This is a genomic window from Streptomyces jumonjinensis (assembly GCF_009600885.1).
Lineage (GTDB): Bacteria > Actinomycetota > Actinomycetes > Streptomycetales > Streptomycetaceae > Streptomyces > Streptomyces jumonjinensis.
In genome coordinates, this window is record NZ_VCLA01000181.1 from 1 (window position 1) to 54912 (window position 54912).

The 54912-nt window shown below is 70.6% G+C and carries 57 protein-coding genes; 15 read left to right on the forward strand and 42 right to left on the reverse strand.

Annotated elements, in window-relative coordinates:
• Together FF041_RS28190 and FF041_RS28195 are read right to left on the reverse strand one after the other, a co-directional pair.
• Positions 1-1202: serine/threonine-protein kinase (locus tag FF041_RS28190; RefSeq protein WP_153525460.1), on the reverse strand; the 1202-nt coding region annotated here is incomplete at its 3' end.
• Positions 1203-1821: 619 nt separating this feature from the next.
• Positions 1822-3528, reverse strand: a complete 1707-nt coding sequence (locus tag FF041_RS28195; RefSeq protein WP_323392940.1) for a glycerol-3-phosphate dehydrogenase/oxidase — start codon at positions 3526-3528, stop codon at positions 1822-1824.
• Positions 3529-3810: 282 nt separating this feature from the next.
• On the opposite strand from FF041_RS28195, the gene FF041_RS28200 reads away from it, so the two are divergent.
• Complete coding sequence (locus tag FF041_RS28200; RefSeq protein ID WP_153525461.1) at positions 3811-5052, forward strand: nucleotide sugar dehydrogenase; 1242 nt, start codon at positions 3811-3813, stop codon at positions 5050-5052.
• A gap of 161 nt (positions 5053-5213) precedes the next feature.
• Here FF041_RS28200 and FF041_RS28205 read toward each other — a convergent pair whose 3' ends face one another.
• The 4 genes from FF041_RS28205 to FF041_RS28220 form a co-directional block, all read right to left on the reverse strand.
• Positions 5214-6338: a GuaB3 family IMP dehydrogenase-related protein gene (locus FF041_RS28205; protein ID WP_323371850.1), complete on the reverse strand. Its 1125-nt coding sequence runs from the start codon at positions 6336-6338 to the stop codon at positions 5214-5216.
• A gap of 103 nt (positions 6339-6441) precedes the next feature.
• Positions 6442-7944: an IMP dehydrogenase gene (gene guaB / locus FF041_RS28210; RefSeq protein ID WP_153484366.1), complete on the reverse strand. Its 1503-nt coding sequence runs from the start codon at positions 7942-7944 to the stop codon at positions 6442-6444.
• Positions 7945-8265: 321 nt separating this feature from the next.
• A complete protein-coding gene (locus FF041_RS28215) occupies positions 8266-8841 on the reverse strand; it encodes a sigma-70 family RNA polymerase sigma factor (protein ID WP_153484367.1) in 576 nt (191 codons plus the stop codon).
• A 265-nt stretch (positions 8842-9106) separates the two neighbouring features.
• The gene (locus FF041_RS28220; RefSeq protein WP_003948568.1) at positions 9107-9718 is read right to left on the reverse strand and encodes a response regulator transcription factor; all 612 of its coding nucleotides are present in this window, start codon (positions 9716-9718) and stop codon (positions 9107-9109) included.
• 429 nt (positions 9719-10147) lie between these two features.
• On the opposite strand from FF041_RS28220, the gene FF041_RS28225 reads away from it, so the two are divergent.
• A complete protein-coding gene (locus tag FF041_RS28225; protein ID WP_153484368.1) occupies positions 10148-10471 on the forward strand; it encodes a WhiB family transcriptional regulator in 324 nt (107 codons plus the stop codon).
• Between the two features lie 190 nt (positions 10472-10661).
• On the opposite strand, the gene FF041_RS28230 is transcribed toward FF041_RS28225, so the two are convergent.
• Positions 10662-11561, reverse strand: coding sequence for a LysR family transcriptional regulator (locus FF041_RS28230; protein ID WP_323371855.1), 900 nt, complete (start codon positions 11559-11561; stop codon positions 10662-10664).
• Between the two features lie 80 nt (positions 11562-11641).
• Between FF041_RS28230 and FF041_RS28235 the strand changes: the two genes are divergently transcribed.
• From FF041_RS28235 to FF041_RS28245, 3 genes are all read left to right on the forward strand, one after another.
• Complete coding sequence (locus FF041_RS28235) at positions 11642-12304, forward strand: MOSC domain-containing protein (protein ID WP_153484369.1); 663 nt, start codon at positions 11642-11644, stop codon at positions 12302-12304.
• A gap of 34 nt (positions 12305-12338) precedes the next feature.
• A complete protein-coding gene (locus tag FF041_RS28240; protein ID WP_153525462.1) occupies positions 12339-13112 on the forward strand; it encodes an SDR family NAD(P)-dependent oxidoreductase in 774 nt (257 codons plus the stop codon).
• Positions 13113-13342: 230 nt separating this feature from the next.
• A complete protein-coding gene (locus FF041_RS28245) occupies positions 13343-14329 on the forward strand; it encodes a hydroxyacid dehydrogenase (protein WP_228388684.1) in 987 nt (328 codons plus the stop codon).
• 243 nt (positions 14330-14572) lie between these two features.
• Here the strand turns inward: FF041_RS28245 and groL are convergent, their stop codons facing one another.
• The 3 genes from groL to FF041_RS28260 all read right to left on the reverse strand — a co-directional run bounded on the left by groL (position 14573) and on the right by FF041_RS28260 (position 17854).
• Positions 14573-16195, reverse strand: a complete 1623-nt coding sequence (gene groL, locus FF041_RS28250) for a chaperonin GroEL (RefSeq protein ID WP_153525463.1) — start codon at positions 16193-16195, stop codon at positions 14573-14575.
• Positions 16196-16293: 98 nt separating this feature from the next.
• Positions 16294-16602: a co-chaperone GroES gene (groES, locus tag FF041_RS28255; RefSeq protein ID WP_323371856.1), complete on the reverse strand. Its 309-nt coding sequence runs from the start codon at positions 16600-16602 to the stop codon at positions 16294-16296.
• Between the two features lie 316 nt (positions 16603-16918).
• A complete protein-coding gene (locus FF041_RS28260) occupies positions 16919-17854 on the reverse strand; it encodes a polysaccharide deacetylase family protein (protein WP_153525464.1) in 936 nt (311 codons plus the stop codon).
• A 192-nt stretch (positions 17855-18046) separates the two neighbouring features.
• Between FF041_RS28260 and FF041_RS28265 the strand changes: the two genes are divergently transcribed.
• A complete protein-coding gene (locus FF041_RS28265) occupies positions 18047-19264 on the forward strand; it encodes a THUMP-like domain-containing protein (protein WP_323392944.1) in 1218 nt (405 codons plus the stop codon).
• 45 nt (positions 19265-19309) lie between these two features.
• Here the strand turns inward: FF041_RS28265 and FF041_RS28270 are convergent, their stop codons facing one another.
• From FF041_RS28270 to FF041_RS28280, 3 genes are all read right to left on the reverse strand, one after another.
• Positions 19310-20557 carry an RNA polymerase sigma factor gene (locus FF041_RS28270; RefSeq protein ID WP_323392946.1) on the reverse strand — a complete coding sequence of 416 codons (1248 nt, stop codon included), beginning with the start codon at positions 20555-20557 and terminating at the stop codon, positions 19310-19312.
• A gap of 119 nt (positions 20558-20676) precedes the next feature.
• Entirely contained in the window at positions 20677-21033 is a 357-nt protein-coding gene (locus FF041_RS28275) for a YciI family protein (protein WP_153525466.1), read from the reverse strand.
• A 42-nt stretch (positions 21034-21075) separates the two neighbouring features.
• Positions 21076-22581 (reverse strand): MFS transporter, encoded by a 1506-nt coding sequence (locus FF041_RS28280; RefSeq protein WP_153525467.1) that lies wholly within the window; start codon positions 22579-22581, stop codon positions 21076-21078.
• Between the two features lie 89 nt (positions 22582-22670).
• Here FF041_RS28280 and FF041_RS28285 point away from each other — a divergent pair, with 89 nt between their 5' ends.
• From FF041_RS28285 to FF041_RS28295, 3 genes are all read left to right on the forward strand, one after another.
• The gene (locus FF041_RS28285) at positions 22671-23462 is read left to right on the forward strand and encodes a TetR/AcrR family transcriptional regulator (protein ID WP_323392948.1); all 792 of its coding nucleotides are present in this window, start codon (positions 22671-22673) and stop codon (positions 23460-23462) included.
• A gap of 233 nt (positions 23463-23695) precedes the next feature.
• Entirely contained in the window at positions 23696-24256 is a 561-nt protein-coding gene (locus FF041_RS28290) for an RNA polymerase sigma factor (RefSeq protein ID WP_323392950.1), read from the forward strand.
• Positions 24249-24554, forward strand: coding sequence for a hypothetical protein (locus tag FF041_RS28295; RefSeq protein WP_153525468.1), 306 nt, complete (start codon positions 24249-24251; stop codon positions 24552-24554). Before FF041_RS28290 ends, FF041_RS28295 begins: the two co-directional genes overlap by 8 nt.
• 91 nt (positions 24555-24645) lie before the next feature.
• Here FF041_RS28295 and FF041_RS28300 read toward each other — a convergent pair whose 3' ends face one another.
• From FF041_RS28300 to tsaB, 4 genes are read right to left on the reverse strand one after another with little or no spacing between them, the layout of a single operon-like run.
• Positions 24646-24930, reverse strand: a complete 285-nt coding sequence (locus tag FF041_RS28300; RefSeq protein WP_153525469.1) for a hypothetical protein — start codon at positions 24928-24930, stop codon at positions 24646-24648.
• Positions 24927-26045 (reverse strand): tRNA (adenosine(37)-N6)-threonylcarbamoyltransferase complex transferase subunit TsaD, encoded by a 1119-nt coding sequence (tsaD, locus tag FF041_RS28305; RefSeq protein WP_153525470.1) that lies wholly within the window; start codon positions 26043-26045, stop codon positions 24927-24929. The genes FF041_RS28300 and tsaD overlap by 4 nt, the downstream gene beginning before the upstream one ends.
• A complete protein-coding gene (gene rimI / locus FF041_RS28310) occupies positions 26045-26497 on the reverse strand; it encodes a ribosomal protein S18-alanine N-acetyltransferase (RefSeq protein WP_153484400.1) in 453 nt (150 codons plus the stop codon). The genes tsaD and rimI overlap by 1 nt, the downstream gene beginning before the upstream one ends.
• Positions 26498-26526: 29 nt before the next feature.
• Positions 26527-27189: a tRNA (adenosine(37)-N6)-threonylcarbamoyltransferase complex dimerization subunit type 1 TsaB gene (tsaB, locus tag FF041_RS28315; RefSeq protein ID WP_323392953.1), complete on the reverse strand. Its 663-nt coding sequence runs from the start codon at positions 27187-27189 to the stop codon at positions 26527-26529.
• Positions 27190-27304: 115 nt separating this feature from the next.
• Here tsaB and FF041_RS28320 point away from each other — a divergent pair, with 115 nt between their 5' ends.
• Positions 27305-27859 carry a hypothetical protein gene (locus FF041_RS28320; RefSeq protein ID WP_323392955.1) on the forward strand — a complete coding sequence of 185 codons (555 nt, stop codon included), beginning with the start codon at positions 27305-27307 and terminating at the stop codon, positions 27857-27859.
• Between the two features lie 214 nt (positions 27860-28073).
• On the opposite strand, the gene FF041_RS28325 is transcribed toward FF041_RS28320, so the two are convergent.
• The 5 genes from FF041_RS28325 to FF041_RS28345 form a co-directional block, all read right to left on the reverse strand.
• Positions 28074-28367 (reverse strand): hypothetical protein, encoded by a 294-nt coding sequence (locus tag FF041_RS28325; RefSeq protein WP_153525471.1) that lies wholly within the window; start codon positions 28365-28367, stop codon positions 28074-28076.
• A 275-nt stretch (positions 28368-28642) separates the two neighbouring features.
• On the reverse strand, positions 28643-29155 hold the full coding sequence (gene tsaE / locus FF041_RS28330) for a tRNA (adenosine(37)-N6)-threonylcarbamoyltransferase complex ATPase subunit type 1 TsaE (RefSeq protein ID WP_153525472.1): 513 nt from the start codon (positions 29153-29155) through the stop codon (positions 28643-28645).
• Positions 29127-30362, reverse strand: coding sequence for an alpha/beta fold hydrolase (locus tag FF041_RS28335; RefSeq protein ID WP_323392957.1), 1236 nt, complete (start codon positions 30360-30362; stop codon positions 29127-29129). The genes tsaE and FF041_RS28335 overlap by 29 nt, the downstream gene beginning before the upstream one ends.
• Before the next feature lie 71 nt (positions 30363-30433).
• A complete protein-coding gene (gene alr, locus FF041_RS28340; RefSeq protein ID WP_153525473.1) occupies positions 30434-31576 on the reverse strand; it encodes an alanine racemase in 1143 nt (380 codons plus the stop codon).
• A 331-nt stretch (positions 31577-31907) separates the two neighbouring features.
• The gene (locus FF041_RS28345) at positions 31908-33374 is read right to left on the reverse strand and encodes an NAD(P)H-hydrate dehydratase (RefSeq protein ID WP_153525474.1); all 1467 of its coding nucleotides are present in this window, start codon (positions 33372-33374) and stop codon (positions 31908-31910) included.
• A gap of 219 nt (positions 33375-33593) precedes the next feature.
• On the opposite strand from FF041_RS28345, the gene FF041_RS28350 reads away from it, so the two are divergent.
• Both FF041_RS28350 and FF041_RS28355 read left to right on the forward strand, forming a co-directional pair.
• A complete protein-coding gene (locus FF041_RS28350; protein WP_153484391.1) occupies positions 33594-34163 on the forward strand; it encodes a hypothetical protein in 570 nt (189 codons plus the stop codon).
• A gap of 44 nt (positions 34164-34207) precedes the next feature.
• Complete coding sequence (locus FF041_RS28355; protein WP_323392960.1) at positions 34208-36301, forward strand: YncE family protein; 2094 nt, start codon at positions 34208-34210, stop codon at positions 36299-36301.
• Positions 36302-36550: 249 nt separating this feature from the next.
• On the opposite strand, the gene FF041_RS28360 is transcribed toward FF041_RS28355, so the two are convergent.
• Positions 36551-36919: a holo-ACP synthase gene (locus tag FF041_RS28360; RefSeq protein WP_153525476.1), complete on the reverse strand. Its 369-nt coding sequence runs from the start codon at positions 36917-36919 to the stop codon at positions 36551-36553.
• A gap of 123 nt (positions 36920-37042) precedes the next feature.
• Between FF041_RS28360 and coaA the strand changes: the two genes are divergently transcribed.
• Together coaA and FF041_RS28370 are read left to right on the forward strand one after the other, a co-directional pair.
• A complete protein-coding gene (coaA, locus tag FF041_RS28365; RefSeq protein ID WP_407698204.1) occupies positions 37043-38095 on the forward strand; it encodes a type I pantothenate kinase in 1053 nt (350 codons plus the stop codon).
• A gap of 7 nt (positions 38096-38102) precedes the next feature.
• On the forward strand, positions 38103-39041 hold the full coding sequence (locus tag FF041_RS28370; RefSeq protein WP_323392962.1) for a DUF389 domain-containing protein: 939 nt from the start codon (positions 38103-38105) through the stop codon (positions 39039-39041).
• A gap of 282 nt (positions 39042-39323) precedes the next feature.
• Here the strand turns inward: FF041_RS28370 and glmM are convergent, their stop codons facing one another.
• The 4 genes from glmM to FF041_RS28390 form a co-directional block, all read right to left on the reverse strand.
• Positions 39324-40682, reverse strand: coding sequence for a phosphoglucosamine mutase (gene glmM, locus FF041_RS28375; RefSeq protein WP_323392964.1), 1359 nt, complete (start codon positions 40680-40682; stop codon positions 39324-39326).
• Positions 40683-40874: 192 nt separating this feature from the next.
• Positions 40875-41393 (reverse strand): 30S ribosomal protein S9, encoded by a 519-nt coding sequence (rpsI, locus tag FF041_RS28380; protein ID WP_323372341.1) that lies wholly within the window; start codon positions 41391-41393, stop codon positions 40875-40877.
• 41 nt (positions 41394-41434) lie between these two features.
• Complete coding sequence (gene rplM / locus FF041_RS28385; RefSeq protein WP_006347209.1) at positions 41435-41878, reverse strand: 50S ribosomal protein L13; 444 nt, start codon at positions 41876-41878, stop codon at positions 41435-41437.
• A gap of 428 nt (positions 41879-42306) precedes the next feature.
• The gene (locus tag FF041_RS28390; RefSeq protein WP_153525478.1) at positions 42307-43929 is read right to left on the reverse strand and encodes an ABC-F family ATP-binding cassette domain-containing protein; all 1623 of its coding nucleotides are present in this window, start codon (positions 43927-43929) and stop codon (positions 42307-42309) included.
• Positions 43930-43985: 56 nt separating this feature from the next.
• Here FF041_RS28390 and FF041_RS28395 point away from each other — a divergent pair, with 56 nt between their 5' ends.
• Positions 43986-44987: a hypothetical protein gene (locus tag FF041_RS28395; RefSeq protein WP_153525479.1), complete on the forward strand. Its 1002-nt coding sequence runs from the start codon at positions 43986-43988 to the stop codon at positions 44985-44987.
• Here the strand turns inward: FF041_RS28395 and truA are convergent.
• The 15 genes from truA to rplF all read right to left on the reverse strand — a co-directional run bounded on the left by truA (position 44958) and on the right by rplF (position 54909).
• Positions 44958-45827, reverse strand: coding sequence for a tRNA pseudouridine(38-40) synthase TruA (gene truA, locus FF041_RS28400; protein WP_323392966.1), 870 nt, complete (start codon positions 45825-45827; stop codon positions 44958-44960). The genes FF041_RS28395 and truA overlap by 30 nt on opposite strands.
• 164 nt (positions 45828-45991) lie before the next feature.
• Complete coding sequence (gene rplQ, locus FF041_RS28405) at positions 45992-46495, reverse strand: 50S ribosomal protein L17 (RefSeq protein ID WP_153486737.1); 504 nt, start codon at positions 46493-46495, stop codon at positions 45992-45994.
• 95 nt (positions 46496-46590) lie between these two features.
• Complete coding sequence (locus FF041_RS28410) at positions 46591-47613, reverse strand: DNA-directed RNA polymerase subunit alpha (protein WP_003956430.1); 1023 nt, start codon at positions 47611-47613, stop codon at positions 46591-46593.
• A gap of 148 nt (positions 47614-47761) precedes the next feature.
• Positions 47762-48166 (reverse strand): 30S ribosomal protein S11, encoded by a 405-nt coding sequence (gene rpsK / locus FF041_RS28415; protein ID WP_042165126.1) that lies wholly within the window; start codon positions 48164-48166, stop codon positions 47762-47764.
• Between the two features lie 102 nt (positions 48167-48268).
• Positions 48269-48649: a 30S ribosomal protein S13 gene (gene rpsM / locus FF041_RS28420; protein ID WP_153486738.1), complete on the reverse strand. Its 381-nt coding sequence runs from the start codon at positions 48647-48649 to the stop codon at positions 48269-48271.
• Positions 48650-48844: 195 nt separating this feature from the next.
• Positions 48845-48958: a 50S ribosomal protein L36 gene (rpmJ, locus tag FF041_RS28425; protein WP_003956441.1), complete on the reverse strand. Its 114-nt coding sequence runs from the start codon at positions 48956-48958 to the stop codon at positions 48845-48847.
• Between the two features lie 59 nt (positions 48959-49017).
• Complete coding sequence (gene infA, locus FF041_RS28430; RefSeq protein ID WP_003956442.1) at positions 49018-49239, reverse strand: translation initiation factor IF-1; 222 nt, start codon at positions 49237-49239, stop codon at positions 49018-49020.
• 222 nt (positions 49240-49461) lie between these two features.
• Positions 49462-50298 carry a type I methionyl aminopeptidase gene (map, locus tag FF041_RS28435; protein ID WP_153486739.1) on the reverse strand — a complete coding sequence of 279 codons (837 nt, stop codon included), beginning with the start codon at positions 50296-50298 and terminating at the stop codon, positions 49462-49464.
• A 167-nt stretch (positions 50299-50465) separates the two neighbouring features.
• The gene (locus tag FF041_RS28440) at positions 50466-51116 is read right to left on the reverse strand and encodes an adenylate kinase (RefSeq protein ID WP_153525480.1); all 651 of its coding nucleotides are present in this window, start codon (positions 51114-51116) and stop codon (positions 50466-50468) included.
• A complete protein-coding gene (secY, locus tag FF041_RS28445) occupies positions 51116-52435 on the reverse strand; it encodes a preprotein translocase subunit SecY (protein ID WP_323392969.1) in 1320 nt (439 codons plus the stop codon). The genes FF041_RS28440 and secY overlap by 1 nt, the downstream gene beginning before the upstream one ends.
• A 255-nt stretch (positions 52436-52690) precedes the next feature.
• Complete coding sequence (rplO, locus tag FF041_RS28450) at positions 52691-53146, reverse strand: 50S ribosomal protein L15 (protein WP_153486741.1); 456 nt, start codon at positions 53144-53146, stop codon at positions 52691-52693.
• 2 nt (positions 53147-53148) lie between these two features.
• Entirely contained in the window at positions 53149-53331 is a 183-nt protein-coding gene (rpmD, locus tag FF041_RS28455; RefSeq protein ID WP_005313525.1) for a 50S ribosomal protein L30, read from the reverse strand.
• A complete protein-coding gene (gene rpsE, locus FF041_RS28460; RefSeq protein WP_005313527.1) occupies positions 53331-53936 on the reverse strand; it encodes a 30S ribosomal protein S5 in 606 nt (201 codons plus the stop codon). Before rpsE ends, rpmD begins: the two co-directional genes overlap by 1 nt.
• 46 nt (positions 53937-53982) lie before the next feature.
• Positions 53983-54366, reverse strand: a complete 384-nt coding sequence (gene rplR, locus FF041_RS28465; RefSeq protein WP_153486742.1) for a 50S ribosomal protein L18 — start codon at positions 54364-54366, stop codon at positions 53983-53985.
• A gap of 3 nt (positions 54367-54369) precedes the next feature.
• Positions 54370-54909 carry a 50S ribosomal protein L6 gene (rplF, locus tag FF041_RS28470; protein WP_153525481.1) on the reverse strand — a complete coding sequence of 180 codons (540 nt, stop codon included), beginning with the start codon at positions 54907-54909 and terminating at the stop codon, positions 54370-54372.
• Positions 54910-54912: the final 3 nt, after the last annotated feature.

The following is a 54912-nucleotide window of genomic DNA, read 5'->3' on the forward strand; positions in this document are numbered from 1 at the left end:
GCGTCGTCGAGCCGCTGGTCCGGGTCCTTGGCGAGCAGGCCGTAGATGACCTCCTCCAGCGGGCCGGCGCTCTTCGGCGGGTCGAGCGGTTCGGTCATGACCGCGGTGAGCGTCGCGATCGCCGAGCCCTTGTCGTAGGGCGGGCAGCCCTCCACGCTGGCGTAGAGCAGCCCGCCGAGCGACCACAGGTCGGCGGCGGGACCGGGGCGGTGGCCACGGGCCCGCTCAGGCGATATGTACGACGGGGCGCCGACCAGCATTCCGGTGGAGGTGATCGACGGGTCGCCTTCGACCTGGGCGATGCCGAAGTCGGTGAGCACCACCCGGCCGTCGTCGGCGATGAGCACATTGGACGGCTTCACATCGCGGTGCAGAATGCCCTCGCGGTGCGCGGAGCGCAGCACGTCGAGGACGGCGAGCCCGACCTCGGCGGCCCGGCGGGGCGTCAGGGTGCCGTCCTCGCGGATGACTTCGGCGAGCGACTTGCCCTCGACCAGCTCCATCACGATCCACGGGCGGTCGTCCTCGTCCACGACGTCGAAGACCGTCACCGCGCTGTTGTTGCGGATCCGGGCGATGGCCTTGGCCTCGCGGAGGGTCCGGGTGATGAGGCGGCGCTTCTCCTCGTCGTCGATGCTGTTGGGGAAGCGCAGTTCCTTCACGGCGACGGTCCGCCCGAGGGTCTCGTCGACCGCCCGCCACACCGTGCCCATACCGCCCCGGCCGAGCACCCCGCCGAGCCGGTAGCGCCCGGAGAGCAGCCGCCCTTCGGGATCTCCCTTGGCTCCGGAGTCCCGGGCGGATCGCGAAGCCCGCCCGGCCGTGTCGCGGCCGGGGCCCGGGCCCGGGCCGCCGGAGGCGGCGGCCTCAGCGGCCTCTTCCCGCTGTCCGGCGCCCACGGACACGGACTCCCCGCCGGTCGTCTGACGGGGCAGGGCGGCGCGCGCGCCGGATCCACCGCGCGCGGTCTTCCGCTCGCCGGCCCGCTCAGGGTTCCCGTCGCCGGGCTCAACCCCGCTCCCGGCTACCGCGTCTGTACCGGCGTCAGCCGCTCCGCCGCCGGCCCCGGGCCGCGTCCGCGCGTCGGCGCCCGCGTCCCCCTCGGGCTCCCCGGACGTCCGGCCGTCCGACTCCGGCAGCGCCGCCCCGGAGTCGGTGGGCTTGTCCTGCTGGGGCTTCCGCGACTGCTCCGCCTCCGACATGCGTCCCCTCTGCGATCCCTGGTCTTCGCCCGCGTCTGCCGCTCCCGCAGCGATGCGGTAACACGCCTTGGCAGAGCCTTCATTGTCCCTCACCGCGGGACCGGTGTTTCTCCCGGGTCCGCCGACCAGCGGTGCGGACCCGGAAGGTCCGAGCATCCACCATGCCGCTCTCCGACGCGAGGCCCCCCGCCCGACCAGCGCGAATCGCACCACGGCACGCCGTGCCGAAGCCGCTGGCCTCCGGGAACGGACCCGTACGGATCAAGGCGGCGTCAGGCACGCCTCGTCGTCGGCCAACCGGAGCGAAGCATCGCGAAACGGGCGGGCAGGCACCACGCGTTCGAACCGCCCCCTCCCCCCTCCCCCTCCCCTCCCCTCCCAGCACGGCACGGCACCCACGTATCCGAACCACCCGTGCCGCAGCGCCGCGCGTCCGGACCATCCAGGGCAGCAGCCCTGCGCGTCCGGACCACCCCATGCAGCGCCGCGCGTCCGGACCACCCCAGCACAGCCCCGCCTACCCGGACCGCCGCCCCCGGGCGCAGCCCCGCGCGTTCCGACCACCCCCGGGCGCAGCCCCGCCCACCCGGTCCGCCCCCCCACCCGGTCCGGGGACGGATCACAGCGGCACGATGTCCGGCGCCCCCAGTCGCGCCGCGTCCGCCGTCAGATCGTCGGGCTGCCGCTGCGACTCCCGTTCGGCTTCCACCCGCTTCTCGTAGTGCTGCACCTCCTTCTCGATCTGCGCCTTCTCCCACCCCAGGACCGGCGCCATCAACTCCGCGCACTCCCGTGCGCTGCGCGTCCCCCGGTCGAAGGTCTCGATCGAGATCCGGGTGCGCCGGGTCAGCACATCGTCGAGATGCCGGGCCCCTTCATGCGACGCCGCGTAGACGACCTCGGCCCGGAGATAGTCGTCCGCGCCGGTGAGCGGCTCCCCCAGGCCGGGGTCCTCGGCGATGAGCCCGAGGAGTTCATCGGTCAACGAGCCGTACCGGTTCAGCAGATGCTCGACGCGCACCACATGGAGTCCGGTGCGCGCGGCGATCCTCGCCCGCGCGTTCCACAGAGCCGTATAGCCTTCGGCGCCGACCAGGGGTACGTCCTCCGTGACACAGGCGGCGACGCGCTGGTCCAGGCCGTGCACCGCCGCGTCCACCGCGTCCTTCGCCATCACCCGGTAGGTCGTGTACTTACCGCCCGCGACGACCACAAGTCCCGGTACCGGGTGCGCCACCGTGTGCTCGCGGGAGAGCTTGCTCGTCGCATCCGACTCACCGGCCAGCAGCGGTCGCAGCCCGGCGTAGACCCCCTGGACGTCGTCCCGGGTCAGGGGCACGGCCAGCACCGAGTTGACATGCTCCAGCAGATAGTCGATGTCGGCGCTGGAGGCCGCCGGATGCGCCTTGTCGAGATCCCAGTCGGTGTCCGTGGTGCCGATGATCCAGTGCCGTCCCCAGGGGATGACGAAGAGCACCGACTTCTCGGTGCGCAGGATCAGCCCGGTGGTGGAGTGGATCCGGTCCTTGGGCACGACCAGATGGATGCCTTTGGAGGCGCGCACATGGAACTGGCCGCGCTCCCCGATCAGCGCCTGGGTGTCGTCCGTCCACACCCCTGTCGCGTTCACGATCTGCTTGGCGCGGATCTCGTACTCCCCGCCGCCCTCGACGTCCTGGACCCGCGCGCCCACCACCCGCTCGCCCTCACGGAGAAAGCCGATGACCCGGGCCCGGCTGGCGACATGGGCCCCATAGCTCGCGGCGGTCCGCACCAGGGTCGCCACATAGCGGGCGTCGTCCATCTGGGCGTCGTAGTACTGCAATGCTCCGACCAGGGAGTCCTTTCGGAGACAGGGCGCGACCCGCAGAGCGCGCCGCCGGGAGAGATGGCGGTGCACGGGCAGTCCACGGCCATGCCCGGACGACACCGACATCGCGTCATAGAGCGCGACGCCCGACCCGGCGTAGAGCCGCTCCCAGCCCTGGTGCTGAAGCGGATAGAGGAACGGCACCGGCTTCACCAGATGCGGCGCCAGCCGCTCCAGCAGCAGCCCTCGCTCCTTCAGGGCCTCGCGCACCAGCGCGAAGTCCAGCATCTCCAGATACCGCAGCCCGCCATGGATGAGCTTGCTCGACCGGCTCGATGTGCCCGAGGCCCAGTCACGCGCCTCGACCAGTCCGGTGGAGAGCCCTCGGGTCACCGCGTCCAGTGCGGTGCCCGCGCCGACCACTCCAGCGCCGACGACCAGCACATCCAGCTCACGCTCGGCCATTCCGGCCAATGCCTGGGCGCGCTCCTCGGGTCCCAGTGTCGCTGTCTTCACCGCGCTTGCCTCCCGTCGCCCCCGTGTACCCCTGCCCGGGTCCTGTGCTCTGCACCCGGCCCACGGATGCGGGCCGGGCCGGGCTCACAACATCGATTCTGTCCGCACTCTCCGACTTCAGCCACCGCCTGTGGATAACACTCGCCCAGCCACAAGCCCGCAATACCGCATAACGGTCATATTTACGCCTAGTCTGACATTGCGCACGCCCGTTCCGCCCACAGGGCTTGCGCCAGCGCTCCCCTCCGGCTATGGGCGGCACAGGGAAGGACGGCCCAACCCATGCCCGCAGACCTCGCCGTCATCGGACTCGGTCACCACGGCCTGCCCCTCGCCCAGGCCGCCGTCGCCGCCGGCATCAAGACCATCGGCTACGACCCCGACCCGCGACAGCTGGCCGAACCCGCGGCGGGACGCACCCCCGCCGACATCCGCCGGATGCTCGCCGGAGGATTCAAGGCCGTCACCGACCCGGCCGAGCTCGGCCGGGTCCGCACCGCCGCCATCTGCTCCCCCACCCCCCTGGGCCCGGACGGCAATCTCGATCTCACCGCCCTCACCGACGCCGCCCGCGCCCTGGCCGCCCGGCTGCGCCCGCACACCACCGTGCTCCTGGAATCCGCAGTGCCGCCCGGCACCACGGAGGCCGTGCTCCGCCCGCTCCTCGAAGACGGCTCCGGACTCCGCGCGGGACGCGACTTCCATCTCGCGTACTCCCCCGGCCGCGTCGATCCCGGCAGCCGCACCCACGACTACACCGGCACCCCCAAGGTCATCGGCGGTCTCACCCCCGCGTGCACGGAGTCCGCAGCCGCGTTCTACGGGCGGCTGACCGACAAGGTCGTCCGCGCCCGGGGACTGCGCGAGGCGGAGACCGTGAAGGTGCTGGAAACCAACTTCCGCCATGTGAACATCGCTCTGGTCAATGAGATGGCGGTGCTCTGCCACGATCTCGGCGTCGACCTCTGGGACGTGATCCGCTGCGCGGAGACCAAGCCGTACGGCTTCCAGTCCTTCCGCCCCGGCCCCGGCGTCGGCGGCCACGATGTGCCGCTGGACCCCGGTCTGCTCCCGTACAGCGGGCGGACCCCCGGCCATCCGCTGCGGATGGTCGGGCTCGCCCAGGAGATCAACGCCCGGATGCCCCGCTATGTCATCCAGCGCTGCGCCACCCTGCTGAACGAGCACGGAAAGTCGGCCCGGGGCGCCCGGGTCCTGCTGCTCGGCATCACCTACAAGCACGATCTCGCCGATCTGGCGGGCTCACCGGCGACCGAGATCGCGCGCAGACTGATGGATCTGGGGGCCGCCGTCAGCTACCACGATCCCTATGTCCCCGACTGGCGGGTGCGCGAGCAGCCGGTGCCGCGCGCGGACTCCCTCTACGAGGCAGCAGCCGCTGCGGATCTGACCGTACTGCTTCAGCATCACCGCACGTACGACCTCCAGGGGCTCGCCGTGAAGGCCCAGCTCCTGCTGGACACCCGTGGAGCCACTCCGGCGGGCGCGGCCCACCGGCTGTGACCTCGCGGATACGGCGCAGGGGATACGACGAAGGGGGTACGGCGAAGGGGATACGGCGAAGAGCCCGCCGGGCGCGGAGAGACCCGGACACGGCAAAGGGGCCCAGCGCCATGACGGCGCCGAGCCCCTCCGCGTATCAGCCTCGTATCAGACGGATACGGTCAGCGGCTGTGCTGCGAGTCCGCGACCGTGACCTCGACCCGCTGGAACTCCTTCAGCTCGCTGTAGCCCGTCGTCGCCATCGCGCGACGCAGCGCCCCGAAGAAGTTCATCGAGCCGTCGGGGGTGTGCGAGGGACCCGTCAGGACCTCCTCCGTGGTGCCCACGATGCCCAGGTCCATCAGCTTGCCGCGCGGCACGTCCTCATGCACCGCCTCCATGCCCCAGTGCCGTCCGCGGCCCGGCGCGTCCGTGGCACGGGCCAGCGGGGAGCCGATCATCACGGCGTCCGCGCCACAGGCGATCGCCTTGGGCAGATCGCCGGACCAGCCCACGCCGCCGTCCGCGATGACATGGACATAGCGGCCACCGGACTCGTCCATGTAGTCCCGGCGGGCCGCGGCCACATCGGCCACCGCCGTCGCCATCGGAACCTGGATGCCCAGCACATTACGGGTGGTGTGCGCGGCCCCGCCGCCGAAGCCGACGAGCACGCCCGCCGCGCCCGTACGCATCAGATGCAGCGCGGCGGTGTAGGTCGCGCAGCCGCCGACGATCACCGGAACGTCCAGCTCGTAGATGAACTGCTTCAGGTTCAGCGGCTCGGCCGCGCCCGAGACGTGCTCGGCGGAGACGGTGGTGCCGCGGATCACGAAGAGATCCACGCCCGCGTCCACCACGGCCTTGGAGAACTGGGCGGTCCGCTGCGGGGAGAGCGCGGCGGCCGTCACCACACCGGAGTCGCGCACCTCCTTGATCCGCTGCCCGATCAGCTCTTCCTTGATCGGAGCCGCGTAGATCTCCTGGAGACGGCGGGTCGCGGTCTCGGCCGGCAGCTCCGCGATCTCGTCCAGCAGCGGCTGCGGGTCCTCGTGCCGCGTCCACAGACCTTCGAGATTGAGCACGCCGAGGCCGCCCATCTCACCGATGCGGATCGCGGTCTGCGGAGAGACCACGGAATCCATCGGGGCGGCCAGGAAGGGCAGGTCAAAGCGGTAGGCGTCGATCTGCCAGGCGATCGAGACCTCCTTCGGGTCCCGTGTGCGCCGGCTCGGTACGACGGCGATGTCATCGAACGCGTACGCCCTGCGACCGCGCTTGCCGCGCCCGATCTCGATCTCAGTCACCTTGTGTGGCCTTTCGCTCTACGTCTGCGCTAACCAGTATCCCCGACGCATACGACGGGGGCGGGTCCGGAATGCCGGAACCGCCCCCGTCAGGAGCGTCGTGCTACTTCCTGCTGTAGTTCGGGGCCTCGACCGTCATCTGGATGTCGTGCGGGTGGCTCTCCTTGAGCCCCGCCGAGGTGATCCGTACGAACCGGCCGTTGGACTGGAGCTCGGGGACCGTGCGCCCGCCGACGTAGAACATCGACTGGCGCAGACCGCCCACCAGCTGGTGGACGACGGCGGAGAGCGGGCCCCGGTAGGGAACCTGGCCCTCGATGCCCTCCGGCACCAGCTTCTCGTCGGAGGCGACGCCCTCCTGGAAGTAGCGGTCCTTGGAGAAGGAGCGCTGCTCGCCACGGGACTGCATCGCGCCGAGCGAGCCCATGCCGCGGTACGACTTGAACTGCTTGCCGTTGATGAAGAGCAGCTCGCCCGGGGACTCCTCACAGCCCGCGAGCAGCGAGCCGAGCATCACCGTGTCGGCGCCCGCGACCAGGGCCTTGGCGATGTCGCCGGAGTACTGGAGACCGCCGTCGCCGATGACCGGGACACCGGCGGCCTTGGCGGCGAGCGATGCCTCGTAGATGGCGGTGACCTGCGGTACGCCGATACCGGCGACCACGCGGGTGGTGCAGATGGAGCCGGGGCCGACCCCGACCTTGATGCCGTCGACACCGGAGTCGATCAGCGCCTGCGCGCCGTCGCGGGTGGCGATGTTGCCGCCGATGACATCGACGGTCGACGCGTTCGACTTGATCTTGGCGACCATGTCGCCGACCAGCCTGGAGTGGCCGTGGGCGGTGTCGACCACGATGAAGTCGACGCCCGCCTCGATCAGCGCCTGGGAGCGCTCGAAGGCGTCACCGGCCACGCCGACGGCCGCGCCGACGAGCAGCCGGCCGTTGGCGTCCTTGGCGGCGTTGGGGTACTTCTCGGCCTTGACGAAGTCCTTGACCGTGATCAGGCCCTTGAGCACGCCCGCGTCGTCGACCAGCGGAAGCTTCTCGATCTTGTGGCGGCGCAGCAGCTCCATGGCGTCCACGCCGGAGATGCCGACCTTGCCGGTGACCAGCGGCATCGGGGTCATGACCTCGCGCACCTGGCGACCGCGGTCCGACTCGAAGGCCATGTCACGGTTGGTGACGATGCCGAGCAGCTTGCCCGCGCGGTCGGTCACCGGGACGCCGCTGATCCGGAATTTCGCGCAGAGCTCATCGGCTTCGGCGAGGGTGGCGTCGGGGTGCACCGTGATCGGGTCGGTGACCATGCCGGACTCGGAGCGCTTGACCAGGTCGACCTGGTTGGCCTGGTCGGCGATGGAGAGATTGCGGTGCAGCACGCCCACGCCGCCCTGGCGGGCCATGGCGATGGCCATCCGGGACTCGGTGACCTTGTCCATGGCTGCGGAGAGCAGCGGGATGTTCACCCGGACGTTCTTCGAGATGTACGAGGAGGTGTCGATCTGGTCGGGCGCCATGTCGGAGGAGCCCGGCAGCAGCAGCACATCGTCGTAGGTCAGCCCGAGTGTCGCGAATTTCTCGGGCACTCCGTCGACGTTGGTCATGACACCTTCCCCAATGGCCTTGATCGGTGCGGATGTCCATGCTAACGGCCTGGGGGGCCCACTCATTCCACGTTCAAGATCACCCGGCGGCTTTGTGGGCTGGTACACACGCCGTAGGGGGGTCTATCGAACGGCAGCGACTTCATATGGTCATACGGAGGAGAGGTCCCTGGACGGGTGGTGCCGGGCCATGCCGGACAGCCCGGGGCCCTCGGCCCCGGCCCGCCCTGCCGCCGGGAGACTCCTGTCACACGAGCGCCCGCAGAGGGTCACGACGAGCGTCCGCGGGAAGGGCCCGGCGAGCACCTGCCAAGCCCCGCGCTACTGCTCGGCGAGCGCCCTCAGACGGCTGAGCGCCCGGTGCTGAGCGACCCGGACCGCGCCCGGGGACATGCCCAGCATCTGCCCGGTCTCCTCGGCGGTGAGCCCCACCGCGACCCGCAGCACCAGCAGCTCCCGCTGGTTCTCCGGAAGGTTGGCCAGGAGTTTCTTCGCCCACTCCGCGTCATCGCTGAGCAGGGCGCGCTCCTCCGGCCCGAGGGAGTCGTCGGGGCGCTCCGGCATCTCGTCGGACGGCACGGCCGTCGATCCGGGGTGGCGCATGGCCGCCCGCTGGAGATCGGCGACCTTGTGCGAGGCGATGGCGAAGACGAAGGCTTCGAAGGGCCTCCCGGTGTCCCGATAACGGGGCAGGGCCATCAGCACCGCGACACAGACCTCCTGTGCGAGGTCCTCCACGAAATGGCGCGCGTCTCCGGGCAGCCTGTTCAGCCGGGTGCGGCAGTACCGCAGCGCCAGCGGATGGACATGCGCGAGGAGATCGTGCGTGGCTTGCTCGTCTCCGTCGACGGCACGGTGAACGAGTGCACCGATCACCGTGGTGTTGTCGTCACGCATCGTTCCATGGTGCCCTGGTGGCCGCTGATCCGTGGCACCCTGTCCCATGTTGTACACCGAAGCGTTATGAGCAGGTGCGCCGGAACTCATCGCCTGCGCCCTCCCCTTCCGCTCGCCGGACTCGTCCCCGAGGAACTCCACACCTCAAGGATGCGGCATCGCGCGGGAAACGGACGCCTACGGCCGCCCGTCTCCCCGCCCACCGTACGGCGGGCGGGGCTCCTCGCACCCCCCGGGCACCTCATGAGCCGTCCTGGGACCAGCCCTAGCGGACCAGGCCCCAGCGGAATCCGAGCGCGACGGCGTGCGCCCGGTCCGAGGCTCCCAGCTTCTTGAACAGCCGACGGGCGTGGGTCTTGACGGTGTCCTCGGAGAGGAAGAGCTCACGGCCGATCTCGGCGTTGGAACGCCCATGACTCATGCCTTCGAGGACCTGGATCTCCCGCGCGGTGAGCGTCGGCGCGGCGCCCATCTCGGCCGAGCGCAGCCTGCGCGGGGCGAGCCGCCAGGTCGGGTCGGCGAGGGCCTGGGTGACCGTCGCCCGCAGCTCGGCGCGCGAGGCGTCCTTGTGCAGATAGCCACGGGCCCCGGCGGCGACCGCGAGGGCCACCCCGTCGAGGTCCTCCGCGACCGTGAGCATGATGATCCGGGCCCCGGGATCGGCCGAGAGCAGCCGGCGGACCGTCTCGACACCGCCCAGGCCGGGCATGCGTACATCCATCAGAATCAGATCCGAGCGGTCGGCGCCCCAGCGGCGGAGCACTTCCTCGCCGTTGGCCGCGGTCGTCACGCGCTCGACGCCGGGCACGGTCGCGACCGCGCGGCGGAGCGCCTCTCGGGCAAGCGGGGAGTCGTCGCAGACGAGGACGGATGTCATGGCCGCCCTCCGCAGCTGATGCGCGTCACCTTGTGCCTCCAGGCTGAGTACGTGTCTTCACCTGTGCGGTTGAACGCGCTCGGACATGTGCCCGAGCACTTGTTGCTTCAACCGCCTCCGCACTATCAACGACGGTCACTCGAAAGAGTTACGGGGTGGTCGGCACTCTTCAGCACTCCCCGCGACCGACCCCGAGAGACGGGGGAGCGACGCGGGGGAACGGTTCTTCATTCGGGAGACATGCCCCGTTTAGCGGCTTTTCTTCATTTTAGGCAGTGTCTGTGGCTAGATTCGCAAAGAGTCATATTTACATCTACTTACACATTAGATGTACGGTCGTGGGGCAGCGTGCGGGCTGGGTGCCGCTCGCGTCCACGCTCGTGCGCGACCTGACCGATCCACTCAGCACGGTTTCAAGGGGCAAGCGCTATGGCAGATTTCTCCCGCCTTCCCGGACCCAACGCCGACCTGTGGGACTGGCAGCTCCTCGCGGCCTGCCGTGGGGTGGACAGCTCGCTCTTCTTCCATCCCGAAGGGGAACGGGGCGCGGCGCGCAGCGCGCGCGAGAACTCGGCGAAAGAGGTGTGCATGAGGTGCCCCGTGCGCGCGGAGTGCGCGGCGCACGCGCTGGCGGTACGAGAGCCCTACGGCGTGTGGGGCGGGCTCACGGAGGACGAACGCGAGGAGCTGATGGGGCGCGCGCGGCACCGGCTGGTCCCGGCGGCGAGCGCGACGGGGGAGCAGCGGAGCTGACACCCCTCCCGTCCATCTTTCGCAGAAACGTTCCTGCACCGTCCGGACGGTGTACGCCACCCGAACGGCCCATCTCTCCCCCACGGACCCCCGGCGCTCCCGCACGGGCCCGCGGCCCGTGGCTCTCCCGTATGGCCTCTGCTGCGGCCCGGGACCCCGGGCCGCAGCAGAGGCCGTGCGGCAGAGCCGGTCAGCGGGAAGCGGCCAGGGTCAGCTGCTCCAGGGTGGCCGCGACCGTGGGGACCTGGGAGAGGTCCGGCAGGGTCAGCGCGACGATCTCACGGGCCACCGGCGGCTCGACCGTGACCGTACGCGTCCCCTTGGGACGTACCGACTCAAGGGCCAGCTCCGGCAGGACCGCGACGCCCAGACCCGCGCCCACCAGGCCGATCACCGCCGGGTAGTCATCCGTGGCGAAGTCGATACGGGGGGTGAAACCGGCCTCCTCACAGACCTCGACCAGCTGTCGGCGACAGCGCGGGCAGCCCGCGATCCAGGGCTCTTCGGCCAGATCGCGGATGGTGACCGAGCCCGCCTCGGCGAGCCGGTGGCCCTCCGGCACCAGCCCGACGAGCCGGTCCGAGAGCAGGGGCCGGACGATCAGGTCGTCCCACTCCCCCTCCCGCTCGGCCGCGCCGCCGTAGCGGAACGCCAGCGCCACATCGCAGTCGCCCTCGCGCAGCATCTCCACCGAGCGCGGCGGCTCCGCCTCCACCAGCGATACCTGGGTGCCCGGGTGTGCGGCGCGGAGCGCGGCGAGCGCGGTGGGCACCAGCGTGGAACTGCCGCTGGGGAAGGAGACCAGCCGGACCCGGCCGGCCCGCAGCCCGGCGATGGCGGCGATCTCCTCCTCGGCCGCGGTGAGCCCGGCGAGGATGCCGGAGGCATGGCGCACCAGCACCTCACCGGCCTGGGTCAGCCGCATCTCACGGCCCGTACGGATCAGCAGCGGGGTGCCCGCGGAGCCCTCCAGGGCCTTCATCTGCTGGCTGACGGCGGGCTGGGTGCACCCCAGGGCGCGGGCGGCGGCGGAGAAGGAGCCGGTGGTGGCCACCGCGCGCAGGACTCGGAGATGACGGGCCTCGATCACCCTTTAAGCATAAGGGAAGCTTGGAGGCATCGTTAATTATTCACTGGAACGCTTGAGATATCGGGGTTTAGCGTGGACCCATGAGGCTTCTGACCGTGAACGCGGGCCGCACCCAGGCCGTGGAGTACAGCGATCGCCCCACCGCCATCGACAAACGTCCGGTCGAGGGGACCGTATGGGTGACGGACCCCGGCCCGAGCGGTGTGGGCGGCAGCGGGCTCGCCGGGGACATGATCGGCGATCTGCGCCATCACGGCGGATCCGAGCAGGCGGTGTACGCCTACGCCCGTGAGGAGCTCGACTTCTGGGAGCGCGAGCTGGACCGCGCCCTGCCCAACGGCTCCTTCGGCGAGAACCTGACCACGATCGGTGTCGAGGTGAGCGACGCGCTGGTCGGGGAGCGCTGGCGGATCGGCGAGCGGCTGGTGCTCGAAGTGACCGACGGCCGCATTCCCTGCCGTACGTTCGCGGGCTGGCTGGGCGAGAAGGGCTGGGTCAAACGGTTCACCCGGCACGCCAGGACCGGGGCGTATCTGCGAGTGATCGAACCCGGCGGGATCCAGGCGGGCGACCCGGTCGAGATCGTGCACCGGCCGGACCACGGAGTGACCGCGAGCATGGCCTTCCGGGCCGTGACCACCGAGCGCTCGCTGCTCCCCGAGGTGCTCGCGGCGGGCGACGCGCTCCACCCCTTGGTGCGCAAGGCGGCCCACGAGTACCTCGCGAAGTACCGGAGCGCGTGACCGGCCGCCGTAACGGGGCACTAACGTGCCGCTTATGACGACTGCATTGATCACGGGAGCGACCGCCGGCATCGGCGCCGCCTTCGCCCGGCGGCTCGCCGCCGACGGACACAACCTGGTGCTGGTGGCCCGCGACACGAAGAGATTGCAGGAACAGGCCACCGAGCTGCACGACCGGCACGGCGTCGAGGCGGAGGTGCTGACGGCGGACCTCTCCCTGGACGAGGGGATCGCTGCCGTCGAGACCCGGCTCGCCGACCGCCGCGACCCGGTGGATCTGCTGGTCAACAACGCCGGTTTCGGCAACAAGGGACGCTTCCTGGAGGTGTCCATGGCCGATGAGCTGACCATGTTGAAGGTGCACTGCGAGGCGGTGCTGCGGCTCACCTCGGCGGCGGCCGGCGCGATGCGCGAACGCGGCCGGGGCGGGGTGGTCAATGTGGCCTCGGTGGCGGCCTTCGTGCCCCGGGGGACCTATGGCGCGTCCAAGGCGTGGGTGGTGCAGTTCACCCAGGGCACGGCGCGGGATCTGGCGGGCACCGGAGTGCGGATGATGGCGCTCTGCCCGGGGTTCGTACGGACCGAGTTCCATGCGCGGGCGGGCATGGGGACGGACAACATCCCGGGGTGGATGTGGCTGGACGCGGACAAGCTGGTGGCTGCGGCGCTGACGGATCTGGCGCGCGGGAAGACGGTGTCGGTCCCCGACCCCCGGTACAAGGCGCTGATGGGGCTGGTGAAGCTGGCGCCCCGGGGGGTGCTGGGAGGGATGACCTCCAAGACGGGCCGCAAGTACGGTCCGCAGTAGCGGTCCGCAGCAACGGCCGGGGACCCGGGCCGCCGGAGTCCTGGCGCCCGGGCGCCAGGAGCCGTCCGACCGTGCATCAGCCATGAGGAGTCGTGATCCCCATGCGAGACGAGATACGAGACGACGTACGGAACGGCCTACAGGACGACGGGCGGCGCGAGGTACGGCACGACGTACGAGACGCCCTACAGCACGACACCGCCGGCCGCCGGCCCACGGTCCTGCTCGCCATGGGCCCGGGCGTCGCCGAGCGGCTGCTCACCGGCCGGCACCGTGACCGGCTCACCGCGCTCGCCCGTACCGACCCCCGGCTGATCGCCCACAGTCTTGAGTCCCCCACCCCCGCCGTCGAATCCGCGCTCGCCACCGCCGAAACACTCCTCACCTGCTGGGGAGCGCCCCCGCTGACCGCCAGGGCGCTGGCCCGCGCGCCCCGGCTGCGCGCTGTCGTGCACGCCGCCGGATCCGTCAAGCACCATATGACCGAAGCCTGCTGGGAACGCGGCATCGCGGTGTCCTCCGCCGCCTCGGCCAACGCGCTGCCCGTCGCGGAGTACACCCTCGCCGCGATCCTCTTCGCGGGAAAGCGGGTGCTGCCGTCGGCCCGGCGGTACGCACGGCTGCGCACCGGCCACGACTGGGCGGGCGAGCTCTCGGACGCGGGCAACTACCGCCGTACCGTGGGCATCGTCGGGGCCTCCCGGATCGGCCGCCGGGTGATCGAACTGCTCCGCCCCTTCGAGCTGCGCGTACTTCTCCACGATCCGTACATCGGCGACCCGGAGGCGGCGGAGCTGGGAGCCGTGCGGACCGGGCTGGACGAGCTCTGCGCCGCCGCTGACATCGTCTCCGTCCACGCCCCCGAGCTGCCGGCGACCCGTCGTCTGATCGACGGCCGCAGGCTCGCGCTCATGCGGGACGGAGCGACGCTGATCAATACCTCGCGCGGCTCGCTGATCGACGAGGCGGCGCTGCTGCCGGAGCTGGTGTCGGGGCGGCTGTACGCCGTGCTCGATGTGACCGAGCCCGAGGTTCCGCCCGCCGGATCGCCGCTGTACACCCTGCCGAATGTGCTGCTGACCCCTCATATAGCGGGCTCGCTCGGCGGTGAGCTGCACCGGCTGGCGGACCGTGCCCTGGACGAGCTGGAGCGTTACGGGAAGGGGCTGCCGTTCGCCCATCCGGTGCGGGCGGAGGATCTGGGCCGCAGCGCGTGACGCCCGCCCGCCGGACGCACCGGCCCAGCCCGGCCCAGTACAGAAGCCCCGGGTGAAAGCATCGGGCCCGGCGCCCCTGAACAGGGGTGCCGGGCCCGATGCGCGGGGCGCCGGAGTGCGGCGCACCCACGGGGTGCTAGACGGGGTACGGGGGGACCGTGCGGTCCGCCCGTCCCTCCGCCGACGCGGCCAGGGCGTCAGCGGGAGTGGCCGTGGCCCGCTCCCGCCGACGCGGCCGATGCGTCAGTGGGAGTGGCCGTGACCGTGGCCCGCGTCGGCCTCTTCCTCGGCCGGCTTCTCGACGACCAGGGTCTCGGTCGTGAGCAGCAGGGAGGCGATGGAAGCGGCGTTCTCCAGGGCGGAGCGGGTGACCTTGACCGGGTCGATGACGCCGGCCTTCACCAGGTCTCCGTACTCGCCGGTGGCGGCGTTGTAGCCCTGGCCCTTCTCCAGCTCGGCGACCTTGGAGGTGATGACGTAACCCTCAAGGCCGGCGTTCTCGGCGATCCAGCGCAGCGGCTCGACGGCGGCGCGGCGGACGACGGCGACACCGGTGGCCTCGTCGCCCTCCTTGCCGAGGTTGCCCTCCAGCACCTTGACGGCGTGGACGAGCGCGGAGCCGCCACCGGAGACGATGCCCTCCTCGACCGCGGCGCGGGTCGCGGAGATGGCGTCCTCCAGACGGTGCTTCTTCTCCTTCAGCTCCACCTCGGTGGCGGCGCCGACACGGATCACGCACACACCGCCGGCCAGCTTCGCGAGGCGCTCCTGGAGCTTCTCGCGGTCCCAGTCGGAGTCGGTGGACTCGATCTCGGCCTTGATCTGCGCCACGCGGCCCGTGATGTCCTCGGACTTGCCGCCACCGTCGACGATGGTGGTGTCGTCCTTGGTGATCGTCACGCGGCGGGCGCTGCCCAGCACGTCCAGACCGGCCTGGTCGAGCTTGAGGCCGACCTCTTCGGCGATGACGGTGGCACCCGTGAGGATGGCCATGTCCTGGAGCATCGCCTTGCGGCGGTCGCCGAAGCCGGGGGCCTTGACGGCCACGGCGTTGAACGTGCCGCGGATCTTGTTGACGACCAGGGTCGACAGGGCCTCGCCCTCGACGTCCTCGGCGATGATCAGCAGCGGCTTGGAGCCACCCGCCTGGATGACCTTCTCCAGCAGCGGCAGCAGGTCCTGGATGGAGGAGATCTTGCCCTGGTTGATCAGGATGTACGGGTCGTCGAGGACGGCCTCCATACGCTCCTGGTCGGTCACCATGTACGGGGACAGGTAGCCCTTGTCGAAGGCCATGCCCTCGGTGAAGTCGAGCTCCAGGCCGAAGGTGTTCGACTCCTCGACGGTGATGACACCGTCCTTGCCGACCTTGTCCATGGCCTCGCCGACCAGCTCGCCGACCTGCTGGTCCTGCGCGGAGAGCGCGGCCACGGCGGCGATGTCGGTCTTGTCCTCGATCGGACGGGCGGTCGCGAGAAGCTCATCGGACACGGCCTTGACGGCGGCGTCGATGCCCTTCTTCAGCGAAGCCGGGGAGGCGCCGGCGGCGACATTGCGCATGCCCTCGCGGACCAGCGCCTGGGCCAGCACGGTGGCGGTGGTGGTGCCGTCACCAGCGACGTCGTTGGTCTTGGTGGCCACCTCCTTCACCAGCTGGGCGCCGAGGTTCTCGTACGGGTCGTCGAGCTCGACCTCGCGGGCGATCGTGACACCGTCGTTGGTGATGGTGGGGGCGCCGAACTTCTTGTCGATGACGACGTTGCGGCCCTTGGGGCCGATCGTCACCTTCACCGTGTCGGCAAGCTTGTTGACGCCGCGCTCAAGAGCGCGACGGGCGTCCTCGTCGAACTTCAGGATCTTCGCCATGGAGCGTTCAGTCCTCTTCGTGATACGAAATGCGCCCCCAGCGCCCGGATTCGAGTGTCAGCGGGGGCCAGGGGCGCAGATCAAAAACGTGGGGTGAATTACTTCTCGATGATCGCGAGCACGTCGCGGGCCGAGAGGACGAGGTACTCCTCGCCGTTGTACTTCACCTCGGTGCCACCGTACTTGCTGTAGAGCACGACATCGCCGGTCTGAACGTCGAGCGGCAGGCGCTCGCCGTTCTCGAAGCGACCCGGGCCCACCGCGAGGACGACGCCCTCCTGGGGCTTCTCCTTCGCGGTGTCCGGGATGACCAGGCCAGAGGCCGTGGTCTGCTCGGCGTCGAGCGGCTGGACCACAATGCGGTCCTCAAGCGGCTTGATGGCAACCTTGGAGCTGGTGGTCGTCACGATCCGACCTCCCCCTTCGGAGATCTCACGGGGTTTGACTGTCTGGGTGGCGACCAGGTGGAGATCCGTCGTCGCGGGTGCCGGACCTGCCTGTCGCTGTGTTGGCACTCTCCGGTGGGGAGTGCCAGAGGTGAGACTATGACCGCGATTAGCACTCGGTCAAGCGGAGTGCCAATGCCGGGTCTTTGTGGCGCGACCGGGCGGGGGGGTTCCCGGGCGGCGGACGAAGGTGAGACGAGGGCGTTCCCGGGCGGCGGACCGGGGCCGGGCGGGGGGTGCCGGACCTGGGCGAGGGACGCCGGACCTGGGCGAGGGCTCAGACGTAGTCCTCCAGGCGGGCCACCGCGTATCCCTTCTCGGTGACCGTTCTCATCACCTCGCGGATCATGTCGGCCATGCTCCCCTCCCACTCGTCCGTGCCCCGGAAGTGGGTCAGGATGATGTCCCCCGGGTGCAGATCCCGGTCCCACTCGCGCCACTCCATATGGTCCGGGAACGCCTCCGCGGCCCAGAGCGGCACCGCCTTCACCCCGCACTCCTTGGCGGCGCGCAGGGTGTCCTGGTTGTAGTTCCCGTACGGCGGGCGGAAGAGCGGCGGCCGGGTCCCGTACCGCTTGGCGAGCCGGTCCTGCTGGCCGCAGATCTCGTGCTTCTGCTCGGCGTACGAGAGCCCGGGCATATAGCGGTGGTTGAGGGTGTGGTTGTGGAGCGAGACGCCCCGGTCGCGCATCTCACGGAAGTAGCCGTAGTCGTCGCTGATCAGATAGTCGCTGAGGAACGAGCTGTACGGGATCTGGAGCTCGGTCATCATCCGCAGCAGCTCGGGGTCCTTCTCCCGGCCGTCGTCGATCGTCAGAAAGACCACCCGCTGATCCACCGGCACCGTGGTGAAGACCGGCGGCAGCTGGTCGGCGCCCTCCACCTCGAAGCCCTTGCGGGTGGTGATGCGCGGCTTGACGGCCGGGGGCTCGGGCGCGGCCAGCGGGGTGCTGTCGAGTCCCCACTTCCGCGCCGCGGCGGCGCGTGCGACCTGGGCGCGCTTGACCCGTTCCGCACGGTCGGCCGGGGAGCCGGGCGGGCCCGCCTGCTGCCGCTTGGCGCTCCGCCGCTCCGCGCCGGAGTCCGCCCCGGAGTCCGCCCCGCCCTGCGCGCCGGGGCCCGGGACCGTACAGGCGGAGCCGGCGAGCGCGAGCAGCAGAACAGCCGCGAGCGTACGGCGGCACCGCCGGGCACGGAGTCCGTTTCCAGGCATCTTTTCTTTTTGTCCGTTTAGCTGCATGGCGCTGGATCCTGTCAGCCCGGCCCCCCGCGGTCCGGCCGACACCGCCGCCGCGGGCGGACCGTCCCCCTCCTGGCCCACACCGCCCCCGGCACATGGCCCACAGAACCGGCCCCGGCCCCTCCCCCCGACCGCACCCGCGCCCCTCTGGCCGACAATGTCCGGGTGAACGACCTCACCCCCCTTCTCACCGCCGAGGGCCAGGCCCTCCTCGCCGAGCTGCGCGACTTCGACCCCGCGCGGGAACTGGCCATCGCCACCCGGCTGCGCCGCGAGCACCCAGCCGATCTGGTCTCGGCGGCCATCGGCCAGGCCCGGCTGCGGCAGCGCGCGGTGGCGAAGTTCGGCGCGGAGGACGCGTACCGGATGTACTTCACGCCCAACGGCGTGGAGCAGTCGACGCGGAAGTCCGTCGCCGAATACCGCGCCGGACGGCTCGCCGCGCTGGGGGTGCGTACGGTCGCGGATCTGTGCAGCGGGATCGGCGGCGACGCGATCGCGTTCGCCCGCGCGGGCATCCGGGTGCTGGCGGTGGACCGCGATCCGCTGACCGCCGCCGCCGTCCGCGCCAACGCGGCGGCACTCGGTCTGACCTCGCTGATCGAGGTCCGCTGCGCCGATGTCATGGCCACCGATGTCTCGGAGTACGACGCGGTCTTCGTGGACCCGGCCCGCCGGGGCGGCCGGGGCCGGGTCTTCGACCCGGAGGCGTACTCCCCTCCGCTGTCCTGGGCGATCGAGGCGGCCCGTACCCGTCCGTACGCCGCCCTCAAGATCGCGCCCGGTGTTCCGCACGAGCTGATTCCGGACGATTTCCATGCGGAGTGGATCTCGGACGAGGGCGATGTGAAGGAGGCCGTGCTCTGGCGGGGCACACCCGCCACGGGCGCGGCCCCGGACACGGCCCCGGGCACGGCCACGGGCGCCGGGATCGGTGCGACCCTGCTGCCGGGCCCGTACACGCTCACCGGCCGCGGGCTGCCGGACCCTCCGGTCCGTCCGGTCGGCCGCTATCTGTACGAGCCGGACGGCGCGGTCATCCGGGCGCATCTGGTGGCGGAGGCCGCCGAGGAGCTGAACGGCGGTCTGATCGACGAGACGATCGCGTACATCACCTCCGACGAGCCGCACCCGGACCATCCGTTCACCACCGCGTACGAGATCACCGATGAGCTGCCGTTCCATCTGAAGCGGCTCAAGGCGCTGCTCCGGGAGCGCGAGGTAGGGACGCTGACGGTGAAGAAGCGGGGGTCCGCGGTGGAGCCGGAGGAGCTTCGCCGCCGGGTGAAGCCGCAGGGGCCGAACGCGGCGACGGTGTTTCTGACCCGGGTCTCGGGCGCCCCGACGATGCTGATCGGGCGGCCCGTCAGGGCGAAAGGCTGAATCCGGAGGCCCCCGAGCCGGCACGCCCTGGGGTGCGGGGCCCGGTCAGGCCGGTTCCTCCGTCCGCTCCTCCGTCCGCCCCAGCAGCAGTTCGCGCTCCCGTTCGTTGCGCGTCAGCGCCGCCGCGCGGGCGAACTCCGCGCTCGCCTCCGCCGTCCGTCCGAGCCGGGCCAGCAGATCCCCCCGTACGCTCGGCAGCAGGTGGTATCCCGCCAGCGCGGGCTCGTCCCTGAGCGCGTCCACCAGGTCGAGGGCCCGCTGGGGCCCCTCCGCCATGGAGACCGCGACCGCGCGGTTCAGCTCCACCACCGGCGAGGGGGCGGCCTCCGCCAGCCGTGCGTAGAGCGTGGCGATCGTCCGCCAGTCCGTGTCCTGGTAACGGGCCGCCCGGGCGTGGCAGGCGGCGATCGCCGCCTGGAGCGTGTACGGCCCCGGAACGTCTCCCTCCGCCGTGGCGCGGGCGAGGGCCGCGTACCCCCGGCGGATGAACAGCCGGTTCCAGCGGGTGCGGTTCTGGTCCGCGAGCAGCACCGGGGCGCCGTCCGGGCCGGTGCGGGCGGCGATGCGCGACGCCTGGATCTCCAGCAGCGCGACCAGGCCGTGCGCCTCCGGCTCCCCGGGCATCAGCCCCGACAGCACCCGCCCGAGGCGCAGCGCGTCCTCGCAGAGCGCCGGGCGCAGCCAGTCGTCGCCCGCGGTCGCCGAGTACCCCTCGTTGAAGATCAGATAGATGACCTCCAGCACGGAGCCGAGCCGGGCCGCGCGCTCGGGGCCGTACGGCACTTCGAAGGGCACGCCCGCCTTGGCGAGGGAGCGTTTCGCGCGGACGATGCGCTGGGCGATCGCCGCTTCCTCGGCCAGGAAGGCGCGGGCGATCTCCTGGGTGGTGAGCCCGCCGACGAGCCGGAGGGTGAGCGCGATCCGGGACGGCGTCGTCAGCACCGGATGGCATGCGGTGAAGATCAGCCGCAGCAGATCGTCGTCGATGCCGTCCGCTTCCGGCGGCTCCGGCGGCGGTACGTCCTCCAGGGTCCGCCCGACCTCCGCCAGTTTGCGCGCATAGGTCTCCCGGCGGCGTACGAGATCGATCGCGCGGTTTCTGGCGGTGGCCATGAGCCAGGCGCCCGGCTTATCCGGAACACCTGACTCCGGCCACTGCTCCAACGCCGCGACCAGCGCGTCCTGCGCGATCTCCTCGGCGATGCCCACATCCCGCACAATGCGGGCGACACCGCCGATGATCCGCGCGGACTCGATCCTGAACACCGCTTCCACTGCGTTCGCCGTTCCCACCGGCCTACTACAACAGCCGGGCGGACAGCGGGCAAACGCTCCCGGGCGGCTCTCGGAACCAGGTCCCGCCGAACCGGGTCCGACCCGCCCCCGAGCCGGCGCTTGACTCAGCGCTTGGATCAGTGTTCCGCGATCTGGCGGACCTCGGCGGTCACCGTCCAGTGAGCCGGGTGGATCTCCAGAAACCGCCTGGCCCACTCCAGCGCCTCGGCCTTGTCCTTGGCCTGGATGAGGGAGTAGCCGCCGATGACCTCCTTGGACTCGGTGAAGGGCCCGTCCACATAACCGAGCCTGCCGCCGGACCAGGTGACCCGGGTGCCCTCGGAGGTCGGGGTGAGCCCGGCCGTGTCCAGCATCACCCCGGCCTTGGTGATCTCCTCCAGCAGCGCGCCCATGCGCTCCCCGAACTCGGGGCCGGGGTCGTCGGTGGGGGCGTTCTGCTCATCGACGTGGATCATCGTCAGAAAGCGCGGCATGGTGACTCCTCAGGCCGTGGCGGCGGGGCCGTTCCCCGCCTCTCACTCCTGCGTCGAACGGGAGACGGCCGGATCGACATCTCCCCCGGAATTCTTCCGGAAATTCTTCCGGGTTTTTTTCGGAGCGGCCTCCGGGCCGCCCGCCGGAGTGGTCCGGGCCGCCCCGGGGAGCAGCGCGAACGCCAGCAGGGACCCCAGGGTGAGCAGTCCCGCGCAGACCCAGTACGCCGCCTGGTACCCCTGCGCGAGCGCGGCCGTGCCCGGCCCGGCGGCGGAGGCGGTGACCGACCCGGCGACCGTCACCAGGACCGCCAGCCCCAGCGAGCCGCCGATCTGGCGGGAGCTGTTGAGCAGCCCGGAGGCCATGCCCGCCTCGCCGGGGACGACATCGGCGGTGGCCGCCGTGCCGAGCGGCACGAAGCTCATGCCGATGCCGACGCTACAGAGCAGGGACGGCCAGAGGATGGAGTACGCGAAGCTCCCGTCCGGGGTCGCGGTGAAGGCGAACCCGGCCAGACCCACGGCCCCGAGCAGCCCGCCCGCCGTCAGCAGGACGCGGATGCCCACGGCGGCGACCGCCCTGGCGGCGATCAGGGAGCCTGCCACCACGCCGGCACAGAAGGGCAGAAACGCCACGCCGGTCGCCGACGCCCCGTAGCCGAGCACCTGCTGCATATAGAGCGAGCAGAAGTAGAAGGCGGCGAACTGGGCGGAGCTGAGCAGCAGTGAGAAGACGTTCGCGCCCAGCACGGGACGGATGCCGAGCAGTCCGGGTCTCAGCAGCGGCTGCCGGGTGCGGGACTCTACGGCGACGAAGGCGGCGAGCAGCGCGGCGGCCCCGCCGAGCGTCAGCACGGTCGCCGGGGACCCCCAGGACTCGCTCTCCGTCCGTACGACCCCGAGGACCAGGAGCGACATCCCGGCGGTGACCAGCAGGGCTCCGGCGGCGTCCAGGCGCGGCGCCGGGCCCCGGTCCCGGGCGGCGGGCAGCGCGGCGCGGGCGGTCGCGACGAGGGCGAAGAGCACGATGGGCACATTGACCAGCATCACCGCCCGCCAGCCGGCGCCGTCGGTGAGCACTCCGCCCGCGAGCACCCCGAGGGCGCCGCCCGCCGCGCCCGCCATGCCCCACATCCCGAGCGCCCTGGATCGCGCGGGGCCCGCCGCGTAGGTGACGGTGATCAGGGTGAAGGCGACGGGCGCCAGGGCCGCCGCGCCGACTCCCTGTGCCGCGCGGGCGGCGATCAGCGCGCCGGGCGACTGGACGAGACCGCCGGCCAGGCTCGCCAGTCCGAAGAGCGCGAGTCCGGCGGCGAGGAGGCGGCGTCCGCCCACGATGTCGCCGAGCCGCCCGCCGAGCATCAGCAGTCCGCCGAAGGTGAGCGCGTACGCCCCCACCACCCATTGGAGCCCGTCGGGGGTGAAGCCGAGGTCGTCGCGCATATCGGGCAGCGCCACATTGACCACGGACACGTCGAGCGCCACCAGGAACTGCACGGTGAGCGCCGCCGCGAGCACCCAACGCGCGTTCCCCCCTTGGTCCTTCATCGTTTACCCCTTCGCCGGCCAATCCCCTCGGTCCCCGTCGCGGCAGATTACTATACGCGTATAGAAATAGAACACGGGACAATGCACGGGTGGCTGAGGGAGTGAAGAAGAAGCGAAGCGCCGGGCGTCCGCGCAGGCTGGACCCCGAGACGATCGTCGCCACCGCGCGCCGCGTCATCGAGGAGGAGGGCGTGGACGCCGTCTCCATGCGGCGGATCGCCAAGGAGGTCGGCAGCACGCCGATGGCGCTCTACCACTACGTCCGGGACAAGGACGAGCTCCTGCTGCTCACCCTCGCGGGCGTCTCGGCGGCCATTCCGCGCCCCGAACTGCCGGTGGATCCGCGCGCCCGGCTGATCGCGGTCAGCGCGCATATGCACGGGGTGCTCGGGCGGATGCCATGGGTGCTGAAGGTGCTGGCGCTCGGCGATCTCACCGACAAGCAGGCGCTGTGGATGGCCGAGGAGATCCTCGACAGCGCGATGGCGTGCGGACTGAGCCCCGCGCAGGCGGTGCACGCGTACCGGACCATCTGGCACTTCGTCTACGGGGATCTGGTCTTCCGGGCCGCGATGGCCCGCCGCAGGGAGGAGCCGGAGCGCAGACGGTACTTTCCCGCGATGCTCACCGAGGACGACAGGGCCGAGCTGCCGCATCTGACGGCGCTGGCCCCGCGGTGGGACGAGCTCCAGGAGTACGACGTGACGGAGCAGCTGTCGGCGATCGTCGACGGACTGCTGAGCAGGGCGCACGGGGCCGCCGCCCCGGACCGGGCCGAAGGGACTGACGGGGCCGAGGGGCCTGACAGGACTGGCGGGACTGGCGGGACTGGCGGGACTGGCGGGACTGGCGAAATCGATGCTCCGGACCGACGGGCCTGAGCGCCGACAGCCGGGGCATCGCCCGGCATAGCCGAACAAACCACCCCATCCCCCTCCCCGCAAAGATCCCGCTGAATCCTTTCGCGCCCGCCGCGCCTCTCATCACCGTGCCGACGACAGTGTCGGCACACCCGAAACGGAGGCTGTCATGACCATAGGTGTCGTCATCGCCGCGGCTGTGCTCGTCTGCGGCTGCGCCGTCGTTCTCGTGCTGCGCCGGAGGGGGCGCTCCCGTGGCTGACCCGACCTGGCCCGGCGAGCTGCTGATCGACGCGGCCCAGCGGGGGGACACCGAGGCGGCGACCGCTCTGGTGTCCGGTTCGCATCCGCATGTACGGCGGTTCGCGCACTCCCTGTGCGCCTCGCCCGAGGACGCGGAGGACGCCGCCCAGGAAGCGCTGATCATCCTGTACCGGAAGATCGGGATGCTGCGGGCCTCCGGCGCGCTCGCGTCCTGGATGTTCCGGATCGTACGGAACGAGTGTCTGCGGCGGGCCCGGCTGACCACCCGCCATCAGGGCCCGGTCCCGGACGCCGTGGTGCCGTCGGTCGAGGGCGAGGTGCTGGAGCGTCTGGAGGCGAGCCGGGTGGCGGCGGCGATCGTCGCGCTCCCCGCCGACCAGCGGCGCGTACTGATCATGCGGGACATCCAGGGTCACAGCGGGCGCATGGTCGCCGACACGCTCGGCATCGGCACCGCCGCGATGAAGTCACGGCTGCACCGCGCCCGGCTGACGGTCCGCCAGGCGCTGCGGGAGCTGCCGGACGCAACCGAGGGAGGCGGTCATGGCTGACGGCCCGGCTTTCGCGAGCAGCTCGCTCCCCCGCCATCTGGTGCGCGGCGCGGCGGGATTCGGCGCGCTGGCCGGTTCGGTGCTGCTTCTTCCGGTGGCCGGGCCGATCAGTCTGCTGCTGGCGCCGGTGGGGCTGCTGGCCCTGCGCGGGTGTCCGATGTGCTGGACGATCGGGCTGGTGCAGACGGTCTCGATGGGGCGGTTGCGGCGCTCCTGCACAGACGACGGCCGCTGTGAGCTGACCACCGCCGGGGCGGTGGCGTCGAAAGCGGACCCGGCTGACGGCGGACCCAGGTGACGACCGAGGACTGACGGCAGACGGCCGACATGGGTGACGGCAGACGGCAGACGGCAGGCGGCCGAAGCGGATGGCGGAGGACGGCAGCCCGTCAGTCGACGCCCAGCGACTCGAAACGCCAGCGGTGCACCGGCCGGGTGATCAGATCCGCCGCGGGCTCGGGCAGCTCCGGCAGCCCGGCGCCCGCGGCCTCCCCCGCGTCCGCCGCCCGCCACCAGGTGATCACCAGCACCCGGTCCTGTCCGGCCCGGAAGGACTCCCGGCGCAGCGGCTCCCGGGCCAGCTGCTGGGAGCGGGCCCACTCCAGCAGCTCCGTGCCCCGGCCGCGTACCGCCCGGGCCTCCCACATCAGAGCGACGACCGTCCCGTCCGTCATGAGTAGAGGTTGTCCTTGCTGATCTCGTGCACATGATCGTGACTGTGGTCGTGGTCGTGGTGGTGGCCGTGCGCCCCGGGCACATGGGGGTCGGTCACCGGCAGCGAGGAGTCCGCCGACAGGTCGAGATCCGACGCGGGCCGGTTGCGCGCCACCATCTCCGCGCCGAGCGCCGCCACCATCGCGCCGTTGTCCGTGCACAGCCCCGGCCGGGGCACCCGCAGCCGGATGCCCGCCCGTGTACAGCGCTCCTCGGCGAGCGCCCTGAGCCGTGAGTTGGCCGCCACTCCGCCGCCGATCATCAGATGGTCGACGCCCTCGTCCACACAGGCCCGTACCGCCTTCCGGGTCAGCACGTCGACCACCGCTTCCTGGAAGGACGCCGCCACATCCCGTACCGGCACCTCCTCGCCCGCCGCCCGCTTCGCCTCGATCCAGCGGGCGACCGAGGTCTTGAGCCCGGAGAAGGAGAAGTCGTACGCGGGATCGCGCGAGCCGGTCAGTCCGCGCGGGAACGCGATGGCCGTCGGATCGCCCTCCCTCGCCAGCCGGTCGATCACCGGACCGCCGGGGAAGCCCAGATCGAGCACCCGGGCGATCTTGTCGAACGCCTCGCCCGCCGCGTCGTCGATGGTCGCGCCCAGCGGACGTACATCGCTGGTGATGTCCGGTGCGAGCAGCAGGGAGGAGTGGCCGCCGGAGACCAGCAGCGCCATCGTGGGCTCGGGCAGCTTGCCGTGCTCCAGCTGGTCGACGCAGATGTGCGAGGCGAGATGGTTCACCCCGTACAGCGGCTTGCCCAGGGCGTACGCGTACGCCTTCGCCGCCGACACGCCCACCAGCAGCGCACCCGCGAGCCCCGGCCCGGCGGTGACGGCGATGCCGTCGAGGTCGCGGGCCGAGACCCCGGCCTCTTTCAGCGCGCGCTCGATGGTGGGGACCATCGCTTCCAGATGCGCCCGCGAGGCGATCTCGGGGACCACCCCGCCGAAGCGCGCGTGGGCGTCCACGCTGGAGGCGACGGCGTCGGCGAGCAGTGTCGTACCGCGTACGACCCCGACTCCGGTCTCGTCGCAGGAGGTCTCGATACCGAGTACCAGCGGTTCGTCAGCCATCAGTAGACATTCCCTTGCACATGGAGCCGCATGACGAGCGCGTCGATGTTGCCGGGCTGGTAGTAGCCGCGGCGGAATCCGATGGGCTCGAAGCCGAAGCGCTCGTAAAGCTTCTGGGCCCTGATGTTGTCCACGCGCACTTCGAGGAGGACCTCGTCGCACTCGAAGGCGGTGGCGTGCCGCAGCAGATCGGTGAGCAGCCGGGCGCCGAGCCCGGTGCCCTGCTGCTCGCGGGCGACGGCGATGGTCTGGACGTCGCCGAGGCCGCCCGCCGCCGCGAGTCCGGCGTATCCGACGATCTTCCCGTCCGTCTCGGCGACGACATAGCGCCGGGTGGCGCGCGGTCCTCGCGCATGGGCGAGCTCGGACCAGAACATCCCGGCCGACCAGGCGTCCTCGGGGAAGAGGGCGTGTTCCAGTTCGAGCACGGGCCCGAGGTCCCACCAGCGCATCTCACGCAGTACGGGGTCCGGCGCGGCGCTCACTGCGGGGTGACCACCTTGTAGTTCTTCGGCACCTGGGCGTCGGGCCTGCGCAGATAGAGCGGCAGCGGCGGCAGGAAGCCGCTCCCCGAGGGGTCGGCGGCCAGCTTCTCGGCGGCCAGCGACGCCAGGGCCGCGGCCGAGACGTACTCGGGGGCGCGGGCGTCGGTGAAGGTCTCGGGGTAGAGCAGCGCGCCCGCGCCGACGGCCGGCAGCCCCGCGACCCGCTCGGCGATATCGGCGGGCCGGTCGACGGCGGGCTCGCCCACACGCTCGCGCGAGGAGGTGTAACGGGCCCAGTAGACCTCTTTGCGGCGGGCGTCGGTCGCCACCGTGAAGGGTTCGTCGAGACCGGAGGCGTAGGCGAGGCCGTCGAGCGTGCACAGCCCGTACACCGGCACGCCCAGCGCCGAGCCGAAGGTCGCCGCCGTCACCAGGCCGACCCGCAGTCCGGTGTACGGGCCGGGGCCGACGCCGGTCACCACGGCGGTGACCGCGTCGAGCTTCACCCCGGCTTCGGCGAGCACCCGGTCGACGGCGGGCAGCAGCAGTTCGCCGTGGCGGCGGGCGTCCACACTGCTGGTCTCGGCGACGACGGAGACGCCGTCGTGGAGGGCGGCGGTGACGGCGGGCGTGGCGGTATCTACGGCGAGCAAGAGCACGCGAACAGCCTACGGCTCTCGCGCGGGCGGCTGCGGCGTCCCTTCGGAGCGTGCCCCTGCTGCTACGGTCAGCCAAGGACATAAACATTCAAAAGACTACGAAAGGTGGTAGACGGTGGCACGGAGCAGTTCGGGACTGGTGGCCGGACTGGCGGCGACCGCGCTGGCCGTCGTCGGTTTTCTCGCCTATCAGGCGTCCGCGAGCGCACCCGCCGGCACGCTCGGCAAGGCCCGGTCGCCGAGCGCGGCCCCCACGGTGCCGAGCGTGGAGCAGAAGCCGAAGGACCCGCTGGCGCTGCCCGCGCGCACGAGTACCGGCACCCGGGTCGTCTATGCGCTCGGGGAGCGGCGCGTATGGCTGGTGACCGGGAAGAAGAGGGTCAGCCGGACCTTCCAGGTGATGCCGTCGACCGTGCATCCCAAGCCCGGCTCCTACGCGGTGACCTCGCGGTCGGGGCAGGTGTCGGGGTCGGACGGGGCCGCGATCGAGCATGTGGTGCGGTTCGCGTCGGTCGACAAGGTGACGATCGGGTTCAGCGCCGCGGTGAACGGGTCGATGTCCGCTCCGGACCCGGAGAAGCGGACCGGCGGAGTGCGGATGCTCCGGTCGGACGGTGACTCGATGTGGCGGTTCGCGACCATCGGGACCAAGGTGGTCGTGGTTCCGTAGCGGTACGGAGGCGGGGGCGCGGGCTACTCGTACGGGGGCGGACGGCGGGGTCGAATGCCACCCGATCGGGGGTATCGCGACACGGGGTACCGCGTCCCGTCCTGACCCGAGGGCGGTCCCGACCCGTCCGAAGGGCGTCCCGTCCCGCCCCGCCCTGAACTCAGACCCAGACTCTCGGACTCGGACTCCCGGACTCGGACTCCCGGACTCGGACTCAGGCGGCGTCGCGCCCCGCCCTGCCCTCCGTGACGGTGGACGAGCGCTGCGGCAGGTCCGGGCGCGGCGGGGTGGAGACCGCGGTGGCCGCCGCGCAGGACGCCAGCAGATCCCTCATCGAGAACACCGAAGGCGCCGGGCTTGTTGACGCCGCCGGGCCCTCGGGGATTCCCGGGACTCCCTGGATTCCAGAGAGCTGTGCGATGTGCGCGGCCCGGGCGACGGCCGGGGCCGATGGCTTCGGCGGCTCGGCCGGCCGCCGTGACTGGGACTCGCGCTCGGACGCCGGCATGGTTGCCTCCTGGCTCGCGGGGGCAGGCTTTGTTAGGTAGACCTAACTTGTTCTCGCGTACCATGTGACCACGCACGGCACGGCCCGCGCAACATTTTCCCGACAATCTGTCGGAATATCCAGAGGCGCGGGCCCGCGTGTCCGACGGGCGGGAGCGTACGCCCGGATCGCCCGCCCGATCGCCCGTTCCGCCCGCTTTTCTCCGGCTGCCGAGAGCTGTCCGGCTACTGAGATTTCTCCTGAGATTCTCCGGCTACTGAGATCTCTCCGGCCGCTCAGACGACGGCGGTGAGATCCACGTCCGCCCAGCGCGCGCCGAAGCCGGTGAGGGTGACCGTGCGCCGCTCGTCGTCGGTGTCGCCGACGACCCGGTGGATCACCACATGCAGCCGGCCGTCCGAGAGGTCCTCGACCTTGCCGTCACCCCACTCCACGACCACCACCGAATCCGGCAGCGAGACGTCGAGATCGAGATCCTCCATCTCGTCCAGACCGCCGCCGAGCCGGTAGGCGTCCACATGGACCAGGGCGGGGCCGCCCGTCAGCGAGGGGTGGACCCGGGCAATGACGAAGGTGGGCGAAGTGACCGCGCCACGCACTCCGAGGCCCTCTCCGAGGCCCCGGGTCAGGGTGGTCTTGCCCGCGCCCAGCTCACCGGTGAGCATCACCAGATCGCCGGGGCGCAGCAGTTTCGCGAGCCTGCGTCCCAGGTCCCGCATCTCTTCGGCGGAGTCGACGGCGAGCTGAGCGGCGGAGGTCTCAGCGGCCGGGCTGTGCGGTGCTTCCATACGGGCCAACGTTAGCGGCTGCGGGCATCGCCCCGACGCGGGCGAGCAGGTCCGCCAGCCGGTCGGTGACCGCCTCCGGGTGCTCCAGCATCACCAGATGCCCGGCGTCCGGCACGATGACCAGTTCGGCGGCGGGCAGCAGATCGGCGATCGCCTCGCTGTGGGCGCTGGGGGTGACCAGGTCCCGGTCCCCCGCGAGGACCAGCACCGGCATCTCACGGAAGACGGCGAGGGCGGCGGCCTTGTCGTGCTCGTCGAAGGCGGGGTAGAACTCCGCGACCACGTCGATGGGGGTGCTCTCGATCATCCGCTCGGCGAACCGGGCGACGGCGGGGTCCACGTCCTTGGAGGAGAACGAGTACCGCTTGATCAGGCCGGCGAACAGATCGGCGGTGGCATGGCGGCCACGCTCCACCAGCTCGGCCCGGGAGCCGAGGGCCCTGAGCACACCGGGCAGCACCCGGCGCACCGCGTTGACCCCGGCGACCGGCAGACCGTAGTGGACCTCGCCGAGCTTTCCGCTGGAGGTGCCGACGAAGGCGACGCCGACGACCCGGTCCCGTACCAGCTCGGGGAAGTGTTCGGCCAGCGCCATGATCGTCATCCCGCCCATGGAGTGCCCGACCAGCACCAGCGGGCCCTCGGGGGCCGCCGCGTCGATGACGGCCTTCAGATCGCGGCCCAGCTGATCGATGGAGACGGGCGTCCGGTCCGGCCCCAACTGGGCGGCTCCGCGGGCGGAACGGCCGTGGCTGCGCTGATCCCAGTGGACGGTGCGCACCAGCCCGCGCAGGGCGGAGCGCTGGAAGTGCCAGGCGTCCTGGCTGAGGCAGTAGCCATGGCTGAAGACGACGGTGACGGGGGCGGGGGCCTTACGGCCGAAGAGCCTGCGACGGCGCGGAGCGCCCGCTTCCGGGTCGAGGTCGTCGGACTCGTAGTAGAGCCGGGTGCCGTCGTCGGCGAGCGCCTGGCCGGGGGTGCCGCGCAGCGAGCCGTAGGGCCCCGAGGCGTCGAGCGCGAGCCGGGCCTTCTTGCGGACACCGCGGCTGACCGTGAGCCGCTCGATGGCGACGCCGGCGGCGGCGCCCGCGGCGATCACGCCTATCGCGGCCCCGGCGATGCCCGCCCTGCGCCATGTGCCCGGCCCGGCGACGGCCGCGGCACTCGCCGCGATCGCCACGGCGTCACCCGTGCTGGTCTCGCTCACCGTGCCGCTCTCCTCGTCTCGCCTCGTCGCCGGGCCCCCGGGGGCTGTCGTTCAGATCCGAACGGAAGACCTCAGCCGTCCAGATAGACGCGGGGGACCCGCTTGCCGATGCGGGTGACGATCTCGTACGCGATGGTGTCGGCGGCCTGCGCCCAGTCCTCGGCGGTCGGCTCGCCCCGGGTGCCCGGTCCGAAGAGCAGGGCCTCGGCACCCTCGTCGATCTTCTGCCCGCCGAGGTCGACGATGAACTGGTCCATGGCGATCCGGCCCGCGGCGCTGTACCGGCGACCGCCCACCAGGACGGGGCCCCGGCCGGAGGCATGGCGGGGGATGCCGTCCCCGTAGCCGACGGGGATGAGGGCGAGGGTGGTCTCGTCCTCGGTGATGTAGTGGTGGCCATAGCTGACGCCATGGCCCGCGGGGACGCGCTTGACCAGGGCTACGGACGCGGCGAGCGTCATGACGGGCCGCAGCCCGAGCTCCTCGCTGGTGCCCAGCTCGGGGCTGGGCGACACGCCGTACATCGCGACACCGGTCCGCACCAGGTCGAAGTGGGCCTCGGGGAGGGTGAGGGCGGCCGGGGAGTTGGCCAGATGGCGGACCTCGGGGTCGACGCCCTCCTTCTCGGCGTAGGCGACCATCTCGCGGAACGCGGTGAGCTGGTGGGCGATGGAGGGGTGGCCGGGCTCGTCGGCGCAGGCGAAGTGCGACCAGAGGCCGGTGACCTTGACGACGCCCTCGGCCTCGGCGGCGAGCGCGGCGGCGACCAGCTCGGGCCAGTCGGCGGGCTGGCAGCCGTTGCGCCCGAGGCCGGTGTCGGCTTTGAGCTGGATACGGGCGGGCCGCCCGGCCGCGCGGGCGGCGGCGGTGACCTCGGTGAGCGCCCACAGGGCGCTCACGGACATGTCGAGATCGGCTTCGACGCCCTCACGCCAGGGGTCGCCCGGGGTCCACAGCCAGCACATGATCCGTCCCTGGATCCCGGCGGCACGGAGGGCGAGGGCTTCCTGCGGGGTGGCGGTCCCGATCCAGGTCGCTCCGGCCTCCAGGGCCGCCCGCGCGCAGGGCAGCGCGCCATGCCCGTACCCGTCCGACTTCACGACGGCCATGAGGGCTGCACGGGGCGCGCGGGCACGGAGCGAGCGCACATTGGCGCGCAGCGCGGCGAGGTCGATCTCGGCACGGACTCGGATGGGCGGCGGTGTCTGTGTCATCGCGCCCAGTCTCTCAGAGGGGTACGACACCTCCCGGGCGGCAGGTCCCGGTTTCCCCCGGCCCGCCCGTGTGCCCTTGATCACGACCCACCCCGACGCCCCCGGCCCTGGACGACCACCCGCCTGGGCCCGTACCTCCGGCGACCACCGGCCAGGGCCCCGGGCGACCACCGACCGAGACCCCTCACCTCCCGTCCGACCGACTCAAACAGCGGTCCGGCCCGGCCGACCGACTCAAACAGCGGTCCGGCCCAGCCGACCTGAACCGAGTGGGCCCGCAGCCCGCTCAGCCGCCCCGTACATCCCGTACATCCCGTACATCCCGTACGCCCTACCCCTCCCGCACATCTCTCACATCTCTCGCATCCTGCACATCCCGCCACGCCCCCGGCAGGGCCTCCCCCACCTCGTACGACGTGATCGGAACACCCTTCGCCGACGCGTGCCGGGCCGCCAGGCCGTGGAGGTAGGCGGCGACCGAGCCCGCGTCATAGGCGCCCAGCCCCGCGGCGAGCAGGGAGCCCGTCAGGCCCGCGAGGACATCGCCGCTGCCGGCCGTGGCCAGCCAGGGGGTGCCCATCGGGTTCGCCCGGACCGGGAGAGCCCCATCCGGCGCGGCGACGAGTGTGGTCGAGCCCTTGAGCAGCACGGTCGCCCCATAGCGCGAGGCCAGCTCCCGCACCGACGCCAGCCGCGCCGCCTCGACCTCCGCACGGTCCACCCCGAGCAGCGCCGCCGCCTCCCCCGCATGCGGGGTCAGCAGGGTCGGCGCGCTCCGCCGCCGGACGGCCGAGGCGTCCAGCGGGCGCAGCCCGTCCGCGTCCACCAGCACCGGTACGTCGGAGGCGAGGATCTCCGCCACCGCGCCCGTCTCGTCCCCGAGCCCGGGCCCGACGACCCACGCCTGCACCCGGCCGGCCTTCGCGGGCGGCCCCGCGTGGACGAGGGCCTCGGGGAAGCGGGCGATCACGGCCTCGCCCGCGTGGCCGACGTACCGCACCGCCCCCGCGCCCCCGCGCAGCGCGCCCGCGACCGCCAGCACCGCCGCGCCCGGGTAGCGCGCCGACCCGGCGGCGATGCCGACGACCCCGCGCCGGTACTTGTCGCTCTCGCCGACCGGTTCGGGCAGCAGCAGCGCCACGTCCTCGTGCTGGAGCGCCGCGATCTCCGGCACGGAGGGAAGGTGCGGTTCGAGGCCGATGTCCACCAGCCGTACGGTCCCCGCGTACTCCCGCGCCGGGTCGATCAGCAGCCCCGGCTTGTACGCGCCGAAGGCGATCGTCGCGTCCGCGCGCAGCGCCTCGCCGCGCACCTCGCCGCTGTCGGCCTCCACCCCGCTCGGCAGATCGACGGCGACGACGACGGCGTTGGAGCCGCGCGCAGCGCGGGCGACGGGGACGGCGTCGGGCCGCAGCCCGCCGCTGCCGCCGATGCCGGTGATGCCGTCGAGGACCAGATCGGCCGAGGCCAGCACCTCGAAGGGGTCGTCGGCGATCCGTCCGCCCGCGCCGGTGAGGGCGGCGAGCCCGCCGGGGTGGGTGCGGTCCGGGGCGAGGAGTACGGCGCTCACGCCCGCGCCGCGGCGGGCGAGCCGCGCGCCCGCGTAGAGCGCGTCACCGCCGTTGGCCCCGCTGCCGATGAGCAGGACGACCCGGGCCCCGTACACCCGGCCCAGCAGCCCGGCGCAGGCGGCGGCGAGCCCGGCGGCGGCCCGCTGCATCAGCGCGCCCTCCGGGAGCTGCGCCATCAGCTCTTCCTCGGCGGTTCTGACGGTCTCCACACGGTAAGCGGTACGCATGCCCCCGAGTCTGCCCCAGCGCTCACCGCCGCGCCCCCGGGGCGTACCGACGTGCCACGGGTGGCTCAATTCCACGGGTCGGGCGAGAAGTTGACCACAGCCCCCGCCGGACGGCCCGGGACTTCCCGGAGGGTTGACGAACCCTCAAGGTGAACTTAGGTTTGCCTTACCTAAGTGACCCGCTCATTCGCGTGTCGCACTCCGAAAGGTGTACTTTCCATGCGCTCTGCCGCCCGTACCGCTTCCCGCGCCACCGTCGCCGTACTCGGAGCAGCCGCCCTCACCCTGGGCCTCGCCTCCTCCGCGTCCGCGGCCACCGTCAACCGCACCATCAGCGACGGCGGTTCCTACACCCTCTCGGTGACGGCGCCGTCCACGGCCCCGGCGTCCGGCGCCAATGTGAACGTCACCGGCAGCGGCTTCAACCAGGCGCAGGGCATCTATGTGGGCCTGTGCGCGGTGCCCGCGGGCGTCGACGTCAATAACCAGTCCACCTGGAACAGCAAGCCCACCCCGTGTCTGGGCGGCCAGGACGAGACCGGCTCCACCGGCGCCTCGCACTGGATCAACAACGAGTGGCACTGGATGTCCCCGAACAACGCCTCTCCCTACACCTCCGGCGCGGGCGGCACCGGCGGCTTCAATGTGAACATCCACGTCAAGGCGAAGATCAACGCCAGCGTCACCTGCGGCCAGTCCGGCGTCACCTGTGCCATCGTCACCCGCGCCGACCACTTCGACAGCAACGACCGCAAGTACGATGTCTACGTTCCGGTGACCTTCTCCTAATCATGTCTCCGCGCTTCACAAGACCCCTACGAGGACGACGGGTCGTGGCCGCCGCGCTGCTGCTCGTGGCGGGACTGACCGTCACGAGCCCGGCGCGGGCGGCCGATCCCGGCGAGGCCACCGGCCCCACCGGCCAGAAGCTGACCGTCTCCGCGACCAAGGACATCGACCCGGCCGGTCAGCGCATCACGGCGACCGGCTCGGGCTACGACCCCAAGCAGGGTGTCTACCTCGCCGTCTGCGTGATCCAGAAGGCCGGCCAGGCGCCGAGCCCCTGTCTGGGCGGCATCGACTTCTCCGGCGCTTCGGGATCCGCGGTCTGGATCTCCAACAACCCGCCGGACTACGCCAAGGACCTGGTCAAACCCTTCACCGTGAAGGACGGCAAGGGCAGCTTCTCCTTCGATCTGACCGTGAAGATCAAGGACAGCAGCGCCGACTGCACCCAGCAGGCGTGCGCCGTCGTCACCCGCGCCGACCACACCGACGCCGGCGACCGCGACCAGGACGTCATCGTCCCGATCACCTTCGGCAGCGGGACTCCGACCAGCCCGGAGGCACCGCCCGGCACCGTGCGCCACACGGAGGTACGCAAGATCTCGCTGCCCGACGCGGGCCTCCAGGACGCCAAGGTCGATCCGGCGGCCCGGCGTCTCTACGTCAGCAGTGTCAAGGGCACCAAGCCCCAGCTGACGACGTACGACACCGTGACCGGAGCGATGGTCGGCGAACCCGTCGAGCTGCCCGGGGTCGCCGGGACGCTGGCGCTGGACGCCGACTCCAGCACCCTGTTCCTCGGTCTCGACGACCGGGTCGCGGCCTACGACACCACCACCGGGAGACTCCTCGACAACCGGACGCCCACGGCGAAGCTCGGCGTCGGCCTGCTGGCCGCCGACCCGGCCGCCGACCGGCTCTACGTCGCCAACAAGGACCGGGACAGACCCACGGTGACCGTCTACGACACCAAGAAGTGGAAGGCGGTGGGCGAGCCGGCCCCGATCGCCTTCCCCGCGTACGGACTCGCCGTGGACACCAAGAGGCACATCGGGTACGCCGTCCACGTCGGCAGCACCCCTAACCCGGCCGGCCCGAACACGATCAGCAACACCCTCGACGCGATCGACGGCGCCACCGGGAAACTCGCGAGCACGCTCAGCATCGGCGCCACCGCACTGGGCAGCCAGGGCGTGGCCGTCGATTCCGAGACCGGCACCGGTTATGTCGCCAACCTCGCCGCCAACTCGGTCTCCATCGTCGATCTGGAGGCCAACAAGATCGTCGGTTCGGTGTCCGTCGGCGGCAACCCGAAGGCGCTGGCGTACGACTCCGGCACCGGCACGCTCTACGCGGCCCAGACCACGGCCGGCACGGTCGCCGTCGTGGACCCGGCGGAACACAAGGTCGTCCAGGTGCTGGAGACCGGCAGACGGTCGAACGTCCTGACGCTGGACGACACGCACCACACGCTGTTCACCGTATCGGCGGGGACGAGCACGGTCGTCCAGACGCAGCGTCAGGTCTCGCCCAGGATGACCGCGCAGCCGAGGACGGTGTCGGTCGAGGCCGGAAAGAAGGCGGAGTTCACGGCCGCGGCCGAGGCCACGCCGGCCGCGAGCGCGACGTGGGAGGTCAGCACCGACGACGGGAAGGTGTGGCAGCCGATCGGAGGGTCCCTCGGGGCCGAGTTCTCCTTCACGGCCCATGTGGAGCACGACGGGAACCAGTACCGCGCGGTGTTCTCCAACCCCGTCGGCAGCACCCGCTCCGACGCGGTGGAACTGACCGTCACCGCACCGCCCACACCGTCTCCGTCACCCTCACCGGGCGACCCGGACCCGGGCGGCTCCGGGGGAAGCACCGCCGGAGGCGGTACATCCGGAAGCGGTACGACCACGGGCGGTACGACCACGGGTGGCGGGACGGACGGAAGCGCGGGCGGCGGCGGTACGGCGGGAGGGAGTACGGGGGGCGTCTCCGACGGCGGCACGGCCGGGGGCGCGCTCGCCTCCACCGGGTCGACGATGCTGCCGTACGCCATCGGCGCGGCAGTCCTGACCGCTTTGGGCGCGGCGGCCCTGATCCTGCGGCGCAGGATCCGGACGCCGGGTCCCGCCCTTCGGACCCCGCCGGGCTGATCCAGCCGGCCAGAACGGAAGGCCGGGACAGAGACCGGCTCGGCCCCCTCCCGCTTCATCGGCCGGGAGGGGGCCGAGTCATGCCCGTGGCTCCGGGGGGCATCCTCCCGAGGAACTCCCAGGGCCCCCAGGCCACTCCCGAAGCCACCCCCAAGGTCACTCCCGAGGGCACCCTCCCAAGGCCACTCCCTAGGCGACCCCCAAGCTCACCCCCGAAATCACTCCCGAAATGTGTCCCTCCCCCCCTCCCTACCCCTCCGCGATCACGACCGCAGAGGCCACCCCCGCGTCATGGCTCAGGGAGATATGCCAGGAGCGCACCCCCAGAGCCTCCGCCCGGGCGGCGACCGTGCCGTGGACCCGCAGCCTCGGCCGGCCGCTCTCCTCGACGTACACCTCGGCGTCCGTCCAGTGCAGCCCGGCCGGTGCGCCGAGCGCCTTGGCCACCGCCTCCTTGGCGGCGAACCGGGCCGCCAGCGAGGCATAGCCCCGTCGCTCCCCGCTCGGCAGCAGCATCTCCCGCTCCAGAAAGAGCCGGTCCGCCATCTGAGGCGTACGCCTCAGCGACGCGGCGAACCGGTCGATCTCGGCGACGTCGATCCCCACCCCAATGATCATTCGCTCACTCCACCGTCACTGACTTGGCTGGCCCATCCCGGCCCATCCCGGCAGCCTATGGCGGCGACCTCGCGTGATCGAGCACACGGCCCGTAACCCGCCGACACCCCCGACAATATGAAGGTGATCTCTTCGCCACCCCAGAGCACACAGAGCGCCTCGCCGGGAACCCCGCAGGCAGCGCCCCCGGGCCCGCCGTCCGCCGCCCAGCGCCGGGGCGAGCATGCGGCGACCCCGTATGTCGACCTGAGCCGCGCCGAGTGGAGCGCGCTGCGCGACAAGACGCCGCTCCCCCTGACCGCCGAGGAGGTCGAGCGGCTGCGCGGGCTCGGCGACGTCATCGATCTGGACGAGGTCCGGGACGTGTATCTGCCGCTCTCCCGGCTGCTCAATCTGTATGTGCAGGCCACGGGCGAGCTGCGCGGCGCGCTGAACACCTTCCTCGGAGACGCGGGCGGCGGCCAGGGAGCGCAGCGCGGCACCCCGTTCGTCATCGGGGTCGCCGGCTCGGTCGCGGTCGGCAAGTCCACCGTGGCCCGGCTGCTCCAGGCCCTCCTGGCCCGCTGGCCGGAGCACCCCCGGGTCGAGCTGGTCACCACGGACGGCTTCCTGCTGCCGATGAAGGAGCTCCAGTCCCGGGGGCTGATGTCGCGGAAGGGCTTCCCCGAGTCCTATGATCGCCGGGCCCTGACCCGGTTCGTCGCCGACATCAAGGCGGGCAAGGACGAGGTCACCGCGCCGGTCTACTCGCATCTGATCTACGACATCGTTCCAGGCGAGCGCCTCGCGGTCCGCCGCCCGGACATTCTGATCGTGGAGGGTCTGAATGTCCTCCAGCCCGCGCAGCCGGGCAAGGACGGCCGCACCCGGATGGGTCTGGCGGACTACTTCGACTTCTCCCTCTATGTGGACGCCCGTCCGGAGGATATCGAGCGCTGGTATCTGAGCCGGTTCCGCGAGCTGCGTGAGACGGCGTTCCAGAATCCGTTCTCGTATTTTCGCAAGTACACCCAGGTCTCGGAGGCGGAGGCGCTGGAGTACGCGCGGACGATGTGGCGCACGATCAACAAGCCGAATCTGCTGGAGAACGTGGCCCCCACCCGCGGCCGTGCCACTCTGGTGCTCCGCAAGGGCCCTGACCACAAGGTCCAGCGCCTGTCACTACGCAAGCTCTGAGGACCGTGTGCTGCATCTGCGACTGATCACCCCGGCCGACCGGACCGACGACGTCGTGCGGCTGGTCGAACAGACCGTCGGCACGACCCATGTCGCGGTCGTGCCGGGAGCGGCCCGCAATCCGCGGGGTGATCTGGTGATGTGCGATGTGGCGCGGGAGGCGGGGGACGAGCTGATCGGCGGCCTGCGGGAGCTGGGCATCGACGAATGCGGCTCGATCGCCGTCGAGAACATCGATCTCTCCCTGTCCAGACGGGCGGACAAGGCGGAGGAGGAGGCCCCGGGAGAGGCCGCGGACGCGGTTCTGTGGGAGCAGTTGGAGGGGTCGACCCATGAGGAGTCGACACTCTCCGTCACCTATATCGCCTTTATGACGCTGGCGACGATGATCGCGGCCTGCGGTGTGGTGCTGGACAACGCGATTCTGATCGTGGGCGCGATGGCGGTGGGCCCGGAGTTCGGCCCGCTGGCCGGATTTAGCACGGCGCTGGTGCAGCGCGCTCCCCGGCTGGCGTGGCGCTCGTTCCTGGCGCTGATCACGGGGTTCGCCGTCGCGATGCTGATCACGGTGGGCTTCAGCCATGTCATGGCCTGGCTCGATCTCTTCAGCGCGGCGAGTCTGGACGCCCCGCGCCCCAATACGGCCTTCATCTACCAGCCGGACGCGTTCTCGTTCGTGGTCGCGATCCTGGCGGGCATCGCGGGCACGCTCTCGCTGACCTCGGCGAAGTCCGGCGCGCTGGTGGGCGTGGCGATCTCGGTCACCACGGTCCCCGCCGCGGCGAACGCGGCCGTCGCCTTCTCCTTCCAGGAGTATCGCCAGGCGTGGGGCTCCACCGAGCAGCTCTTGCTGAACCTTCTGGGGATCGTGCTAGCGGGCACCCTGACTCTGATCGTCCAGAAGACCCTGTGGTCCCGGCACCGCGCGAAGCGCGCCTCCGCCTGAGGACCGACTGCCACGACCGGCCGGGAGGGTGCCGCACGGCCCGGCACACGGTCCGGGCGGGGCAGTTGAGGTCTCATGAGAGGGGGCCGCGCAGGGGTGGTGCCGGGACGTAAAACGTGATTTGTGGCGCGAAGGAGGCCCGCCATCAAACAAGGGCTGGAAACGCGCCCGTAAATCATGAGTCCCGGCACCACCCCGGAGCGGACCCCGGACCTTGACCCACCGCGCCCAGCCCACGCCGGAGCGGCCCGGAGCGGACCCCGGACCCCCGCCCCGGGAGCCTCAGCCCAGCGCCGACTTCACCGCGTCCGCGAGCCGCTCCGCCACCCCGCGGGCCTGCTCGATGTCGGCAGCCTCCACCATGACCCGTACCAGCGGCTCCGTGCCCGAGGGCCGGAGGAGTACGCGGCCGGTCGCGCCGAGCTCGCGTTCGGCCTCCGTCACGGCGCTCGCGAGGTCCTTCGAGGTGTGCACCCGGGTCTTGTCCACGTCCGGGACGTTGATCAGCACCTGGGGCAGCCGCTCCATCACCCCGGCGAGCTCCGCCAGCGAGCGGCCAGTGGCCGCGACCCGGGCCGCCAGCAGCAGACCGGTGAGGGTGCCGTCGCCCGTGGTGGCGTGGTCCAGCACGATGACGTGCCCGGACTGCTCGCCGCCGAGCGCGTACCCGTGCTCCTTCATCGACTCCAGGACATAGCGGTCGCCGACCCCGGTCTGCACCAGCTCGACGCCCTCCCGCTCCATGGCGAGCTTGAAGCCGAGGTTGGACATCACGGTGCCGACCACGGTGTTCCCGCGGAGCGTCCCCGCCTCGCGCAGCGCGAGCGCCAGCACCGCGAGGATCTGGTCGCCGTCGACCTCCTCGCCCGAGCCGTCGACGGCCAGGCAGCGGTCCGCGTCCCCGTCGTGGGCGATGCCGAAGTCCGCGCCGTGTGCCACGACCGCGGCCTTCAGCTGCTCCAGATGGGTGGAGCCGCAGCCGGCGTTGATGTTGAGTCCGTCCGGGGCGGCCCCGATGGTGACGACCTCGGCCCCGGCCCGGGTGAACGCCTCCGGGGAGACCTTCGAGGCCGCTCCGTGCGCCTCGTCCAGAACGATTTTCAGCCCGTCGATCCGGTTCGGCAGTACGCCGACGAGATGCGCGACGTACTTCTCGAAGCCTTCGTCGTAGTCCGTGACCCGGCCGACTCCCGCGCCGGTGGGCCGGTCCCACGGCTCCCCGGTGCGGTGCTGCTCGTAGACGGCCTCGATCCGCTCCTCCAGCTCGTCGGCGAGCTTGTGCCCACCGCGTGCGAGGAACTTGATGCCGTTGTCGGGCATGGCGTTGTGGCTGGCGGAGAGCATGACTCCGAGGTCGGCGCCGAGCGCACCGGTGAGATACGCCACCGCCGGGGTGGGCAGCACACCGACGCGCAGGACGTCCACACCGGCGCTCGCCAGGCCCGCGACCACGGCCGCTTCGAGGAACTCTCCTGACGCACGTGGATCACGTCCGACCACGGCGGTCGGCCGGTGCCCTTCAACGCTTCCCGCGACGGCGAGCACATGCGCCGCCGCGACCGAGAGGCCGAGCGCGAGCTCCGCCGTCAGATCCGCGTTGGCGACACCGCGCACACCGTCCGTGCCGAAGAGTCGTCCCACAGCTGTCCTCCGAGGTTGGTCCGTGATGCTCCGAAAACGCAAGCCTATGAACGCGTCATGCCCGTTCTACGCCCGAGGTGGGGATAAAGCTCGCTCCGGGCTGTGGCAAACGGGCCCGGTCGGCAAAAGACGTACGCCCCGGCAGCACGGAGTGCTGCCGGGGCGTACGTACAGAGCAGACCGAGCAAACGATTAACGCTTGCTGTACTGCGGGGCCTTGCGGGCCTTCTTCAGACCGGCCTTCTTGCGCTCGACGGCGCGGTCGTCGCGGCTCAGGAAGCCGGCCTTCTTCAGCGGGGCGCGGTTGTTGTCCACGTCCGCCTCGTTCAGCGCGCGGGCCACACCGAGGCGCAGGGCGCCGGCCTGGCCGGAGACGCCGCCACCCGAGATGCGGGCGATCACGTCGTAGCGGTCGTCGAGCTCAAGCACCTTGAAGGGCTCGTTGACTTCCTGCTGGTGCACCTTGTTGGGGAAGTAGTCCTCAAGGGTGCGACCGTTGATCTTCCACTTGCCGGAGCCCGGGACGATCCGGACACGGGCGATGGCGTTCTTCCGACGGCCCAGGCCGGCGGCCGGCTGCGGGTCGCCGAAGCGGGACGCGAGGGACTCGGAGGTGTACTCGCCCTCGACGGGCACCTCCGACTCGAAGGTGGTGACCTCAGCGTAGGTCTCTTCGCCCTCGACGGGGATTTCAGCGGTGGTCTCGGCCACGATGTTCCTCAGATTCTTTTCGTCTTAGGGGATGGCCGGAACTACTGCGCGACCTGGGTGATCTCGAACGGGACCGGCTGCTGAGCAGCGTGCGGGTGGTTCTCGCCCGCGTAGACCTTCAGCTTCGAGAGCATCTGACGGCCCAGGGTGTTCTTGGGGATCATGCCCTTGATGGCCTTCTCGACGGCCTTCTCGGGGCTCTTGGCCAGCAGCTCGTCGTAACGGACGGAGCGCAGACCACCCGGGTAGCCGGAGTGGCGGTACGCCATCTTCTGGGTCTTCTTGTTGCCGGACAGGTGAACCTTGTCGGCGTTGATGATGATGACGAAGTCGCCCATGTCCATGTGGGGGGCGTAGATCGGCTTGTGCTTGCCCCGGAGGAGGTTCGCTGCCGTTGTCGCCAGACGGCCCAGGACGATGTCCTGCGCGTCGATGATGTGCCACTGGCGCGTGACATCGCCGGGCTTGGGGCTGTACGTACGCACGGTCGTAGCCTTCGCTTCTTCAGTGAATGGGACTCTCTGTGCCCGGGGGCACGGAGAGCGGGGTCCTGACAAGGCCACCCGGACGATCACGACAGCCATGGCAGCACGTCGGGGACGCAACCCGAGTGCCAGCCGCTGGTCATCGGCCCGGTGGACCGGCGTAAGGGCCCCTCACGTGAGATAGAGCAAGCCAATACGCATAACGAAGCAGCAGCTTACCCGGGCACCGCCGGACGGGTCAAAACGCGACCCCGGCGGGCGGCCTCAGGACAGGTGAGCGAGCCCCCGCCGAGGGGCGTCGTCAGCCCCTCAGCGCACCCGCACCACCCTCAAGTGTGCCCGCTCCACCCCCAGCGCGCCCACACCCCCAGCACGCCCGCTCCACCGCCAGCGCGCCCGCACACCCCCAGCGCGCCCGCTCTCCACCCTCAGCGCGCCCGCTCCACCCTCCGCTCGTCCCAGACCGGCCCACTGGTCTCCCGTACCACCCCGTCGGACCCGAAGACCAGATATCTATCGAACGTACGAGCGAACCACCGGTCGTGCGTCACCGCCAGCACCGTCCCCTCGTACGCCTCCAGACCCTCCTGAAGGGCCTCCGCCGACTCCAGGTCCAGGTTGTCCGTCGGCTCGTCCAGCAGCAGCGCGGTCGTCCCCGACAGCTCCAGCAGCAGGATCTGGAACCGCGCCTGCTGCCCGCCGGACAGCTTGTCGAAGGGCTGGTCCCCCTGCCGCTCCAGCTCATACCGGCGCAGCACCGACATCGCGCCGCCCCGGTCCTTGGCGTGCTCGGTCCAGAGGATGTCCACCAGGGTGCGCCCCAGCAGCTCCGGGTGAGCGTGCGTCTGCGCGAAGTGACCGGGGACCACCCGCGCGCCCAGCTTCCACGCCCCGGTGTGCGCCACCGTCGCCTCCCCCGCCAGCAGCCGCAGGAAGTGCGACTTCCCCGACCCGTTCGACCCGAGGACCGCGACCCGCTCGCCGTAGTCGATCTCCAGATCGAACGGCTTCATCAGCCCGGTCAGCTCAAGCTTCTCGCAGGTCAGCGCCCGCACCCCGGTACGCCCGCCGCGCAGCCGCATCCGGATGTCCTGCTCGCGCGGCGGCTCCGGCGGCGGACCGGCGTCCTCGAACTTCCGCAGCCGCGTCTGCGCCGCCGAGTACCGGGACGCCAGCTCATGGCTGATCGAGGCCGCCTGTCGGAGGCTGAGCACCAGCTTCTTCAGCTGTGCGTGCTTCTCGTCCCAGCGCCGCTTCAGCTCCTCGAACCGCGCGAACCGCTCCTTGCGCGCCTGGTGGTAGGTGTCGAAGCCGCCGCCGTGCACCCATACGTCCGACCCGGCCGGTCCCGGCTCCACACTGACGATCTTCTCCGCCGACCGGGCCAACAGCTCCCGGTCGTGCGAGACGAAGAGCACCGTCTTACGGGTCTCCCGCAGCCGCTCCTCCAGCCAGCGCTTGCCGGGAACGTCCAGATAGTTGTCCGGCTCGTCCAGCAGCAGCACCTCATCGGGCCCCCGCAGCAGCGCCTCCAGCGCCAGCCGCTTCTGCTCCCCGCCGCTGAGCGTCCGCAGCTCGCGGAATTGCGCCCGCTCGTAGGGAACGCCCAGCGCGGCCATCGTGCACATGTCCCAGACGGTCTCCGCCTCGTAGCCCCGGGCCTCCGCCCAGTCGCTCAGGGCCTGCGCGTACCGCATCTGCGCGGCCTCGTCGTCCACCGTCATGATCAGATGCTCGGCCTCGTCCACCGCCCGCGCCGCCTCGCGCACCCTGGGCTGGGCCAGCGACACCAGCAGATCCCGTACGGTCCGCTCGTCCCGCACCGAGCCGATGAACTGGCTCATCACTCCGAGCCCGCCGCTGACCGACACCGAGCCGCCATGCGGCTCGAGCTCACCCGCGATCATCCGCAGCAGTGTCGTCTTGCCCGCGCCGTTCGCCCCGACCAGGGCGACCACGGCGCCATCGCCCACCCGGAACGAAGCGTCGCCGAGCAGCACCCGCCCATCGGGCAGGTAGTACTCCAGATGTGCCGCTTCAAGATGTCCCATGACACCGATTCTGACGCCCCACGCCTTGGTCACCCAACCGGTTTAGGATGCGCGGCATGAGCTTCGGTCAGGGCGGGGGACCTCAGTGGGGGTCCGACGGGCAGCAGCGGGTTCCCTACGACCCTCAGCAGGGCGGCCAGGGCCCCTACGACCCCCAGCAGGGTGGGCGGCCCTACGACCCCCAGCAGGGCGGCCAGGCCCCCTTCGATCCCTTCGGCTCCGGACCGGCCCAGGACCCGGCGTCCGGCCGGACCCCCGACTGGGCCGCGCTCGCCGACGCCTCCGCCGCCAAGACCCGCCGCAAGCGCCTGTTCCTGCTGGGCGGCGGGGTGCTGGCGACCGCCGCGATAGCGGGCATCGTGGCCACCGCGATCGTCTCGTCGAGCGGCGACGGCGGCTCCCGGTCCGCCGGGAACACCGCGGAGAAGCTGCCCGGCCCCGAGGCCCTGCCCAGCGGCGCGTCCCAGCCCGAGCCGTCCTTCGCCTCGGTCGCCCCGCCGCCCCCGCCCGACCCCAAGGACTTCGTCTCCGACGAGAAGAAGGACACCGCCCCGCTCACCGCCGACTCCCTCTTTCCCGGGAAGAAGCTGACGATGGCCGACCGGGCCTATGCCAAGGGCGCGACCTCCCGCACCGGCGACTGCGCCTCGGCGGTCCGCAGCGGACTCGGCCCGGTCCTCCAGCGGAACGGCTGTGACCAGGTCTTCCGCGCCACCTACGCCAGGGACGGCATCGCGGTCACGGTCGGCGTCGCCGTCTTCGGCCGGGAGGCCGAGGCGAAGAAGGCGCTCCAGCAGACGGACGGCAGCATCCTCCCGCTGAAGGGCGCGGGCGTGCCCGCCTTCTGCGAGGGCGGCCCGGTGTGCCGGTTCACCGCCAACTCCTACGGCCGCTACGCCTACTTCACCGCCACCGGCTACACCACCGCGAAGTCGGTCACCGCGGGCGACAGGACGGCGTTCCGGGCGGGCGACGACATCGCGGAGTTCACCTTCCGTCAGATCGTCCGCCGGGGCAATGTCCAGGCGTCAGCAGCAGCCGTCGACCCCGCCGGCTGATCCGGGCAGCGACCGCTTGTTGCGGGCCTCCCGGTTCCGGGCGGCCAGCAGCTCATCGGCGGGGTAGCCGACCTCCTCCAGGGTGAGCCCGTGCGGTCGCACCACATGGACGGCCGAGTCCCGTACGCCCGCGGCCAGCACCTGCGCGGGCCACTCCACCGGCCGGTGCCCGTCCCCCACGAACAGCAGCGCGCCGACCAGCGAGCGCACCATGTTGTGGCAGAAGGCGTCGGCGCGCACGGTCGCGGTGACGATCCCGGTCGCGTCCCGCTCCCAGGAGAACCGCTGGAGCGTACGGATGGTCGTGGCGCCCTCGCGCTTCTTGCAGTACGCGGCGAAGTCGTGCTCGCCGGTCAGCCGCCCGGCCGCCTCGTTCATCGCCTCGACGTCCAGCGGCCAGTCGTGCCAGAGCACATGGCCGCGGAGCAGCGGGTCGACCCCGCCGGGCGCGTCCGTCACCCGGTAGGCGTACCGCCGCCAGATCGCCGAGAACCGCGCGTTGAACCCGGCGGGAGCCTCCGTCACCCGCCAGATCCGCACATCGCGGTCGAGCCGCCCGGCGAGCCGCTTCAGCAGCTTCTCCCGGTGCTCCGCCCAGAGCTCGACCGGCAGATCCACATGCGCCACCTGCCCGCGCGCGTGCACCCCGGCGTCGGTCCGCCCGGCGACGGTCAGCTCATACGTACGGGAGGACCGCGTCACGGTACGGAGCGCGTCCTCGATCTCACCCTGGACGGTGCGCCGCCCGCCGGCCTGCTTGGCCCACCCGGAGAACTCCTTGCCGTCGTACGACAGATCCAGCCGTACCCGCAGAAAGCCGGGCTCCACCTCATCGCTCACGTCTCAGATCCTCTCAAAGCCCCGAATTCAAAGCCCCGCACCACGGGGATCACAGCCCGGCACCCGGTGCCCGGTGCCCGGCGCCGCCGTCAGCGGGCCCGGACACGCGGAACGGGCCCGCTCCCCGAAGGGAACGGGCCCGTTCACCGATCACCAGGAGGCGATCAGGCGTCCTTGGACTCCGGCTTGGCGTCCTCGACGACCTCGGCGGGCGCGTCCTCGACGGGCGCGTCCTCCTTCTTGAGGGCGTCTTCCTTGACCGCGCGCTTGGCGGCGGCCTCGGCCTCGGCGACGGTCGCCTTCTTGGCGATCTCGCCCTCGACCAGCTCGATCACGGCCATCGGCGCGTTGTCACCGCGGCGGTTGCCCACCTTGGTGATACGGGTGTAGCCACCCGGGCGCTCGGCGTACCGAGGAGCGATCTCGGTGAAGAGCGTGTGCACGATGCTCTTGTCCGTGATCGTCTGAAGAACGAGGCGACGGTTGTGGATGTCGCCCTTCTTCGCCTTGGTGATCAGACGCTCGGCGACCGGACGCAGGCGGCGGGCCTTGGCCTCGGTCGTGGTGATGCGGCCGTGCTCGAACAGCGACTTCGCGAGGTTCGCGAGAAGCAGACGCTCGTGCGCGGCGCTGCCGCCCAGACGGGCACCCTTGGCGGGCTTCGGCATGGTGTTTCTCCTTGTGTGCTGCACCGGCCGTGTCAGGTACCGGTGTCAGTTCCCCCGGGGCGGACGCCCCGGGAAAGATCAGCTGAGCCGGGGGCTCAGTACTGCTCGGTCTCCACGAAACCGGCGTCCGCGTCGTCGTCGGCGCCGAAGGCGTCGGCGGCGGCGGTCGGGTCGAATCCGGGCGGGCTGTCCTTGAGCGCCAGGCCCATGCCGGCCAGCTTCGCCTTGACCTCGTCGATCGACTTGGCGCCGAAGTTGCGGATGTCGAGCAGGTCCGCCTCGGAGCGGGCGACGAGCTCGCCCACGGAGTGGATGCCCTCACGCTTGAGGCAGTTGTAGGAGCGGACGGTGAGCTCCAGCTCCTCGATCGGCAGCGCGAGATCGGCGGCGAGGGCGGCGTCCGTGGGGGACGGGCCCATGTCGATGCCCTCGGCGTCGATGTTCAGCTCGCGGGCGAGACCGAACAGCTCGACCAGGGTCTTGCCGGCGGAGGCCATGGCGTCACGCGGGCGCATCGCCTGCTTGGTCTCGACGTCGACGATCAGCTTGTCGAAGTCGGTGCGCTGCTCGACTCGGGTCGCCTCGACCTTGTAGGTGACCTTGAGCACCGGGGAGTAGATGGAGTCGACCGGGATACGGCCGATCTCCTGGCCCACCTGCTTGTTCTGGACGGCGGAGACATAGCCGCGACCGCGCTCGACGGTCAGCTCCATCTCCAGCTTGCCCTTGCCGTTCAGGGTGGCGAGGACCAGGTCCGGGTTGTGCACCTCGACGCCGGCCGGGGGCGCGATGTCGGCGGCGGTGACCAGGCCGGGGCCCTGCTTGCGCAGGTACATCACGACGGGCTCGTCGTGCTCCGAGGAGACGACCAGCTGCTTGATGTTGAGGATGAGGTCGGTGACGTCCTCCTTGACACCCGGCACGGTGGTGAACTCGTGCAGGACGCCGTCGATGCGGATGGACGTGACCGCCGCACCCGGGATCGAGGAGAGGAGCGTACGGCGCAGGGAGTTGCCGAGGGTGTAGCCGAAGCCGGGCTCCAGCGGCTCGATCACGAACCGGGAGCGGTACTCGTCGACGACCTCTTCGGTCAGCGAGGGGCGCTGAGCGATCAGCATGTGTATCTGTCCTTCAGTCGGGGGCGCCCGCTATTTGACGCCCGACATATGTCTTACAAGGGTACGGGCGGCACGGCCTGAGAAGGCCGTACCGCCCGGAACACCCGGATGAGGCGTGCGTCAGACGCACCGCCTCACCGTCCCCGCGTCAGACGCGGCGGCGCTTCGGGGGACGGCAGCCGTTGTGCGGCGTGGGGGTGACGTCCTGGATCGAGCCGACCTCAAGGCCGGTGGCCTGGAGGGAGCGGATCGCGGTCTCACGGCCGGAGCCGGGACCCTTGACGAAGACGTCGACCTTGCGCATGCCGTGCTCCTGCGCGCGGCGGGCGGCCGACTCGGCGGCCATCTGCGCGGCGAAGGGGGTGGACTTGCGCGAGCCCTTGAAGCCGACGTGGCCGGCGGAGGCCCAGGAGATCACGTTGCCGGACGGGTCCGTGATCGAGATGATGGTGTTGTTGAACGTGCTCTTGATGTGCGCGTGGCCGTGAGCGACGTTCTTCTTTTCCTTGCGGCGCACCTTCTTGGCAGCGCCCTGACGACCCTTGGGGGGCATCTCTTTATCTCCTACGGGAGGTGGTCGGTCCTACAGCGAAGACCGCTGGCTGTGCGGTGTCCCGGGGGATGACCCCCGCTGTCCCGCAGCGTCCGCTGAGGACTACTTCTTGCCCGGCTTCTTCTTGCCGGCGATGGCGCGACGCGGGCCCTTGCGGGTACGAGCGTTCGTGCTGGTGCGCTGGCCGTGGACCGGCAGGCCGCGACGGTGGCGCAGACCCTGGTAGCAGCCGATCTCGACCTTGCGGCGGATGTCGGCCTGGATCTCGCGGCGGAGGTCACCCTCGGTGCGGAGGTTGGCGTCCACGTACTCGCGGATCTTGACCAGGTCGTCTTCGGCCAGGTCACGAACGCGGGTGTTCGGGTTCACGCCGGTCGAGGCGAGGATCTCCTTGGACCGGGTGCGCCCGATACCGAAGACGTAGGTGAGTGCGATCTCCACACGCTTTTCGCGCGGGATGTCGACACCGGAAACGCGTGCCATTCAACGGCTCCTGTGTTTTCGGGGGTCTTCCACAGAGCCTGTCCCGACCGCCGACTCCGAGAGAACGGAGTGGTACGTCCGGGTCCCCGGCCCCCGCCGGAGGTGTCGCCGACCCTTGTCGGGTTGGGCGGGCTCTGCGTATGTACGTATTGCTCGCGTCGCGCGACGAACTGCGGAAGTGCAGGTTGGCGTGCGTCAGCCCTGGCGCTGCTTGTGGCGCAGGTTGTCGCAGATGACCATGACCCGGCCGTGACGGCGGATCACCTTGCACTTGTCGCAGATCTTCTTGACGCTCGGCTTGACCTTCATGGGATGTGAGGTTCTCCGGGTCAGTGCCGACGCCTCGGATTAAGGAGGCGCGACAAGATCTACTTGTACCGGTAGACGATCCGGCCACGCGTCAGGTCGTACGGAGACAGCTCCACCACGACCCTGTCGTCCGGGAGGATACGGATGTAATGCATCCGCATCTTGCCGGAGATGTGCGCGAGGACCTTGTGACCGTTCTGAAGCTCCACCTTGAACATCGCGTTCGGGAGGGACTCGATCACGGTGCCCTCGATCTCGATGGCACCTTGCTTCTTGGCCACGCTTCGCCCTTCGAATCGGCTACCTTGATCGACTCCCGCCGCCGTGTGCGGACACACGGGTACACGAGAGCCGACGCATCAGTCTACGTCAGGCCATCCGAAAAGACGAATCCGGGGTATCTGCCCACTCGGGGAGATCCTTACGCAGCGGATTCCGGGCCTTTCCGGACACCCGAGGGCGCCAGTGGGGGGGGCCATGGGCGCCCGAAGGCGCCCCAGCGCTCACCCCAGCGGGTCCGGCGCCGCCGTGATCCCCAGCTCCGCGAGCTTCGCCTTGCCGCAGTCCGGCGCGGTGAGCACCAGCGGACCCTCCTCCGTCACCGCCACCGAGTGCTCCCAGTGCGAGGACCAGGTGCCGTCGGTCGTGATGACGGTCCAGTCGTCGGAGAGCACCTCGGTCTCGGGGGTGCCGAGCGAGACCATCGGCTCGATCGCCAGACAGAAGCCGGGCACCAGCTTCGGGCCCTTGCCGCGCTTACGAGTGACGTAGTTCAGCAGATGCGGGTCCATGTGCATCTCGGTGCCGATGCCGTGGCCGCCGTAGTCCTCGATGATCCCGTACCGGCCGCCGCCCGGCTTGGGCTGCCGGCGGATGTAGGTCTCGATCGCCCGGGAGACGTCCACCAGCCGGTTGCCGGTCTTCATCGCGGCGATGCCGGCCCACATGGACTCCTCGGTCACCCGGGAGAGCTCGATCAGCTCCGGGGCGTGGCCGGTGCCCACGAAGACGGTGAAGGCGGCGTCCCCGTGCCAGCCGTCGATGATCGCACCGGCGTCGATGGAGAGGATGTCGCCGTCCTTGAGGACGGTCTTCTCATCGGGGATGCCGTGGACGACGACCTCGTTGACCGAGGTGCAGATGGTGGCGGGGAACCCGCCGTACCCCAGGAAGTTCGACTTCGCGCCGTGGTCGGAGATCACCTTGCGGGAGACCTCGTCCAGGTCCTTGGTGGTGGCGCCCGGCACGGCGGCGGCCCGGGTCGCGGCGTGGATCGCGGCCACGACCAGCCCCGCCTCGCGCATCTTCGCGATCTGCTCCGGGGTTTTGATCTGCACCATGGCCCTGCCTGCCCCTCTGTGCGGCTGCACGGCCGCCGCTCTCGCGGAGCTGTGGCGCTCCGCTGTGGTCACTCGATTATGAGGCGGGACCGGTCGGGCCCGCCTCATGCGTACGGCCGCGATGCCCGGAGGCAGCGCGGCCGTACAGCGTATACCGATCGGGCCGGTCAGGCCTTCTTCAGTGCGTCCATCGCCCGCCCGGTCACATCGGTGACCTTGCCCAGCGCCGAGATCGTCACCACGAGGCCCTGGCCCCGGTAGTAGTCGATGATCGGCTCGGTCTGGGTGTGGTAGACCTCCAGACGCTTGCGGACGGTGTCCTCGGAGTCGTCGTCCCGCTGGTACAGATCGCCGCCGCAGACGTCGCAGACGCCTTCGGTCTTCGGCGCCGAGTACGTCACATGGAAGACATGACTGGAGTCGTTGCGGCAGATACGGCGACCCGCGATCCGCTTCACGACCTCGTCCTCGGGGACCTCCAGGTCCAGCACCGCGTCCAGCGTCATGCCCTCGGACTTCAGCATCGCGTCGAGCGCCTCGGCCTGCGAGACATTGCGCGGGAAGCCGTCGAGCAGGAAGCCGTTCTCGGCGTCCGGCCTTTCCATCCGGTCCTTGGCCATGCCGATGGTGACCTCATCGGGCACCAGCTCTCCCGCGTCCATGTACGCCTTGGCTTTCCGACCGAGGTCGGTGCCTTGGCTGATGTTGGCGCGGAAAAGGTCGCCCGTGGAGATGTGCGGGATCGACAGGTTCTCGGCAAGGTACGCGGCCTGCGTTCCCTTGCCGGCACCGGGTGGTCCGACGAGGACGATTCGCATCAGCGGAGGAACCCTTCGTAATTGCGCTGCTGGAGCTGGCTCTCGATCTGCTTCACGGTCTCCAGACCCACACCCACGATGATGAGGATGCTCGTCCCGCCGAACGGGAAGTTCTGGTTCGCGCCTCCGAAGCCCGCCAACGCCATCGTCGGAACAAGAGCAATCAGACCCAGGTACAGCGAGCCCGGCCAAGTGATCCGGTTGAGCACATAGCTCAGATACTCGGCAGTAGGTCGACCAGCCCGGATTCCCGGGATGAACCCACCATACTTCTTCATGTTGTCCGCGACTTCCTCGGGGTTGAACGAGATAGCCACGTAGAAGAACGCGAAGAACACGATCAGGAGGAAGTAGGCGGTGATGTAGTAGGGGTGGTCGCCCTTGACGAAGTACGACTCGATAAAGGTCTTCCACCCGGACGTACCACTGGAGAACTGCGCCACCAGCGCCGGAATGTACAGCAGCGACGAGGCGAAGATGACGGGGATGACGCCCGCCTGGTTCACCTTGAGCGGGATGTAGGTGGACGTGCCCCCGTAGGAGCGGCGTCCGATCATGCGCTTGGCGTACTGGACTGGGATACGGCGCTGAGCCTGCTCCACGAAGACGACGAGGCCCACCATCACGAAGCCGATCAGAATGACCGTGCCGAACTCGATCCAGCCCTGGGCGAGCGTGCCGCTCTCCTTGATGGCCCACAGCGCGCCCGGGAAACCGGCGGCGATGGAGATGAACATCAGGATCGACATGCCGTTGCCGATGCCGCGGTCGGTGATCAGCTCACCGAGCCACATCACGGCGGCGGTGCCCGCGGTCATGGTGATCACCATGACGACAGTGGTGTAGATGGATCGGTCCGGGACGATCTCCCTGGCGACCGCACAGCCGCTGAAGAGCGCACCGCTACGGGCGGTCGCCACCAGGCCGGTGCCCTGGAGCACAGCGAGGGCGACCGTCAGATAACGGGTGTACTGCGTAATCTTCGCGGTTCCGGACTGGCCCTCCTTCTTGAGGGCCTCCAGCCGCGGAATGACCACGGTCAGCAGCTGCAGGATGATGCTCGCCGTGATGTACGGCATGATGCCCAGCGCGAAGATGGTGATCTGCAGCAGCGCCCCGCCGCTGAACATATTCACCAGGCCGAACAGGCTGTTGTTGTTCTCAGAAGCCTGTTTGACGCAGAACTGAACGTTCTGGTAATCGACGCCCGGAATGGGGATGTGTGACCCAATCCGGTACAGGACGATGATGTCGAGCGTGAAGAGCAGCTTCTTGCGCAGGTCGTGCGTCTTGAACGCCCGGGCGAACGCGGTGAGCACGGTGCCTCCTGCGACCCCCGCGCTACTGCGTCAGAGGTGACGGTCTTGAGGATCGACGGATACGAGTCAGACAATCCGCACGGCCCCGGTGGTAGCGGACCCCACGGCACGAGGGCAGAACCCCCGCATCTTTACAGCAACAGTGCACGCCACCTTACCGGCGACGGTGCCCCCCTTGGAACGACCAACCGGGGATGCCCCATTTGAGAGGGCATCCCCGGTCGGATGTTTCAGCTTTCAGCCACTGAACTGGTCTCAGACGAGCTCGGTGACGGTGCCGCCAGCGGCGGCGATCTTCTCCTTGGCGGAGCCGGAGACGGCGTCGACCGTCACCTGCAGCGCCACGGAGACCTCGCCCTGGCCCAGGACCTTGACGAGATGGTTCTTACGAACCGCACCCTTGGCGACCAGATCGGCCACCGTGACCTCTCCACCCTCGGGGTAGAGCGCGGCGAGCTTCTCCAGGTTGACCACCTGGTACTCGGTACGGAACGGGTTCTTGAAGCCCTTGAGCTTCGGGAGGCGCATGTGGAGGGGCATCTGCCCGCCCTCGAAGCGCTCCGGAACCTGGTAACGGGCCTTGGTGCCCTTGGTTCCACGACCAGCGGTCTTACCCTTGGACGCCTCACCACGACCCACACGGGTCTTGGCGGTCTTGGCGCCCGGGGCAGGACGGAGGTTGTGGACCCTCAGCGGGTTGTTCTCCGCCATGATCAGTCGACCTCCTCAACCGTCACGAGGTGGCGGACGGTGTGCACCATGCCGCGGAACTCGGGGCGGTCCTCCTTGACAACCACGTCGTTGAGCCTCTTCAGCCCAAGCGAACGCAGGGTGTCGCGGTGGTTCTGCTTGCTACCGATGTACGACTTCGTCTGCGTGATCTTGAGGCGGGCCATTACGCACCCGCTCCCGCACGCGCACGGAGGAGAGCCGCGGGGGCGACGTCCTCAAGGGGCAGACCACGGCGAGCCGCGATCTCCTCGGGACGCTGCAGGCCCTTGAGGGCCGCCACGGTCGCGTGCACGATGTTGATCGCGTTGTCGGAGCCGAGCGACTTCGACAGGATGTCGTGAACGCCGGCGCACTCCAGAACGGCGCGCACCGGGCCACCGGCGATAACACCGGTACCGGGGGAAGCAGGCTTCAGCAGGACGACGCCCGCAGCCTTCTCACCCTGGATGGGGTGCGGGATGGTGCCCTGGATACGGGGGACCTTGAAGAAGTGCTTCTTGGCCTCCTCAACACCCTTGGCGATGGCGGCCGGCACCTCCTTGGCCTTGCCGTAACCGACACCCACGGTGCCGTCACCGTCGCCCACCACGACCAGCGCGGTGAAGCTGAAGCGACGACCACCCTTGACAACCTTGGCGACGCGGTTGATCGCGACGACGCGCTCAACGTACGCGGTCTTCTCGGCGGCAGCTGCGCCGCCGTCACGGCCCTTCCGGTCCCGCCGCTCGCCGCCACCGGCACCGCTTCCGCGGCGCTGGGGTCCAGCCATTGGATTTACCTCTCTCTGTTACGTCCGTTAGTCCCGGAACCGGGGCTTAGAACTTCAGCCCGGCTTCGCGGGCGGCGTCAGCCAGAGCGGCAATGCGCCCGGCGTACCTGTTGCCACCACGGTCGAACACGACAGCCTCGACGCCGGCGGCCTTGGCGCGCTCAGCGACCAGGGCGCCGACCTGCTTGGCCTGGGCGCTCTTGTCGCCCTCGCCACCGCGGATCGAGACGTCCAGGGTCGACGCCGACGCGAGCGTGTGGCCCGCGATGTCGTCGATGACCTGAGCCACGATGTTGCGGTTGGAACGCGTCACGACCAGGCGCGGACGCTCCGGCGTACCGGAGACGTGCTTGCGGACGCGGATATGGCGTCGCTTGATGGCGGCGCGCTTGTACGCGTCGCCCTTAGCAATCTTGACACCGTATGCCATGGCTTACTTACCCGCCTTTCCGACCTTGCGGCGGATGACCTCGCCCGCGTACTTGACGCCCTTGGCCTTGTACGGGTCGGGCTTACGCAGCTTGCGGATGTTCGCGGCGACCTCGCCGACCTTCTGCTTGTCGATGCCCTCGACCGAGAACTTGGTCGGCGACTCGACCTTGAAGGAGATGCCCTCGGGCGCCTCCACCAGGATCGAGTGGCTGTAACCGAGCTGGAACTCCAGGTTGGAGCCCTTCGCGGCGACGCGGTAACCGACACCGCTGATTTCGAGCGCCTTCGTGTACCCCTGGGTCACACCGGTGATCATGTTCGCCACCAGCGTGCGGGACAGGCCGTGAAGGGCCTTGTTCTGACGCTCGTCGTTCGGACGGGAGACGTTCAGAACGCCGTCCTCACCCTTAACGATCTCGATCGGCGCGGCGACGGTGTGAGTGAGAGAGCCCTTGGGCCCCTTCACCGCGACCGTGCGGCCATCGATGGTGACGTCCACACCGGCGGGAACCTGAATGGGGAGCTTGCCGATACGCGACATTGG

Excerpts from the sequence above, each read along its gene's own strand:
- FF041_RS28200 (WP_153525461.1), top strand. The coding sequence starts at position 3,811 with ATGCCCGCAGACCTCGCCGTCATCGGACTCGGTCACCACGGCCTGCCC.
- guaB (WP_153484366.1), bottom strand. The coding sequence starts at position 7,944 with ATGACCAACGTCGACGGAGTGCCCGAGAAATTCGCGACACTCGGGCTG.
- FF041_RS28215 (WP_153484367.1), bottom strand. The coding sequence starts at position 8,841 with ATGCGTGACGACAACACCACGGTGATCGGTGCACTCGTTCACCGTGCC.
- FF041_RS28220 (WP_003948568.1), bottom strand. The coding sequence starts at position 9,718 with ATGACATCCGTCCTCGTCTGCGACGACTCCCCGCTTGCCCGAGAGGCG.
- FF041_RS28225 (WP_153484368.1), top strand. The coding sequence starts at position 10,148 with ATGGCAGATTTCTCCCGCCTTCCCGGACCCAACGCCGACCTGTGGGAC.
- FF041_RS28235 (WP_153484369.1), top strand. The coding sequence starts at position 11,642 with ATGAGGCTTCTGACCGTGAACGCGGGCCGCACCCAGGCCGTGGAGTAC.
- FF041_RS28240 (WP_153525462.1), top strand. The coding sequence starts at position 12,339 with ATGACGACTGCATTGATCACGGGAGCGACCGCCGGCATCGGCGCCGCC.
- FF041_RS28245 (WP_228388684.1), top strand. The coding sequence starts at position 13,343 with ATGGGCCCGGGCGTCGCCGAGCGGCTGCTCACCGGCCGGCACCGTGAC.
- groL (WP_153525463.1), bottom strand. The coding sequence starts at position 16,195 with ATGGCGAAGATCCTGAAGTTCGACGAGGACGCCCGTCGCGCTCTTGAG.
- FF041_RS28260 (WP_153525464.1), bottom strand. The coding sequence starts at position 17,854 with ATGCCTGGAAACGGACTCCGTGCCCGGCGGTGCCGCCGTACGCTCGCG.
- FF041_RS28275 (WP_153525466.1), bottom strand. The coding sequence starts at position 21,033 with ATGCCGCGCTTTCTGACGATGATCCACGTCGATGAGCAGAACGCCCCC.
- FF041_RS28280 (WP_153525467.1), bottom strand. The coding sequence starts at position 22,581 with ATGAAGGACCAAGGGGGGAACGCGCGTTGGGTGCTCGCGGCGGCGCTC.
- FF041_RS28295 (WP_153525468.1), top strand. The coding sequence starts at position 24,249 with ATGGCTGACGGCCCGGCTTTCGCGAGCAGCTCGCTCCCCCGCCATCTG.
- FF041_RS28300 (WP_153525469.1), bottom strand. The coding sequence starts at position 24,930 with ATGACGGACGGGACGGTCGTCGCTCTGATGTGGGAGGCCCGGGCGGTA.
- tsaD (WP_153525470.1), bottom strand. The coding sequence starts at position 26,045 with ATGGCTGACGAACCGCTGGTACTCGGTATCGAGACCTCCTGCGACGAG.
- rimI (WP_153484400.1), bottom strand. The coding sequence starts at position 26,497 with ATGCGCTGGTGGGACCTCGGGCCCGTGCTCGAACTGGAACACGCCCTC.
- FF041_RS28325 (WP_153525471.1), bottom strand. The coding sequence starts at position 28,367 with ATGCCGGCGTCCGAGCGCGAGTCCCAGTCACGGCGGCCGGCCGAGCCG.
- tsaE (WP_153525472.1), bottom strand. The coding sequence starts at position 29,155 with ATGGAAGCACCGCACAGCCCGGCCGCTGAGACCTCCGCCGCTCAGCTC.
- alr (WP_153525473.1), bottom strand. The coding sequence starts at position 31,576 with ATGACACAGACACCGCCGCCCATCCGAGTCCGTGCCGAGATCGACCTC.
- FF041_RS28345 (WP_153525474.1), bottom strand. The coding sequence starts at position 33,374 with ATGCGTACCGCTTACCGTGTGGAGACCGTCAGAACCGCCGAGGAAGAG.
- FF041_RS28350 (WP_153484391.1), top strand. The coding sequence starts at position 33,594 with ATGCGCTCTGCCGCCCGTACCGCTTCCCGCGCCACCGTCGCCGTACTC.
- FF041_RS28360 (WP_153525476.1), bottom strand. The coding sequence starts at position 36,919 with ATGATCATTGGGGTGGGGATCGACGTCGCCGAGATCGACCGGTTCGCC.
- FF041_RS28390 (WP_153525478.1), bottom strand. The coding sequence starts at position 43,929 with ATGGGACATCTTGAAGCGGCACATCTGGAGTACTACCTGCCCGATGGG.
- FF041_RS28395 (WP_153525479.1), top strand. The coding sequence starts at position 43,986 with ATGAGCTTCGGTCAGGGCGGGGGACCTCAGTGGGGGTCCGACGGGCAG.
- rplQ (WP_153486737.1), bottom strand. The coding sequence starts at position 46,495 with ATGCCGAAGCCCGCCAAGGGTGCCCGTCTGGGCGGCAGCGCCGCGCAC.
- FF041_RS28410 (WP_003956430.1), bottom strand. The coding sequence starts at position 47,613 with ATGCTGATCGCTCAGCGCCCCTCGCTGACCGAAGAGGTCGTCGACGAG.
- rpsK (WP_042165126.1), bottom strand. The coding sequence starts at position 48,166 with ATGCCCCCCAAGGGTCGTCAGGGCGCTGCCAAGAAGGTGCGCCGCAAG.
- rpsM (WP_153486738.1), bottom strand. The coding sequence starts at position 48,649 with ATGGCACGCGTTTCCGGTGTCGACATCCCGCGCGAAAAGCGTGTGGAG.
- rpmJ (WP_003956441.1), bottom strand. The coding sequence starts at position 48,958 with ATGAAGGTCAAGCCGAGCGTCAAGAAGATCTGCGACAAGTGCAAGGTG.
- map (WP_153486739.1), bottom strand. The coding sequence starts at position 50,298 with ATGGTGCAGATCAAAACCCCGGAGCAGATCGCGAAGATGCGCGAGGCG.
- FF041_RS28440 (WP_153525480.1), bottom strand. The coding sequence starts at position 51,116 with ATGCGAATCGTCCTCGTCGGACCACCCGGTGCCGGCAAGGGAACGCAG.
- rplO (WP_153486741.1), bottom strand. The coding sequence starts at position 53,146 with ATGGCGGAGAACAACCCGCTGAGGGTCCACAACCTCCGTCCTGCCCCG.
- rpmD (WP_005313525.1), bottom strand. The coding sequence starts at position 53,331 with ATGGCCCGCCTCAAGATCACGCAGACGAAGTCGTACATCGGTAGCAAG.
- rpsE (WP_005313527.1), bottom strand. The coding sequence starts at position 53,936 with ATGGCTGGACCCCAGCGCCGCGGAAGCGGTGCCGGTGGCGGCGAGCGG.
- rplR (WP_153486742.1), bottom strand. The coding sequence starts at position 54,366 with ATGGCATACGGTGTCAAGATTGCTAAGGGCGACGCGTACAAGCGCGCC.
- rplF (WP_153525481.1), bottom strand. The coding sequence starts at position 54,909 with ATGTCGCGTATCGGCAAGCTCCCCATTCAGGTTCCCGCCGGTGTGGAC.